53 protein-coding genes and 1 other RNA gene (2 of these 54 running past the window's edge) are annotated in these 57,671 nt (G+C 52.0%); 25 read left to right on the top strand and 29 right to left on the bottom strand.

The annotated features are described in order from the left end of the window. The 8 genes from pheT to selO form a co-directional block, all read left to right on the top strand. Window positions 1–956, top strand: the 3' end of a protein-coding gene (pheT, locus tag OGY08_RS17365; protein ID WP_125363158.1) for a phenylalanine--tRNA ligase subunit beta. The gene continues 1,432 nt to the left of window position 1, outside the view; only the last 956 of its 2,388 coding nucleotides appear in the window; its start codon lies off the left edge, out of view; it ends in the stop codon at window positions 954–956. Window positions 957–960: 4 nt separating this feature from the next. After that, the gene (gene ihfA / locus OGY08_RS17360; RefSeq protein ID WP_003030571.1) at window positions 961–1,260 is read left to right on the top strand and encodes an integration host factor subunit alpha; all 300 of its coding nucleotides are present in this window, start codon (window positions 961–963) and stop codon (window positions 1,258–1,260) included. Between the two features lie 121 nt (window positions 1,261–1,381). Next, window positions 1,382–2,362 carry a vitamin B12 ABC transporter permease BtuC gene (gene btuC, locus OGY08_RS17355; RefSeq protein WP_003832584.1) on the top strand — a complete coding sequence of 327 codons (981 nt, stop codon included), beginning with the start codon at window positions 1,382–1,384 and terminating at the stop codon, window positions 2,360–2,362. A 60-nt stretch (window positions 2,363–2,422) separates the two neighbouring features. Beyond that, window positions 2,423–2,974 (top strand): glutathione peroxidase, encoded by a 552-nt coding sequence (locus tag OGY08_RS17350; RefSeq protein ID WP_003832585.1) that lies wholly within the window; start codon window positions 2,423–2,425, stop codon window positions 2,972–2,974. After that, window positions 2,974–3,723: a vitamin B12 ABC transporter ATP-binding protein BtuD gene (btuD, locus tag OGY08_RS17345; RefSeq protein ID WP_008784579.1), complete on the top strand. Its 750-nt coding sequence runs from the start codon at window positions 2,974–2,976 to the stop codon at window positions 3,721–3,723. The genes OGY08_RS17350 and btuD overlap by 1 nt, the downstream gene beginning before the upstream one ends. A gap of 77 nt (window positions 3,724–3,800) precedes the next feature. After that, window positions 3,801–4,265: an NlpC/P60 family protein gene (locus OGY08_RS17340; RefSeq protein WP_003832591.1), complete on the top strand. Its 465-nt coding sequence runs from the start codon at window positions 3,801–3,803 to the stop codon at window positions 4,263–4,265. Between the two features lie 318 nt (window positions 4,266–4,583). Then, window positions 4,584–5,297 carry an EAL domain-containing protein gene (locus OGY08_RS17335; protein ID WP_125363159.1) on the top strand — a complete coding sequence of 238 codons (714 nt, stop codon included), beginning with the start codon at window positions 4,584–4,586 and terminating at the stop codon, window positions 5,295–5,297. Between the two features lie 61 nt (window positions 5,298–5,358). Then, window positions 5,359–6,801 carry a protein adenylyltransferase SelO gene (gene selO, locus OGY08_RS17330; protein WP_219013524.1) on the top strand — a complete coding sequence of 481 codons (1,443 nt, stop codon included), beginning with the start codon at window positions 5,359–5,361 and terminating at the stop codon, window positions 6,799–6,801. On the opposite strand, the gene OGY08_RS17325 is transcribed toward selO, so the two are convergent. From OGY08_RS17325 to ppsR, 8 genes are all read right to left on the bottom strand, one after another. Then, window positions 6,798–7,577, bottom strand: a complete 780-nt coding sequence (locus tag OGY08_RS17325) for a heme ABC transporter ATP-binding protein (RefSeq protein WP_103285104.1) — start codon at window positions 7,575–7,577, stop codon at window positions 6,798–6,800. The two genes, selO and OGY08_RS17325, sit on opposite strands and share 4 nt — an antisense overlap. Beyond that, window positions 7,570–8,562, bottom strand: coding sequence for a FecCD family ABC transporter permease (locus OGY08_RS17320; protein WP_125363161.1), 993 nt, complete (start codon window positions 8,560–8,562; stop codon window positions 7,570–7,572). Before OGY08_RS17320 ends, OGY08_RS17325 begins: the two co-directional genes overlap by 8 nt. Then, window positions 8,562–9,383 carry a heme/hemin ABC transporter substrate-binding protein gene (locus OGY08_RS17315; protein WP_125363162.1) on the bottom strand — a complete coding sequence of 274 codons (822 nt, stop codon included), beginning with the start codon at window positions 9,381–9,383 and terminating at the stop codon, window positions 8,562–8,564. The genes OGY08_RS17320 and OGY08_RS17315 overlap by 1 nt, the downstream gene beginning before the upstream one ends. Further along, window positions 9,380–10,411, bottom strand: a complete 1,032-nt coding sequence (gene chuS, locus OGY08_RS17310) for a hematinate-forming heme oxygenase ChuS (protein WP_125363163.1) — start codon at window positions 10,409–10,411, stop codon at window positions 9,380–9,382. The genes OGY08_RS17315 and chuS overlap by 4 nt, the downstream gene beginning before the upstream one ends. Window positions 10,412–10,458: 47 nt before the next feature. Further along, window positions 10,459–12,441, bottom strand: coding sequence for a TonB-dependent hemoglobin/transferrin/lactoferrin family receptor (locus tag OGY08_RS17305; protein WP_125363164.1), 1,983 nt, complete (start codon window positions 12,439–12,441; stop codon window positions 10,459–10,461). Between the two features lie 74 nt (window positions 12,442–12,515). After that, entirely contained in the window at window positions 12,516–12,704 is a 189-nt protein-coding gene (hemP, locus tag OGY08_RS17300) for a hemin uptake protein HemP (RefSeq protein WP_125363165.1), read from the bottom strand. Window positions 12,705–12,874: 170 nt separating this feature from the next. Then, a complete protein-coding gene (gene aroH / locus OGY08_RS17295; RefSeq protein WP_003030555.1) occupies window positions 12,875–13,921 on the bottom strand; it encodes a 3-deoxy-7-phosphoheptulonate synthase AroH in 1,047 nt (348 codons plus the stop codon). Between the two features lie 126 nt (window positions 13,922–14,047). Further along, a complete protein-coding gene (gene ppsR, locus OGY08_RS17290) occupies window positions 14,048–14,881 on the bottom strand; it encodes a posphoenolpyruvate synthetase regulatory kinase/phosphorylase PpsR (RefSeq protein ID WP_003832602.1) in 834 nt (277 codons plus the stop codon). Between the two features lie 328 nt (window positions 14,882–15,209). Here ppsR and ppsA point away from each other — a divergent pair, with 328 nt between their 5' ends. Beyond that, window positions 15,210–17,588, top strand: coding sequence for a phosphoenolpyruvate synthase (ppsA, locus tag OGY08_RS17285; RefSeq protein WP_003832604.1), 2,379 nt, complete (start codon window positions 15,210–15,212; stop codon window positions 17,586–17,588). A gap of 67 nt (window positions 17,589–17,655) precedes the next feature. On the opposite strand, the gene fadK is transcribed toward ppsA, so the two are convergent. The 5 genes from fadK to OGY08_RS17260 form a co-directional block, all read right to left on the bottom strand. Continuing rightward, complete coding sequence (gene fadK, locus OGY08_RS17280; RefSeq protein ID WP_079933935.1) at window positions 17,656–19,293, bottom strand: medium-chain fatty-acid--CoA ligase; 1,638 nt, start codon at window positions 19,291–19,293, stop codon at window positions 17,656–17,658. Window positions 19,294–19,375: 82 nt separating this feature from the next. Then, window positions 19,376–19,669, bottom strand: a complete 294-nt coding sequence (locus tag OGY08_RS17275; protein WP_008784590.1) for a ferredoxin family protein — start codon at window positions 19,667–19,669, stop codon at window positions 19,376–19,378. Continuing rightward, complete coding sequence (locus OGY08_RS17270; RefSeq protein ID WP_125363166.1) at window positions 19,666–20,955, bottom strand: FAD-dependent oxidoreductase; 1,290 nt, start codon at window positions 20,953–20,955, stop codon at window positions 19,666–19,668. Before OGY08_RS17270 ends, OGY08_RS17275 begins: the two co-directional genes overlap by 4 nt. A 57-nt stretch (window positions 20,956–21,012) precedes the next feature. Beyond that, window positions 21,013–21,948 carry an electron transfer flavoprotein subunit alpha gene (locus OGY08_RS17265; RefSeq protein WP_057067844.1) on the bottom strand — a complete coding sequence of 312 codons (936 nt, stop codon included), beginning with the start codon at window positions 21,946–21,948 and terminating at the stop codon, window positions 21,013–21,015. 21 nt (window positions 21,949–21,969) lie between these two features. Continuing rightward, window positions 21,970–22,734, bottom strand: a complete 765-nt coding sequence (locus OGY08_RS17260) for an electron transfer flavoprotein (RefSeq protein ID WP_020996442.1) — start codon at window positions 22,732–22,734, stop codon at window positions 21,970–21,972. 506 nt (window positions 22,735–23,240) lie between these two features. On the opposite strand from OGY08_RS17260, the gene OGY08_RS17255 reads away from it, so the two are divergent. Beyond that, complete coding sequence (locus OGY08_RS17255; RefSeq protein WP_008784594.1) at window positions 23,241–24,131, top strand: AraC family transcriptional regulator; 891 nt, start codon at window positions 23,241–23,243, stop codon at window positions 24,129–24,131. A 54-nt stretch (window positions 24,132–24,185) separates the two neighbouring features. Here OGY08_RS17255 and OGY08_RS17250 read toward each other — a convergent pair whose 3' ends face one another. The 9 genes from OGY08_RS17250 to ydiK form a co-directional block, all read right to left on the bottom strand. After that, window positions 24,186–25,337, bottom strand: coding sequence for an acyl-CoA dehydrogenase (locus OGY08_RS17250; protein ID WP_003832619.1), 1,152 nt, complete (start codon window positions 25,335–25,337; stop codon window positions 24,186–24,188). A gap of 13 nt (window positions 25,338–25,350) precedes the next feature. Then, on the bottom strand, window positions 25,351–26,946 hold the full coding sequence (locus OGY08_RS17245; protein WP_125363167.1) for an acyl CoA:acetate/3-ketoacid CoA transferase: 1,596 nt from the start codon (window positions 26,944–26,946) through the stop codon (window positions 25,351–25,353). A gap of 155 nt (window positions 26,947–27,101) precedes the next feature. Beyond that, window positions 27,102–27,860, bottom strand: a complete 759-nt coding sequence (aroD, locus tag OGY08_RS17240) for a type I 3-dehydroquinate dehydratase (protein ID WP_125363168.1) — start codon at window positions 27,858–27,860, stop codon at window positions 27,102–27,104. A 36-nt stretch (window positions 27,861–27,896) separates the two neighbouring features. Beyond that, on the bottom strand, window positions 27,897–28,763 hold the full coding sequence (ydiB, locus tag OGY08_RS17235) for a quinate/shikimate dehydrogenase (protein WP_003836604.1): 867 nt from the start codon (window positions 28,761–28,763) through the stop codon (window positions 27,897–27,899). 21 nt (window positions 28,764–28,784) lie between these two features. Further along, entirely contained in the window at window positions 28,785–30,020 is a 1,236-nt protein-coding gene (locus tag OGY08_RS17230) for an MFS transporter (RefSeq protein ID WP_032943180.1), read from the bottom strand. A gap of 240 nt (window positions 30,021–30,260) precedes the next feature. Beyond that, the gene (locus OGY08_RS17225; RefSeq protein WP_100272561.1) at window positions 30,261–31,481 is read right to left on the bottom strand and encodes an MFS transporter; all 1,221 of its coding nucleotides are present in this window, start codon (window positions 31,479–31,481) and stop codon (window positions 30,261–30,263) included. Between the two features lie 48 nt (window positions 31,482–31,529). Further along, the gene (locus tag OGY08_RS17220) at window positions 31,530–31,886 is read right to left on the bottom strand and encodes a YdiL family protein (RefSeq protein ID WP_008784601.1); all 357 of its coding nucleotides are present in this window, start codon (window positions 31,884–31,886) and stop codon (window positions 31,530–31,532) included. 157 nt (window positions 31,887–32,043) lie between these two features. Then, an RNA gene (rprA, locus tag OGY08_RS17215) (antisense sRNA RprA) lies at window positions 32,044–32,151 on the bottom strand. A gap of 183 nt (window positions 32,152–32,334) precedes the next feature. Continuing rightward, window positions 32,335–33,444 (bottom strand): AI-2E family transporter YdiK, encoded by a 1,110-nt coding sequence (ydiK, locus tag OGY08_RS17210; protein WP_003832632.1) that lies wholly within the window; start codon window positions 33,442–33,444, stop codon window positions 32,335–32,337. A 213-nt stretch (window positions 33,445–33,657) separates the two neighbouring features. Here ydiK and ydiJ point away from each other — a divergent pair, with 213 nt between their 5' ends. The 3 genes from ydiJ to OGY08_RS17195 all read left to right on the top strand — a co-directional run bounded on the left by ydiJ (window position 33,658) and on the right by OGY08_RS17195 (window position 37,387). Continuing rightward, entirely contained in the window at window positions 33,658–36,714 is a 3,057-nt protein-coding gene (ydiJ, locus tag OGY08_RS17205) for a D-2-hydroxyglutarate dehydrogenase YdiJ (RefSeq protein ID WP_057067855.1), read from the top strand. Next, window positions 36,711–37,121, top strand: a complete 411-nt coding sequence (gene menI, locus OGY08_RS17200; RefSeq protein ID WP_008784603.1) for a 1,4-dihydroxy-2-naphthoyl-CoA hydrolase — start codon at window positions 36,711–36,713, stop codon at window positions 37,119–37,121. The genes ydiJ and menI overlap by 4 nt, the downstream gene beginning before the upstream one ends. Window positions 37,122–37,198: 77 nt before the next feature. Then, window positions 37,199–37,387 carry a YdiH family protein gene (locus OGY08_RS17195; RefSeq protein ID WP_003030540.1) on the top strand — a complete coding sequence of 63 codons (189 nt, stop codon included), beginning with the start codon at window positions 37,199–37,201 and terminating at the stop codon, window positions 37,385–37,387. Between the two features lie 67 nt (window positions 37,388–37,454). Here the strand turns inward: OGY08_RS17195 and OGY08_RS17190 are convergent, their stop codons facing one another. Next, complete coding sequence (locus OGY08_RS17190; RefSeq protein WP_125363169.1) at window positions 37,455–38,306, bottom strand: Vmh family MBL fold metallo-hydrolase; 852 nt, start codon at window positions 38,304–38,306, stop codon at window positions 37,455–37,457. Window positions 38,307–38,427: 121 nt separating this feature from the next. Between OGY08_RS17190 and OGY08_RS17185 the strand changes: the two genes are divergently transcribed. The 8 genes from OGY08_RS17185 to ldtE all read left to right on the top strand — a co-directional run bounded on the left by OGY08_RS17185 (window position 38,428) and on the right by ldtE (window position 46,439). Then, window positions 38,428–39,303 carry a LysR family transcriptional regulator gene (locus OGY08_RS17185; protein ID WP_125363192.1) on the top strand — a complete coding sequence of 292 codons (876 nt, stop codon included), beginning with the start codon at window positions 38,428–38,430 and terminating at the stop codon, window positions 39,301–39,303. Window positions 39,304–39,791: 488 nt separating this feature from the next. Beyond that, window positions 39,792–40,160 carry a Fe-S cluster assembly scaffold SufA gene (gene sufA, locus OGY08_RS17180; RefSeq protein ID WP_032943201.1) on the top strand — a complete coding sequence of 123 codons (369 nt, stop codon included), beginning with the start codon at window positions 39,792–39,794 and terminating at the stop codon, window positions 40,158–40,160. A gap of 8 nt (window positions 40,161–40,168) precedes the next feature. After that, window positions 40,169–41,656 carry a Fe-S cluster assembly protein SufB gene (gene sufB, locus OGY08_RS17175; RefSeq protein ID WP_020996440.1) on the top strand — a complete coding sequence of 496 codons (1,488 nt, stop codon included), beginning with the start codon at window positions 40,169–40,171 and terminating at the stop codon, window positions 41,654–41,656. Window positions 41,657–41,672: 16 nt separating this feature from the next. Further along, window positions 41,673–42,419: a Fe-S cluster assembly ATPase SufC gene (gene sufC / locus OGY08_RS17170; RefSeq protein WP_003832649.1), complete on the top strand. Its 747-nt coding sequence runs from the start codon at window positions 41,673–41,675 to the stop codon at window positions 42,417–42,419. Then, on the top strand, window positions 42,394–43,665 hold the full coding sequence (sufD, locus tag OGY08_RS17165) for a Fe-S cluster assembly protein SufD (RefSeq protein ID WP_032943209.1): 1,272 nt from the start codon (window positions 42,394–42,396) through the stop codon (window positions 43,663–43,665). The genes sufC and sufD overlap by 26 nt, the downstream gene beginning before the upstream one ends. After that, entirely contained in the window at window positions 43,662–44,882 is a 1,221-nt protein-coding gene (gene sufS, locus OGY08_RS17160) for a cysteine desulfurase SufS (RefSeq protein ID WP_125363170.1), read from the top strand. Before sufD ends, sufS begins: the two co-directional genes overlap by 4 nt. 12 nt (window positions 44,883–44,894) lie before the next feature. Then, complete coding sequence (gene sufE, locus OGY08_RS17155; RefSeq protein WP_003832654.1) at window positions 44,895–45,311, top strand: cysteine desulfuration protein SufE; 417 nt, start codon at window positions 44,895–44,897, stop codon at window positions 45,309–45,311. A gap of 123 nt (window positions 45,312–45,434) precedes the next feature. Beyond that, a complete protein-coding gene (gene ldtE / locus OGY08_RS17150; protein ID WP_008784610.1) occupies window positions 45,435–46,439 on the top strand; it encodes a L,D-transpeptidase LdtE in 1,005 nt (334 codons plus the stop codon). Between the two features lie 68 nt (window positions 46,440–46,507). On the opposite strand, the gene lpp is transcribed toward ldtE, so the two are convergent. From lpp to ynhH, 3 genes are all read right to left on the bottom strand, one after another. Then, a complete protein-coding gene (gene lpp / locus OGY08_RS17145; protein ID WP_003029373.1) occupies window positions 46,508–46,744 on the bottom strand; it encodes a murein lipoprotein Lpp in 237 nt (78 codons plus the stop codon). Between the two features lie 309 nt (window positions 46,745–47,053). Then, complete coding sequence (pykF, locus tag OGY08_RS17140) at window positions 47,054–48,466, bottom strand: pyruvate kinase PykF (protein WP_008784611.1); 1,413 nt, start codon at window positions 48,464–48,466, stop codon at window positions 47,054–47,056. Window positions 48,467–48,473: 7 nt separating this feature from the next. After that, a complete protein-coding gene (gene ynhH, locus OGY08_RS17135) occupies window positions 48,474–48,668 on the bottom strand; it encodes a protein YnhH (RefSeq protein ID WP_244293978.1) in 195 nt (64 codons plus the stop codon). A 374-nt stretch (window positions 48,669–49,042) separates the two neighbouring features. Between ynhH and OGY08_RS17130 the strand changes: the two genes are divergently transcribed. The 3 genes from OGY08_RS17130 to OGY08_RS17120 are packed head-to-tail and all read left to right on the top strand — an operon-like array spanning window position 49,043 to window position 51,560. Next, complete coding sequence (locus OGY08_RS17130; RefSeq protein ID WP_060682285.1) at window positions 49,043–50,065, top strand: methionine ABC transporter ATP-binding protein; 1,023 nt, start codon at window positions 49,043–49,045, stop codon at window positions 50,063–50,065. After that, on the top strand, window positions 50,058–50,726 hold the full coding sequence (locus OGY08_RS17125; RefSeq protein ID WP_048214308.1) for a methionine ABC transporter permease: 669 nt from the start codon (window positions 50,058–50,060) through the stop codon (window positions 50,724–50,726). Before OGY08_RS17130 ends, OGY08_RS17125 begins: the two co-directional genes overlap by 8 nt. A gap of 21 nt (window positions 50,727–50,747) precedes the next feature. After that, a complete protein-coding gene (locus OGY08_RS17120; RefSeq protein ID WP_003029358.1) occupies window positions 50,748–51,560 on the top strand; it encodes a MetQ/NlpA family ABC transporter substrate-binding protein in 813 nt (270 codons plus the stop codon). A 94-nt stretch (window positions 51,561–51,654) separates the two neighbouring features. Here the strand turns inward: OGY08_RS17120 and ttrA are convergent, their stop codons facing one another. Genes ttrA through ttrB form a run of 3 tightly spaced genes read right to left on the bottom strand, consistent with a single transcriptional unit; the run spans window position 51,655 to window position 56,470 of the window. Further along, complete coding sequence (gene ttrA, locus OGY08_RS17115) at window positions 51,655–54,720, bottom strand: tetrathionate reductase subunit TtrA (RefSeq protein ID WP_286566179.1); 3,066 nt, start codon at window positions 54,718–54,720, stop codon at window positions 51,655–51,657. Beyond that, the gene (gene ttrC / locus OGY08_RS17110; RefSeq protein ID WP_125363172.1) at window positions 54,713–55,735 is read right to left on the bottom strand and encodes a tetrathionate reductase subunit TtrC; all 1,023 of its coding nucleotides are present in this window, start codon (window positions 55,733–55,735) and stop codon (window positions 54,713–54,715) included. Before ttrC ends, ttrA begins: the two co-directional genes overlap by 8 nt. Continuing rightward, complete coding sequence (gene ttrB / locus OGY08_RS17105) at window positions 55,736–56,470, bottom strand: tetrathionate reductase subunit TtrB (protein ID WP_020996438.1); 735 nt, start codon at window positions 56,468–56,470, stop codon at window positions 55,736–55,738. 227 nt (window positions 56,471–56,697) lie between these two features. On the opposite strand from ttrB, the gene ttrS reads away from it, so the two are divergent. Continuing rightward, window positions 56,698–57,671, top strand: partial view of a tetrathionate respiration histidine kinase TtrS gene (ttrS, locus tag OGY08_RS17100; RefSeq protein WP_125363194.1) — the 5' portion only. 760 nt of this gene lie beyond the right edge of the window; only the first 974 of its 1,734 coding nucleotides appear in the window; it begins with the start codon at window positions 56,698–56,700; the stop codon falls past the right edge of the window.

Here is a 57,671-nt window from a genome sequence, read left to right as displayed (position 1 = left end):
CGATTCAGGCGGGTCTTATCATGGGTACGCATCGTGAAGCGGATTTGTCGCTGAAACGTGTAAAAACCATGCTGAATGACAAAGGCTACCAGGAAGTCATTACCTATAGCTTCGTCGACCCGAAAGTCCAGTCACTGCTGCACCCGGGTGAAGAAGCGTTGCTGCTGCCAAGCCCAATCTCTATTGATATGTCGGCAATGCGTTTGTCCCTGTGGACCGGCTTGCTGTCTACGGTAGTGTATAACCAGAATCGTCAGCAGAACCGCGTACGTATTTTCGAAACGGGTTTACGTTTCGTGCCAGATACGCAGGCCAACCTCGGGATCCGTCAGGATCTGATGCTGGCTGGCGTGATCTGCGGTAACCGTCATGATGAACACTGGAATCTGGCAAAAGAGACCGTTGATTTCTATGATCTGAAAGGCGATCTGGAAGCGGTTCTCGACCTGACAGGCAAACTGGCAGACATTCAGTTCAAAGCTGAAGCGAATCCAGCACTGCATCCGGGTCAGTCTGCGGCGATTTATCTGAAAGGTGAACGTATTGGTTTCATTGGGGTTGTTCATCCTGAACTGGAACGTAAACTGGATCTGAACGGTCGCACTCTGGTGTTTGAACTGGAGTGGAATAAGCTCGCAGACCGCGTGGTGCCTCAGGCGCGTGAAGTTTCTCGCTTCCCAGCGAACCGTCGCGATATCGCAGTCGTTGTCGCAGAAAACGTTCCCGCTGCGGATATTTTATCCGAGTGTAAGAAAGTTGGCGTAAATCAGGTAGTTGGCGTAAACTTATTTGACGTGTACCGCGGTAAGGGTGTTGCGGAGGGCTATAAGAGCCTCGCTATCAGCCTGATCCTTCAGGATACCAGCCGTACACTTGAAGAAGAGGAGATTGCCGCTACCGTCGCCAAATGTGTAGAGGCATTAAAAGAGCGATTCCAGGCATCATTGAGGGATTGAACCTATGGCGCTTACAAAAGCTGAAATGTCAGAATATCTGTTTGATAAGCTTGGGCTTAGCAAGCGGGATGCCAAAGAACTGGTCGAGCTGTTTTTCGAAGAGATCCGTCGTGCTCTGGAAAATGGTGAGCAGGTAAAACTCTCTGGTTTTGGTAACTTCGATCTGCGTGATAAGAATCAACGTCCGGGCCGTAACCCGAAAACGGGCGAAGATATTCCCATTACAGCACGGCGCGTGGTGACCTTCAGACCCGGACAGAAGTTAAAAAGCCGGGTTGAAAACGCAACGCCCAAAGAAGAGTGATTTAACGATACGCAGAGTATGACGCGTATAACTAAAAAGGCCGCTATGCGGCCTTTTTCCTTTTCACTACCGAATCAGCACCGTAGAATCACCTCCATCTCTTTTCAGCAGAATGGAAAACATGCTGACTTTCGCCCATCAACAACAGCGCCGAAATGTGCGCTGGATACTGTCACTGTCAGTACTGATGCTACTGGCAACGATTCTAAGCTTGTGCGCAGGAGAACAATGGATCGCTCCCGGCGACTGGTTCAGCGCCCGCGGCGATCTGTTCGTCTGGCAAATTCGACTTCCCCGTACCCTTGCCGTTTTGCTGGTAGGCGCTGCATTGGCCTTATCTGGCGCAGTGATGCAAGCTCTGTTTGAAAACCCGCTCGCAGAGCCTGGATTACTGGGCGTATCTAACGGCGCGGGAGTCGGGCTTATCGCGGCGGTGCTGCTGGGGCAGGGGCAACTCCCCGGCTGGGCGTTGGGCCTTTGCGCGATTGCCGGGGCGCTGATTATCACGCTTATTCTGCTACGTTTCGCCCGTCGACATCTGTCTACCAGCCGTCTGCTGCTGGCGGGGGTGGCGCTGGGGATTATCTGCAGCGCGCTGATGACATGGGCTATCTACTTCTCTACCTCGTTTGACTTACGACAGCTGATGTACTGGATGATGGGGGGCTTCGGTGGCGTAGACTGGCATCAGGCCTGGCTCATGGTGGCGTTGATTCCGGTGCTGGTGTGGATCTGCTGTCAGTCGCAGCCGATGAATATGCTGGCGTTAGGAGAGACTTCTGCGCGTCAGCTAGGACTGCCATTATGGTTCTGGCGCAACCTGCTGGTGGTTGCCACAGGCTGGATGGTTGGCGTGAGCGTGGCTCTGGCAGGGGCGATTGGTTTTATTGGGCTTGTGATCCCGCATATTTTGCGACTGTGCGGCCTCACCGATCATCGTGTTTTACTGCCAGGTTGTGCGTTGGCTGGCGCAATCGCATTATTGTTTGCTGATGTTGTCGCGCGTTTGGTGCTGGCCTCGGCTGAGTTACCTATCGGCGTGGTAACGGCCACCATGGGCGCACCGGTATTTATCTGGCTATTGTTAAAAGCCGCGCGCTAGAACGCGTTGGTACGGTCTATGATTAAAAACTGAAAATCCACCTGTTGTTCTGGAGATGCTATGCAAAACACTATCCTCGATACAGAAGTGACGACCATCGACGGCGAGGTTACCTCACTGCAGCCGTATTCCGGGAATGTGCTGTTAATCGTCAACGTTGCTTCAAAATGTGGACTGACGCCGCAGTACGAGCAACTGGAAAATCTGCAGAAAGCCTGGCACCAACAGGGCTTCAGCGTTCTTGGTTTCCCTTGCAATCAGTTTCTGGGCCAGGAGCCGGGCAGCGAAGAGGAAATAAAAACGTACTGCAGTACCACATGGGGCGTAACTTTCCCGATGTTCAGCAAAATTGACGTCAACGGTGAGGGACGCCATCCGCTGTATCAGAAGCTGATTGATGCCGCACCAACGGCCGTTGCGCCTGCGGACAGTGGGTTCTACGAGCGAATGGCGAGCAAAGGTCGTGCGCCGCTCTACCCGGACGATATCCTGTGGAATTTCGAGAAGTTTTTAGTGGGTCGCGATGGAAAAGTGCTGCAACGATTCTCACCGGATATGACGCCTGAGGATCCCATCCTGGTGCAAACCATCAAGCAGGCGCTGGCAAACTAATGTCTCGATTGATGCAGCTACAGGACGTCGCGGAATCGACCCGTCTCGGTCCGCTTTCTGGTGAGATAAAAGCAGGAGAGATCCTGCATTTAGTGGGACCAAACGGTGCCGGAAAAAGTACGCTGTTGGCGCGTATGGCGGGTCTGACAAACGGAGAGGGTAGTATCACTTTTGGTGATATGCCGTTGGAGGAATGGCCGGCCGCCAGGCTGGCGCAATATCGCGCCTATCTTGCGCAACAGCAAAATCCGCCGTTTGCCATGCCGGTCTGGCATTTTCTGACGCTGCATCAACCCGACAAAGCACGCACCGATCTGTTACAGGAGATCGCCGATGCGCTCGGCCTGGGAGATAAACTGGGGCGCGGCGTGAACCAACTTTCCGGCGGTGAGTGGCAGCGTGTGCGCCTGGCTGCGGTTATCCTGCAGATTTGCCCACAAGCGAATCCATTAGGTCAGCTTTTACTGCTGGATGAGCCGATGAACAGTCTGGACGTCGCGCAACAAAACGCACTGGACCGACTGTTGAGTCAGCTGTGTTTGCAGGGCATAGCGATTGTGATGAGTAGCCACGACCTTAATCACACCTTACGCCATGCGCATAAAGCCTGGCTACTCAAACGCGGGAAACTGCTTGCCAGTGGTTCACGAGATGCGGTACTGACGCCGGCCAATCTGTCTGCGGCCTATGGCGTCAACTTCCGACGTTTGGATATTGAAGGGCACAGAATGCTCATATCAACCACTTAAGTGAAATGGGTTCTTGAAAATCATATAATTTCCACGCTAAATTGGCATAAAAATAAAATTCAGAGGATTCGTACTGAATGCGCTTTTGGCTCCTTTTCATCACAGCATTGTTTTTGGCGGGCTGCAGCAGCCATCGTGCGCCTGCGCCAAATGCCCGCTTGTCGGATTCTATTGCCGTTATCGCCGGTCTTAATGATCAGCTACAAACCTGGCATGGCACACCCTATCGTTATGGCGGTATGAGCCGTAGTGGGGTGGATTGTTCTGGATTTGTTTTGATGACGATGCGCGATAAATTCGACCTGCAACTTCCGCGCGATACGCGTACGCAATCAAAGATTGGTACCGAAATTGATAAAGACGATTTGCTGCCAGGCGATCTGGTTTTCTTTAAAACCGGGTCTGGGGAAAGCGGTCTGCATGTTGGTATTTACGATACCAATAATCAATTTATTCATGCTTCAACCAGCCGTGGCGTGATGCGCTCGTCTCTGGATAACGTTTACTGGCGTAAAAACTTTTGGCAGGCGCGACGTATTTAATCCCCCGCAACTCCGAGGCTGCCATCGAGTGCGCAGCCTCAACATCACCATTTGAAAGTTAACTTTTATTTCTGCTTTTGGTTAGACAATACCCCTGAACATTAAGAGCGTATCTTGCTAAAAATATGATTTATTCCGAGATATTAAAAAGTGCAAAGCTGGATATTCGCTTATAATCAGGATAAGCTAAAAAAAAGGATTCGATTTACCGGCTAAAAAGGGAAAAATGAAAGGGCCTCTACTTGCATCAGCAGTAACGTATTTCTCCATCCTTTGCTACAGGATGCCGGATAACACCCATGCAGCGGGGCTGGCACGATGATTGTTTCACTGGATAATCTTTACCATTCTGAGTTCTCTTTTCTTCCTGCGAGAAGCGAAAAAGGCGATCTTGAATTCGTCGATATCATCACCAGTTTCACCAGTGCGCATGGGGATGTGCGTATACCCACCGAGCTGGTCCTACCTCGGATGTCAGACGACGAACAATGTCGTTTATTTGTAGAAAAACTAGAATTAATCGAAACGTGCCAACATTTTTTTATTCAGCGAAAAGTATCCGCCTGGATTAATTTAACGCCAGCAGTTGCTAATACTTTATTATCAGATACTGAACTTGCTTCACAAGTTGAACGATTTTCATTTCTGGAGCTGACTATTAATGAAAGCTATCCGGAGTTAAACAAAGGTAAAGATAATCCAATATTGGCCGCACTTGCTGCGCGATTTCCATTAGTCCTGACAAACTATGGTTCTGGCGGTATATCAACCCGGGCAATTTTTGACGGCCTGTTCAAACGCGTCGTGCTGGATAAAAACTTTGTTCAACAAAGGATTGCACATATTTCGTTTGAACCGTTTATGCGGGCTATTCTGGCGCAACTATCGCCCAGCTGTGAGTCAATAATCATTAGCGGAATTGATACACAAGAGATGCTGGAGCGCGTCTTGCCTGTGGGATTTAGTGCCATGCAGGGAGGGTTGTGGCCTGCGGTGCCTCCTGCGCAGATAATTTCGCTCGCTAAGATATAACCCTTTTATTTGCTGGTGTTTAACAGCCTATTAACAGTCTACACTAGAGGCAGGAGGCCCTATGACCCTGTCTTTTACCACTCGCTGGCGTGATGAACTACCAGCAACCTATACCGCGCTTTCACCCACCCCTCTGAAAAACGCGCGCCTTATCTGGCATAACGATGCGCTGGCGGAGCAATTAGCAATTCCTGCGGCGCTATTTGATATTCCGACTGGTGCAGGCGTTTGGGGCGGCGAATCGTTGCTTCCCGGGATGTCGCCTTTAGCCCAGGTATATAGTGGGCATCAGTTCGGCATCTGGGCTGGTCAGCTTGGCGACGGACGAGGGATCCTGCTGGGCGAACAACAGCTCGCGGATGGTTCAACGTTTGACTGGCACCTGAAAGGCGCCGGACTCACACCGTATTCCCGCATGGGTGATGGGCGTGCCGTGCTGCGCTCGACCATTCGTGAAAGCCTGGCCAGTGAAGCGATGTACTACCTGGGAATACCGACCACGCGGGCATTGTCGATTGTCACCAGTGACACGCCGGTTTATCGCGAAACGGTCGAAGCAGGGGCGATGCTCATTCGCGTGGCGCAAAGCCATATGCGGTTTGGCCATTTTGAGCATTTTTACTATCGCCGAGAGCCGGAAAAAGTGCGCGAGTTGGCTGACTTTGCGATTCGCCATTACTGGCCGCAATGGCAGGAAGAAGCCGATAAGTATCAGCTGTGGTTTAACGATGTTGTCACGCGTACTGCGACGTTAATCGCTGACTGGCAGGCGGTAGGATTTGCACATGGTGTTATGAACACGGACAACATGTCGATTCTGGGTCTGACGATGGATTACGGTCCATTCGGTTTTCTTGATGATTACGTGCCTGATTATATCTGCAACCACTCTGACAACCAGGGGCGATACAGTTTCGATAACCAACCGGCTGCCGCGTTGTGGAACCTGCAACGTCTGGCGCAAACCCTGTCGCCGTTTATCCAGGTCGAGGCGCTAAATGATGCGCTGGACAGTTACCAGCTGGCGCTGTTAACTCGCTATGGTCAGCGGATGCGGCAAAAGCTCGGCTTCTTTAGCGAGCAGAAAGACGATAACGAACTGCTTAGCGAACTGTTTAGCCTGATGGCGCGAGAAAGAAGCGACTATACGCGAACGTTTCGCATGCTCAGCGAAACGGAGCAGCACAGTGCGCAATCTCCGTTGCGCGATGAGTTTATCGACCGCGCAGCATTTGACGACTGGTTCACGCGGTATCGCTCGCGCCTTCAGCAAGACAATATTGCCGATGCAGTCAGACAAACACAGATGAAGGCGGTAAATCCGGCGATGGTATTACGTAACTGGCTGGCGCAACGGGCGATTAGCCAGGCAGAGCAGGGGGATTACGCCGAACTGCACCGGTTGCACCAGGTGTTGCGTACCCCGTTTGCCGATCGCGATGATGACTATGCCAGCCGTCCACCTGACTGGGGCAAACGGCTGGAAGTGAGTTGTTCAAGCTAAGGGGCCAGAAATACCTGCGGGGAGGCGTTGGCCGGATGCTGGCCAACGTGTACCTGAGCACCGTACCAGCGCTTCAGGTCATCGGCCTGTAACACAGTTTCCGGTGTTCCCTGCGACACCAGCCTGCCGTTGTGCAGCAGCACTATTCTGTCTGCCCACAGTGCGGCGAGGTTCAGATCGTGAAGCACAATGCACACATGCAGCTCACCCGAAGCGGTTAGCGTTTTTAGCATGCGCAACAGATGCTGCTGGTGGTAAAGATCCAGCGCGGAGGTCGGTTCATCAAGGAATAACCAACCGCGAGGCGCACCGTCGCACCAGAGTTGCGCCAGCGCACGGGCTAACTGCACTCGCTGTTGCTCGCCGCCGGAAAGCGCGGCGTATTGCCGGCCTGCCAGAGGCGTACATCCGGTCATCTCCATTACCTGTGCAATAAGCCCAGGTTCCGGTCGTTGGGTCCAGGGCGCGCGACCCATCGCGATGACGGCCTCTACCGGCCAGTCAAATCCCAGTTGCGTTTGCTGACGCATTACCGCCCGGTGTCGCGACAGCATTTGGGTAGGCCACTCCTCCAGCGGTTTGCCCGCCAGCACGCAGCGCCCGGTAGCCGGTTTCAGAAAACCGGTCAGCAAGCGTAGCAGAGTGGATTTCCCCGCACCGTTTGGGCCGATCAGCGCCACCAGTTCACCTTTTGTAAGGGCGAGCGATACGTCGTCGATCACCGCTCTACCAGCTACGTGATAGTGAAGCCCTTCAGCGATGAAATGTTCAGCCATGCGGTCCTCGCTGACGAAAAATAAGCCATAAAAACCACGGTGCGCCGAGAAGACTGGTCAACAGACCGACCGGCATCTCCGCAGGCGCAACCGCCGTACGGGCCAGTGTGTCGGCAATCAGCAATAAAAACGCGCCCGCCAGCACGGAACCCGGAATAACGGCCCGATGGTCTGAGCCGAGCCACATACGTATTAAATGTGGGATGACCAACCCGATAAAGCCAATCACGCCGCTTACCGCCACGGCTGAGGCAACCAGTAGTGCGCTACAAAGCAGCAAAATACGCTGGATTGTACGCACATCAACGCCGAGATAATGCGCCTCTTCCTCACCCAGTTGCAGAAGATTCAGCGCCGGAGCAAGTCGCCAGATGATCAGCACTGTCGGGATTGTCAGTGAAGTGACAGCCAACAGTGTGGACCACTGCGCGGCCCCCAGACTTCCCATTCCCCATAGCGACAGCTGGCGCAGTTGCGCATCATTACTGACCCACGACAAAACGCCAACCGCCGCCCCACAGAGCGCGTTAATGGCAATGCCGACCAGCAGCAGGCGTGAGAGTGAACCGTCGCGCTGTTGGCTAAGGATAAAAATCACTACGGTTGCCGCCAGCGCGCCGAAAAAAGCGGCCAGCATTGGAGCATACAATATCAGCAGCGCGGGCAAGGATACAGGCAGCACCACCCACAGGGCCACAGCGCAGGCGGCGCCGCTGCTTATTCCCAGTAATCCAGGGTCTGCAAGTGGATTGCGAAACAGCCCCTGCATCACGCAGCCCGCGAGCGCCAGAGAGCCGCCAATCACCAGCGCCAGCAGGACGCGGGGCAGACGAATCGTGAGCCAGATTTGACGCAATGCCTCATCGCCATCACGCCAGAGCAGACTTACCGGCAGGCGCAACGCGCCAAAACCGGTAGCCAGAACCGTCATTACAACCAGCATCAATGCCAACATCCACAACGAACAGGTGATCCGCCGGGACATCAGGGCAATTGCTCCGCTTTAGCACGAAGCTGCAAAATAGCCTGTGGCGTGCGAACGCTGAAGCCCAACAGCGCCATATCGTCAACCTGCAATACCTGCTTATTCCTTCCGGCAGGTGTTTGCGCAAGTCCCGGTAGCGCCCACATGTTTGCCTCGCCACCCATCGCCTTAACACCTTCTTGTGAAATCACTACCAGATCGGGCTGGCTGGCAATGACGCCTTCTTGTGACAGCGGCTGATAGCGATTAACGCCCTGCATCGCGTTGCGTAGACCTGCGGCACGAATCGCCGCATCGGCTCCGGTTTGCTGGCCCGCCGCCATCGCGGTCATCCCGCCATGATTGAGAATAAACAGCACACGTTTATTAAGTTCAGATGACGGGAGCGTCGCCAGTTCCTGACGTAACGTTGCGCGCAGCGTTTCGCCGTCGGCATTCCTATGGGTAGCCTCGGCGATAACCCGAACTTTTTCATCAATCGCGTTAAGATCGTTGCTTGCTGGGATCGTGACAACCCTGACGTTGCTCTGCTCGAGCTGTTTTAACACCAGAGAAGGCTGCGCCTGCGCGCTGGCAAGGACCAGCGTAGGGCGTGTGGCAAGGATCCCTTCGGCGTTGAGCTGGCGCAAATAACCAACATCAGGTAACGCGGTTGCCGCAGCAGGCCATTGGCTGGTGCTGTCTCTCGCCACAAGGGAGGGTTGTGCTCCCAGTGCGTATACGATCTCGGTGACATCGCCACCGAGGGCAACAACTCGCTCCTCGGGCGCAGCCAGTGCGGCGAAGGGCAGCAGCGCGATCAGGGCCAGCAGTTTTTTCATGCGGCCAGTCCTTTCGGCGTTAGCGCGTCAATCTGTGTGCGCCATTGCGTCTGTTCCGGCTCGCCTTCCGTACGTTGACCATACAATTGTGCGATTTGCGTACCGTCGGCAGCAAACAGTTCCAGACTGGTGACGTGGCCATCGACGGTCGGTTTGCGCGTCACCCACGTTTCGGCCACGCTCTCTTCCAGCAGATGCAGGGTAAAGGTTGGGTTGAAGATGTTTAGCCAGCCTTTCATCGGTACCAGTTTTTCAATCACGCCGGTAAAAATCTGTACACAGCCGCGATTACCCACAAAAACCATAATTTCGTTGCCATCCTGACGCGCGGTGTCGAGTAACTGCGCCAGTGCACTATTAGAAACCTTACAGGCCAGATCGTCGCCTACCAGATTAAATGCCTGTTGGCGGGTGAGTTCATGGCGTTTCAGCAGACCGAAGAACTGGTGGACATCGGTCATCGCTCGCCACTCTTGATCAACAGTCTGCGCATCGACCGTGACGGCGGCAGGCGCGGAATTGTTGGCGGGTTGCAGTGCCAGCGGCGGGTTTTCTGCAAAGATGAAACGGGTCAGCAACGCTGCCCATTCCTCAACGAGGGTATTTTGCGTGGTATAGACCTTCAGCAGCGCATCACCCTGATGGTCGAAGAACTGAATGCTCTGACGCTCACCATGGGCGGTTGTTTCGCTGATATGAAAGGTGCTGGCCCACTGATTCAGGAACAGACGCAGATCGAGGGCGCGCGGATTGAGAACCAGCCCAGCATGACCGTTGAGGTGCTGATTGGTAAAAGCACCTACCTGCTCATGTACTGCGTATTCATTGCGGCAAATACATTTGGTTTCGCCAACTGCTTCCAGTGCGCTGAGAATTTCACGCACTTCGCCACGTAAGCGCCAGGCATCGTGACCGACGCGTGCAAAGGTCAGTTCGGCTTCGCTAATATTCATCAACCCCGCAATATCACGTGCGTATTTGCCAGGATTTTCTTTCTTCAGTTCCAGCCAGCGTGTGTAATGATTCATTGTCTCTTCCTTCCAGATTGCGGCCCCGGCGAACCGGGGAAAAGTGATTACCACTGATAACTCACGAAAATTTTGCCATTACGACCATCCTGCGGAATGCCTTGCGGCGACCAGTACTCTTTGTCGAAGGCGTTGCCCAGTACCAGCGTGGTGGTCATGCCTTTCAGCGCTTGTTGGCCCTGATAGCTGACGTAGAAATCGTTTACCGCATAGCCGGGCTGTTTAGCGTAGGTGCTGCTGATATGCGTTGAACGGTCAGCAAATGTCCCTATCCAGCCGACAGAGAAACCGCTGTGCGCAACTGGCACATTCAGTTTGCTGGTGACGGTGTCCGGGTTAATGCTTGAAATGTATTCGCCGGTGTCAGTATCTTTTCCGCGTGTGCGGTTATAGGCCATGTCGAGGCTGAACAGATCGGTGGAATATTTCGCCATCACATCCCAGCCCCAGATTTTGGCGTTGGGTACGTTATAGGACATGGTTGTCGCAGCGGCGAAATCGACGCTGGTGGAGATGTAATCTTTCGCTTTGGTGTCGAAATAGCTGGCTTTAAATTCGAGCGCGTCGCTCGCCATCAGAAGATCGTCAAAGCGCAGGCCAAATCCGTATTCCTGTGTTTCGTTGGTTTCCGGGCGCAGGTTAGGGTTCGGCACCCAGTAGTTGGTGTAAAAACGACCAATCGAGAAGTGTTTCGCATCGTTATACATCTCGCCCATAGTCGGGGCACGGAAAGCCTGAGCGTATGAACCGAACAGCATCAGCCAGTCAGTTGGCGCAACCGTTAATCCGGCGCGGGACGACCATTTATCGGCATCGACATCTTCATAACCGTCGCTGCTGCCGCGATAAGAGTCATAACGGGTACCGCCCAGCAGCGTAACCGGCAGGTCGCGCAGGGTGATTTCATCCTGGAGCCAGCCGGAGCTGAAATCGATCTTAGCCTCCGGGAAACCAGTTGTTGCTCCTCCCGGTTGTTGTTCCTGACGATAGTATTCACCGCCGTAGGTCAACAGGTGAGATGCAAAAGAGTCGGTAAACAGACGGCTGCGGTTGTCGATCTTCCCGCCTTTTGTGGTTTGCTTGCGAAATTCGCCAGTGTTATCTGCATTCTGAGCATTAATGCGCGCTTCGGACCAGTAGATACGGGCGTCAGCGTTCAGCCAGTCATTGTCCGCCGGAGCGAGCGAGTAGGTCAGTTGCGCATCACGCTGGATCGTTGAACGGTTGGTCATCGGATTGCTGGCATCCGCCGCGCTGGTCTGCGGGTTTTTAGGTTCCCGGGCGTCATTATTGTAGTAACGCAGCGAACCGGCCAGCGTCTGGGCGCTGTCAATTTTCCAGCTACCTTTCGCCAGCATATTGTTAATTGCTTCGTCATTCGGCGCAGTAGTACCGTCACTCTGGCGTAAATCACCGCGATCGCGGCTGGACCAGGCAAGCAGTCCGTCCAGCGTATCGGTACGGCCATACGTGCTGGCGCCCATGCCGAGACTGTGATCGCCGGTCGCCGCGGTACCGAACACGCGATAACCACTGTTTTTCCCGACGTCCAGTAGATCTTTGGCATCTGCAGTGTCATAGGCGATCACGCCGCCTAGCGCGCCGCTACCGTACAGTAGTGCGGAAGGGCCACGCACGACTTCGATGCGTTTGATAAGCGCCGGGTCGAGGAAGGTACTGTTCAGGTGTCCGGTGTCGGTTCCCTGACGAACGCCGTCAACCAGTACCAGAACTCCGCGTCGATCATAGCCGCGCAGATTCACGTCCTGGCCGTTGGTACGGCCCGTACCGTCAAGGGTCATACCTGGAACCTTACGTAACAGGTCGGCAGCGGAGCTGGCGGTTTGGTTTTCTGGGGCGGTGGCGTCAATGACGCTAACCATCATTGGCGCTTCAAAGGCGCTACGGGCATTGCCGGTGGCGGTAACGGTCATATCCTCGACCGCCGCCCAGGCGACGGCGGGCAGGTTACTGATAATCGCCAGCGCCAACAGCGATGGGCGCAGGGAAGCGGTGTGCAGGTAAGGCATAGCAACTCTCCATTAGGAAATCGAAAAGCGCTGGCTGCCTGGGTATGACCTGGGTGGCTGGCGAAATGTGTTGTTTATTTAGTCAGAATGAGTTTTCCGGCTTGTGTCTGGCGCAGCAGGTAGTGCTGACCATCATGTTCTATGATCACGCGTCCTTCGTTACCAAGCAGGGTTTTACTGTCAATTCGTCGCTCGTTTGGCGCGACGAAAGGCGGTGTTTTGTCTTTTGCGGGCGTTGCCGTTGTGTTATCCATACGTGACATAGTGTTTAAAAATAACAATCAATGTAACAATGATAATCATTATCATCAAACTGCAAATTTGCGGCAAGCGTTTTTGTGAAATAATTGTGACGAGAACGTTTTTTGCGCAATAAGCAAGGGAAAAACAAGGGATTAGCGCCGGGCAAGCTGATATTGCCCGGCGAACAGCATTAAAAACGGCTATCAACCGCAGAGGCGAGTTTTTCAACCAACAGTTCAGTATCTTCCCAGTTCAGGCACGGGTCGGTAATGGACTGACCATAAACCAGCGGCTGGCCGCTAACGATTTTTTGCGTACCTTCACGCAGGAAACTCTCCGCCATAATCCCGGCAATCGCCGTCGAACCATTGCGAATTTGCTGGCATACATCATCACAAACGTCCAACTGACGGCGATGCTGCTTCTGGCAATTACCGTGGCTAAAATCGACCACCAGATGCTCAGGCAGGGAAAATTCGTGCAGGGTATCGCAGGCGGCAGCAATATCTTCAGCATAATAATTCGGCTTTTTACCGCCACGCATGATGATATGCCCGTAAGGGTTACCGCTGGTCTGATAAATGGTCATCTGGCCGGTTTTATCCGGCGAGAGGAACATGTGACTGGCGCGGGAGGCGCGAATCGCATCGACGGCGATGCGCGTGTTGCCATCCGTTCCGTTCTTAAAGCCAACCGGGCAGGAGAGCGCGGAGGCCATTTCACGATGGATCTGACTTTCGGTGGTGCGCGCGCCAATAGCTCCCCAACTGATTAAATCAGCAATAAACTGGCCGGTCACCATGTCGAGGAATTCAGTCGCCGTGGGGACGCCCAGTTCGTTGACCTGCAACAGCAGTTTTCGCGCCAGTTCAATACCGTGGTTCACACGATAACTGCCATTCAAATCCGGGTCGGAAATCAGGCCTTTCCAGCCTACGACGGTGCGTGGTTTTTCAAAATAGGTACGCATCACGATTTCCAGACGCGCCTGGTGCTTAGTGCGCAGCGCCTGTAACCGTGTCGCGTATTCCATCGCGGCATCAAGATCGTGAATCGAGCAGGGACCTACGATCACCAGTAAACGGGGGTCTTCACCATTTAAAATTTTTTCTATCCGACGTCGGGAGTCCGTAACATGACGGGCGACGGAGGACGAAACAGGATGCCGTTGCGCAAGCTCTGCTGGAGTGACCAGGTTGTCAATACGCGCAGTACGGAGTTCATCGGTTCTGTTCATTACTTGTCTCAGAAATTTGTTGCTTCAACGGCAGGACTACCGGGAAGTGATGTACATCACAATATCACACTCATCCTGCCTGGTGGCGAGCATAATAACAAAAAATCGAACCAATGCACTAGCATTCTAGTACATGCGGCGATTCAGTCCCATGATATCGAGGATCTTGGTAGCAATCTCTTCTACCGAATAATTGGTACTGTTCAGCCAGGGGATCTGGTTTTTCCGGTACAGCGCTTCTACCTCAGCAACTTCCATACGGCACTGACGCAGCGAGGCGTAACGGCTGTTCTCACGGCGTTCTTCGCGGATGGCCGCCAGACGCTCAGGGTCGATAGTCAGACCGAACAGCTTATGCTGCAACGGCTTCAGGGAGGTGGGCAGCACCAGATTATCCATATCATCGGCAATAAAGGGGTAGTTGGCAGCGCGGATACCAAACTGCATGGCCAGATACAAACTGGTCGGGGTTTTGCCGCAACGGGAAACGCCGAGCAGGATCACCTGCGCCTGATCGAGGTTGCGCAACGAAATACCGTCGTCGTGGGCGAGGGTGTAGTCAATGGCAGCGATGCGCGCGTCGTACTTGTTGAGGTTACCGGGATTCAGACCGTGCGTGCGGTGGGCGATAGGCGTAGGGTCGAGTTTCATCTCGTGCTGCAGTGGGGCAACCAACGCCTGCACGATATCCTGACAAAACCCTTCGCTTTGCAGAATGATCGAGCGAATTTCCGGCAGGACGATGGAGTAAAACACTAAAGGGCGCACGCCAGTTTGTTGGTAGATAGCGTCAATCTGGTCTTTAACCGCGCGCGCACGACTCTCATTTTCCACAAACGGCAGCGTAATACTGCTGATCGTGACCGGAAATTGCGACATCACCGCGTGACCCAATACCTCGGCGGTGATGGCCGTACCATCAGAAATATAAAATACGTGACGATCAACAGCATTATCCATTTTGCTCATCCTGGGGCAGATATAATTCTCTGAAAGCATAAATTAAAATTCGCCAGAAGCGAATATTGCGGCATCTATTTTATAAAATGAAACGGTATTTTTATATTTAATGAAAAGTACATTTCATTTTTCGGAACAAATGTTTATACCGGTCATTTTTGTGGTGATCCCGTGTGGCTCGCGGGTTTGCGCAAATGCGGAAACAATCTGAAAAAATAAAAAATAAAGTTGCTTGAACGATTCACCGTTTTTTTCGCCGGAGTAAATATGCCAAGATAATTACGCAAAATTGAGTTTCCTAACCTCGTTCATATATAAGGATTGTTCGATGTCCAACAATGGCTCGTCACCGCTGGTGCTTTGGTATAACCAACTCGGCATGAATGATGTAGACAGAGTTGGAGGCAAAAATGCCTCCCTGGGTGAAATGATTACTAACCTTTCAGGTATGGGTGTTTCCGTACCGAATGGTTTTGCAACGACCGCCGATGCGTTTAACCAGTTTCTGGACCAGAGCGGTGTAAACCAGCGCATTTATGAGCTGCTGGATAAAACGGATATCGACGATGTCACTGAGCTTGCGAAAGCCGGGGCACAGATCCGCCAGTGGATTATCGACACTCCTTTCCAGCCCGAACTGGAAAATGCCGTCCGCGATGCCTACGCGCAGCTGTCAGCGGACGATGCCAATGCCTCTTTTGCCGTGCGTTCTTCCGCTACCGCAGAAGATATGCCAGATGCGTCATTTGCCGGTCAGCAGGAAACCTTCCTCAACGTCCAGGGATTTGATGCCGTACTGGTTGCCATCAAACACGTATTTGCCTCGCTGTTTAACGACCGCGCGATCTCTTATCGTGTTCACCAGGGCTATGACCACCGTGGCGTCGCGCTCTCTGCTGGCGTTCAGCGGATGGTGCGTTCTGACCTCGCGTCCTCAGGCGTAATGTTCTCCATCGATACCGAATCCGGTTTCGACCAGGTTGTCTTTATCACGTCCGCCTGGGGCTTGGGCGAAATGGTCGTGCAGGGCGCCGTTAACCCGGATGAATTCTACGTGCACAAACCTACCCTGGCGGCTAACCGTCCGGCGATCGTCCGTCGCACAATGGGATCGAAAAAAATCCGCATGATTTACGCGCCGACCCAGGAACACGGTAAGCAGGTGACCATTGAAGATGTCCCGCAGGAACAACGCGACATTTTCTCCCTGACTAACGAAGAAGTGCAGGAACTGGCCAAGCAGGCGGTGCAGATCGAGAAGCACTACGGTCGTCCAATGGACATCGAATGGGCGAAAGACGGCCATACCGGCAAGCTGTTCATTGTTCAGGCGCGTCCAGAAACCGTGCGCTCTCGCGGTCAGGTGATGGAGCGTTATACGCTGCATGCTCAGGGTAAAATTATTGCTGAAGGTCGCGCCATCGGCCACCGCATTGGCGCGGGTCCGGTCAAAGTCATTCATGACATCAGCGAAATGAACCGCATCGAACCAGGCGACGTACTGGTTACCGACATGACCGACCCGGACTGGGAACCGATCATGAAGAAAGCGGCAGCAATTGTCACTAACCGTGGCGGTCGTACCTGTCACGCGGCAATCATTGCCCGTGAACTGGGGATCCCGGCCGTGGTGGGCTGTGGCGATGCGACCGAGCGCATGAAAGATGGTGAGAAGGTAACTGTCTCCTGTGCCGAAGGTGACACCGGTTATGTTTACGCTGACATGCTCGACTTTAGCGTGAAGAGTTCCAGCGTGGAGACCATGCCGGATCTGCCGTTGAAGGTGATGATGAACGTCGGTAACCCGGACCGGGCTTTCGACTTCGCCTGTCTGCCAAACGAAGGCGTCGGTCTGGCGCGTCTGGAATTTATCATCAACCGCATGATTGGCGTACACCCGCGTGCGCTGCTGGAGTTCGATGACCAGACGCCTGAGCTGCAAAATGAAATCCGCGCCATGATGAAAGGTTTCGATTCTCCGCGTGAATTCTATGTCGGTCGTCTGACGGAAGGGATCGCGACGCTGGGTGCGGCGTTTTATCCAAAACGCGTCATCGTGCGTATGTCGGACTTTAAGTCCAACGAATATGCCAACCTGGTCGGCGGTGAGCGTTATGAACCGCATGAAGAGAACCCGATGCTGGGCTTCCGTGGGGCGGGCCGTTATGTTGCCGACAGCTTCCGCGACTGCTTCGCGCTGGAATGCGACGCAGTAAAACGTGTCCGTAACGACATGGGCCTGACTAACGTTGAAGTGATGGTACCGTTTGTACGTACCGTTGCCCAGGCGAAAGCGGTGGTGGAAGAGCTGGCACGCCAGGGGCTGAAACGCGGCGAGAACGGACTGAAGATCATCATGATGTGTGAGATCCCGTCTAACGCCTTGCTGGCCGAGCAGTTCCTCGAGTACTTCGACGGCTTCTCCATCGGCTCAAACGACATGACGCAGCTGGCGCTGGGTCTGGATCGTGACTCTGGTGTGGTTTCTGAACTGTTTGATGAGCGTAACGACGCGGTGAAAGCGCTGCTGTCGATGGCGATTCGTGCTGCCAAGAAACAGGGTAAATACGTGGGTATTTGCGGCCAGGGACCTTCTGACCACGAAGACTTCGCGGCCTGGCTGATGGAAGAGGGGATCGACAGCCTGTCGCTGAACCCGGACACTGTCGTACAAACCTGGCTGAGTCTGGCTGAACTGAACAAGTAATATCATGCCTTATCCGGCCTATTCAACGTAGGCCGGATAAGATGCGTGAGCATCGCCATCCGGCGCTTTATCCTGTAATACTCTCCACGCTCAAACGCTGAATAATATCCTGACGAAGCTGGTATTTTTGTACTTTACCGGACGCCGTGCGCGGTAATTTCTCCACGATCACAATGTGCTCAGGGTATTTGTACTTTGCCACCCGCTTGCGGCTAAAAAAGGCCACCACTGATTCCAGCGACAACGAATGATGCGGGGGTTTTAGGACCACGTAAGCACACGACCTTTCACCTAAGCGTTCGTCCGGCATCGCGACAACACAGGCATCGTGAATGCGAGGATGCTGCAATAAAATATCCTCAACTTCGCGGCTGCTGATGTTTTCTCCACCGCGGACAATGATATCTTTTTTCCGTCCGGTGATTTTGATGTACCCCGCATCGTCCATTCGGCATAAGTCGCCGCTGTAATACCAGCCGTCTTGATCCAGCGCGCGGGCGGTAAGTTCGGGTTCATCGAGGTAGCCCATAAACACATTGGGACCACGCGAAGCTTCTTCACCTTCTACCCCCGCGGGCAACGTATTGCGTGCTTCGTCGACCACTTTAATTTCGACGCCTGCAGCAGCATATCCGTCGGTATTCATCATGCGAGAAAGCGAATCATCGAGATTGACCAGCGCATGCGGTGAACTCTCTGTCGAGCCATAAATGCTTAATAATTTTATGCCGAGCTGCTGGCAGTCACGGGCAATCTTCTGTGGAATGGTTGTGCCCCCACATAAGAAAAAGCGTAGCGATGAGAGATCGCGTGGTCGTTTTTCCATGCTACACAACATGTCGTAGACGAAGGGCGTTGCGCCGAGCACACAGGTACAGCGTTGTTGCTCCAGCAGTTCAAGACAGGCGGTTGGGGTGAAAATATCTAACAATACGCTGCGTGCGCCGATTAAAAACGGTGCAGTAACGCCATGCAGAAAACCGGTAGCGTGTCCCAGTGGTGCGGGCATCAAAAACACATCCTGCCAGGTGAGATTGAGGCGGGCACAGTAGGCGCGCTCGCTGGCAAGGATGTTGTTGTGGGTCAGCATTACGCCTTTTGGCATTCCCTCGGTACCGGAGGTAAACAACACTGCCGCCAGTTCATCGGCGTGAACATTAATCGTCTGGGTTAAAGGCGGAGCTAAAAGCAGTTGACTGAGCGCCAGCGAGGTCGTTGCCGGAGCCAGTTTATCCACGGCAACGATCTGTTGCAGATGCGGCAACTGGTTTTGTAAGGGGAGGATCAGATCGACCGGTCGGGTCTGTTTAAACAGCGTCGGTGCGAAAAAAATCTTCGCTTTACACTTATTTAGCACCCATACCAGCTCTGCTTCACGCCACGCTGGCAGCAGAGGTACGGAAACGGCCCCGGTTTTCAGGCAGGCCAGGTAGATAATCGTAAACTCGCACCAGCCCGGTAACTGGAAGGCAATGCGATCGCCGGGTTGAATACCGCAGGCTAAAAACCAGGTTGCCAGACTGCTGGCCGCGCTGTCGAGTGCAGCATAGGTGTATGAAGCGCCATGGTTATCAACCACGGCGATTTTATCTGGCATGGCTCTGGCAGTTTGGTTCCAGTAATCGCCAAGCGAAGCATCTCCCCATAAACCCTGTTGCCGCCAGACTTCGCGGCGTTCGGCGTTAAACGTTAGTGTGATACTCATGAAGTTATTCCCAGGATGATTTCGGCATACATCTGACCGGATGGCCGGCGTGGCCGATCCGGTGTACTACAGGCAAAATCCATTAGCCGTAGCGAAAATCAACGCCAAATGTTCCGACCGGATATTCCCATTGGTCGAGGATTGTGTCGCCGCACAGTACTCGACACGTTCCGCACTCCAGGCAACCAGCAGAATCAAAATGAATGTTTCCACTCTCATCCTGCTTATACAGCCCGGCGGGGCAGGCTTTCAGCAGCTTGCGAAATTCATTAAGGTCTGGATGTTCGGCCAGGATAATGTGCGGGTGGCCTTCATTGACATTGAATTTATTGACGCCCAGTTTGACGTCAACGTTAACGGTATTGTCCTGATTCATAGTGCTGTTGCCCCCTTGATACCGTCTTTCAGTAAGTTCAACAGCCCGATTTGTTTTGCGTGGGACATAATCATCTTGCGAACCGGTTGATTTGGACGTCCGTCAACGGTGAACATATCGCTCATGATGTCGGCCACCATACGCGGATACTGAGTGAACAACCGTGGGTTTTCCATTAACGCCGGGATCTTGCGAAAATGCTGTAAATCACGCATCACACAGCCCTGTTCGAGCGCGCGCTTGTAGTCCATCAGGCTGCTGGCAGAGAAATCCTGGCGTTCTTTTGCTGCAATAGCTGTTTGGGCAGCGGCTTCTGCGGAAGCGATGGCCAAATCCATACCTCGCACCGTGAAACCCAGGTTCAAACAGAAACCGGCGGCATCGCCCACGATCATCACACCGTCATCGACCAGCTTTGGAACCATTGCCAGACCGCCTTCCGGCACCATATGCGCGGAATATTCCAGTAGTTCTCCACCGGCAATCAATGGCCGAATAGTTGGATGTTGCTTAAAGTCTTCCAGCATTTGTGGAATGCTTTTTGTGGCATGGGCAATATCCCCCAGACCACACACCAGACCCAGAGAGATGGAGTCCTGGTTGGTATACAAAAATCCGCCTCCCATCAACCCATCAGACGGTGAGCCTGCAAACAGCCAGGCCGCGCCTTCATTACCTGAAAGATTGAAGCGATCTGCAATGACCGCTGGAGGTAAGCCGATCAGCTCTTTTACGCCAACGGCATAGTGATGTGCAGAAGAGGGCGGAACCATCCCCAGAGAACGCCCCAGCATAGAGTTGACGCCATCGGCAAGGATGACAATATTGGCTTCCAGGATATCGTCACCGGCCTGAACTCCGGTAACCTTATTACCTTCGCGGATCAGGGCATCGACGCGCACGCCGGGGATGAACTGCACGCCAGCTTGTTCCGCCTTATCCATTAGCCATGGGTCAAGTCTGTTGCGCAAAACGGTATACGAATCCTGCGTTGGTGCGTCAGCTTTTTCACGATGGAAATCGAGAGTGACGGCGCTTTCTTCGGTCAGAAAGGAGATTTTTTCGCGGGTGACTTTACGCTCGAGCGGCGCTTCCTGCGCGAACCCCGGCATGATGCGCTCAAGACTATGTGCATAGAGTCTTCCGCCGGTCATATTTTTACTACCAGCACTGTTACCGCGCTCGATGACCAGTACGTCCAGTCCGGCCTGAGCCATCACGTAGCCTGCAACCGTACCCGCCACGCCAGCACCGACCACAATGGCATCAAATTTTTCATCTGACATGCTTTATGCTCCCTTCCCGCTGTGAGGGCAGCGGGATATGTGCGTTAAATGTGGGGGTTAGCGGCTGAGATGCTCGATAAGAGCCGGAACGACTTTGTAGATGTCGCCGACCAGTCCGTAATCGGCGTAATTGAAAATAGGGGCTTTCTTATCTTTGTTGATGGCGACAATGACTTTCGCGCCGTTACCGCCGACCATATGCTGAATTTGTCCTGAAATGCCGAGGGTGAGGTAAAGGTCCGATTTCAGTAACACGCCAGAAACGCCGATGTAGCGTTCGCGTTCCATCCAGTTTTCGCCTTCGGCAATCGGTCGTGAACAACCCACTTCTGCACCCAGTACAGACGCCAACTGGTGCACCATCTCCAGATCGTTTTGCGCAACCAGGCCGCGGCCCACACCCACCACACGTTTGGCTTTGCTGAGATCCACGCTGCTCACGGATTTGGCGCGACGTTCCTGGCACATAATTTCATGGTGCGGTGCGATGTAAGGTGCAGAGACAACAGGGCAGGTATGTGAAGCATTAGCCTCTACCGGTTCAAGTACGCCTGGGGCAAGGGTGATAATTGCCTGAGTTGTTTTGATTTTTTCTTTGCCGAATGCCAGGCCACCGTACATACGGTGTTCTGCGAACAGTGAGCCATCATCAAGCGTTACCGACGTGGCGTCATTTACCATCGCTGCATTGAGCTGAATACTTAACCGCGCACCAAGGGATTTAGCGCGTTTAGTCGCTGGCATTAGCAATAGCCCGGTGTGTTCTTGTATCAGGGCGGCGATGGTCTCGGCAAAATTTTCAACACGCTGTAAACCAGACGTTGTTTCAAGCACGACAATCTCATCGGCACCCAGAGGTTTAACCTGATTGGCCTGTTCGTTGCCTTGTACAATAAGGTGTACCTGTTCACCCCACAGGCGTGCGCCGGCCATTAATTCTGCATAGCGTTCTACGTTATCGCTGAACACCCATACGTTAGCTAATTTACTCATGATAATTTCTCTCCGTTGGGCTTAGTTCAGGGCTTTTTTCAGATGCTCAGCCAGCTCGGCGATGGCTTCTGCTGAGTCATTTTCCAGAATGATGTGCTTACGTTCTGTTTGTGGCGGAACGGTGAGGCTCACCAGTTCTGCTAACGGTGAGGCAGGTGTCCAGCCAATATCGCTGGCTTGCCACGGTGTGACTGGTTTTTTACCTGCGCCCAGAATGGCTTTCATCGAGGGAATACGCGGCGTGTTGATATCCGAGGTTACGCACAGCACGGCGGGGAGCGACAGTTCAATCACTTCAACTTCGTCTTCCAGCGTACGTTCAACCACAATGCGATCGCCGTTACGTTGGATGTTGCTGACGGCGTTAATCACCGGAAGTTGTAAGAGTTCGCCAACCAGTAAGCCAACCTGCTGGGCGTAGATGTCTCCAGACCCTTCGCCGAACAGCATCAGGTCGAATTCAATGTTTTTGGCCGCGCAGGCCAGCGCCTGAGCCGTGTCTCGCGGTAATGAATGCTCCAGTTGGGGATCCTGCACCATAAACAAACTGTCCGGCCCGCGGGACAGTACGTCTTTACGCACTTTGGAGTTTTGCAGTAGCGAGCCGCCAACCGTTAAGGCGACAATTTCATCACCTTCCGCACTAAGTTGCGTCGCGGCCTCTATTGCATTCAAATCAAACTGACTGATTTTGGCATCGGCCCGGTCAAAGTTAAGCGAACGTTCTGGGGTAACAACAATGTCCTGTTCTTCAGGCACCAACTTAAAGCAGGTTATTAGTTTCATGGCATCTCCAGTGATTCTCGTGTTGATGATGACGGGGAGTGCCATCATCAACAGTAGGGAAAATTGACTGAAAATAGTGTGCGGCAGAGGGGGACTGTTTTCGACGGGGCAATCTGTTTTCATTCCCAACAATCTTGCAAAAAAAAGGACTTTAGGAATGCTGAGTTTATGAACGTAAAGACGACGTCGGGTGTTAAAGTGATAAAAATAGAAATAAAATCGAGGCGCTTTTTTGAGAAATGGATCATATTTTTATCCGTTTCTGCATGCACTTTGTTTCTGGTGTGTAAATTATTATTGCTGACTTAATAACATTTACACTTTCCTGTTATTTTAAAATAAAAACAATTTGCGTGAGCAGCGTGCTGAAGTTGGAGGTGTCATCTTGCAGACGACGCAAATAATTTTGTTTCGCCTGGACAGAATAACGTTGTATAACGTCTTCATCGTTTTTACTTTTCGATATTAATTATCCGCAAAATTACTGCCTTTCGGTGGAGGTTGTCATGTATCAACGCTGTTTTGATAATGCCATGGAGACCCTTTTTGAACAGGGAAAAACCCCGAGATTTTCGCGATTCGTCATCAGTGATGATCCTAACTGGGAGTCGGGTCATCATGTTCATGACAATGAAACAGAGCTTATCTATGTAAAAAAAGGTGTCGCAAGGCTAATTATCGACTCTTCGCTGTATGTCGCACATGCGGGTGACATCGTAGTGATAGAACAAGGGCGGTTACATGCGGTTGCTTCCGATAGCAGCGCACCTGCAACCACTTACACCTGTGCGCTCTACGGCTTTCGTTTTAACGACTGGCAGGAGAACCAACTCTTGCAGATGCACTCGTGTCCGGTTATTAACGTCAGCCAGGGCAAAGAGGTTATTAAAAGTATCTTTAATGAACTGAGTGTTATGATCCCGCAGAGCAAGAATAACCTGACGTCTTCCGCTTATGACGCCTTCGCTTATGCATTAACCGTTTTATATTACGAAAACTTTAAAAATGCTTATCGTTCTGAGCAGGGATATATTAAAAAAGATATCTTAATTAAAGATGTGTTGGTTTATTTAAATAACAATTTCCGAGAGAAAATTACGTTGGAACAGTTGTCTAAGAAATTTCGTGCCAGCGTGAGCTATATCTGTCACGAGTTTACTAAGGAGTATCGTATTTCGCCGATTAATTATGTGATTCAGCGGCGAATGACAGAGGCAAAATTTGCCCTGACGAATACGGAGTCCTCGTTGGCAGAAATTTCCTGGCGGGTAGGGTATGAAAATGTCGATCACTTTGCCAAACTCTTTCAGCGGCATGTGGGTTGTACCCCCAGCGATTATCGTAAGCAGTTTAAAAATAACCTTGTAGAACAGGAATGTTTGATGCCAGAAATATGATTCACCTGGCTCGTGCCGGATAACGCATTTGCGCTATCCGGCAAGCATTACTGCTTACTTATTCTGATAATCTTTCAGGATTTGGCGACCCGCGACGTAAATCATGATTTCATCTGTACCACCGCCAATGCGTTCACAGCGGACATCACGCCAGAAGCGGGAAACGCGTGCTTCGTCGGTGTAACCCAGCCCACCCATAATCTGAATGGCGTCATCAATCACTTCCATTGCAGTACGTGCACAATACAGTTTTGCCAGCGCTGCACTGGTGCGCAGAGACTGTTCCTGATCGGCCTGCCAGGCGACTTTTAACACCATATTGCGCATGTTATCGATTTTAATCGCCATCAGCGCCAGTTTTTCCTGGATCATCTGATTGTGACCAATTGGCTTACCGAATGCGATGCGCTGGTTGGCGTAACGGGCGGCATCTTCGAAGGCGCATTCAGCAAAACCGGTACTGCGCGCAGCGTTGATCAAACGTTCCATCTCGAAGTTGTACATGACGTTGAGGAAACCCATGCCTTCCTCTCCGACCATATCACTTTCATCCACTTCAACGTCATCAAGATAGACTTCGCAGGTGCTGAGCATATGCCAGCCGATTTTGTGCAGCGGATTAACCTTAATGCCGGGTTTCTTCGAATCGACCCACCACAGCGTAAAAGCTTTTTTCGGATCTTTTGGCTCCGGATCGCGGGCCAGTACCAGCATATAGGGATACTCTTTCGCGCCGGTAATAAAGGTTTTCTGCCCGTTGAGATAGACCTTACCGTTTTTGCGAGTGTAGCTGGTGGTCGCGCTGTTGTTGTCGGAGCCAGCTCCCGGTTCGGTTAATGCTAGCGCATACGCTGGATCGCCCGTTTCCATGGTGCTTTCTGCGGTCTTACGCAGCTGTTCAGCGGACCCAAAACGACGCATACTGTGAATGCACTGACCGTTAGTGATCAAAAAAGCGGGTGCGCCGCATTTTGAAACTTCCATCAGCGCCAGCATCTGTGTGACGTAATCCGCCGGGATGCCACCAAACTCTTCCGGAACGCCCAGCATCGAAATACCGTTGTCCGCCAGGGCACGCATAAACTCTTTCGGGTAGGTCGCCGTCTGATCGCAGGTACGGAAATATTCTTCCGGGAAATTGCTGGTAATCAGTTCTCGAATACTGGCAAGTAGCAGTTCTTGTTCTTCAGTTAAAGAAAAGTCCATCAGGGTACTCCTTTTAATTGGCGACGTCGGGTAATACAAAACCCATCGAGGCATCGATAAATAATCTTTCGTCCATCAGCTTCAGATTTGGCGAAATAATTGGCGTGAAATCCATCTTGTCCAGGATGTCTTCCTGTAAAGAGACTCCCGGTGCAATTTCGATTAAATGAAGACCATCTGCTTTTAACGTAAATACAGCGCGTTCAGTGATGTAACGCACATCAAGTCCACGTTCGAGAGCAATTTTTCCGCTGAAAGTCACTTCAGGTAATTCGTTGACGAATTTTTTCACCCGACCTTCCTGCACAATATTTAACTTGCCATCGGCAACTTCCGTTTTCAGACTTCCGGCAGTTAACGTGCCGCAGAAAATAATTTTTTTGGAAGTGGCGCTAATATCTATAAAACCGCCGGTACCCATGATCTTGCCATTGAATTTGTGTACGCCGACGTTGCCGTGGCGATCGACTTCGGCAAAACTTAAATAGCACACGTCCAGTCCACCACCGTGATAGAAGTCAAACTGGGAGGTCATATCCAGAATGGCGCGGGTGTTGACGTTGGCGCCGAAAGCAATACCTTGAGAGGTGATGCCGCCAATCGGACCCGTTTCGACTGTCAGAATAAAATCGTCAGCACAGCCTTCTTCGCGCGCGACGAGACCAATGCCATCGGCAATGCCTACGCCAACGTTGCCGACCGCACCTTTGCGCATTTCAAACAGGGCGCGTCTGGCCACCAGTTTACGCTGATTGAGCGGCAGGGCAGTCTGTTGGCTGTCATCGAGAACAAAATCGCCAGAGATAAAGCGGTTAACCGGCGCGCCACCATACAGTTGCGTTTGGTCGGGGTCGATGACCACAATATCGACCAGATAGCCGGGAATACGCACCGATTTCGGATGCAACGTGGCTTTCTTCACCATCTTTTGCACCTGCATCATAACGATGCCACCGTTATTGTGTACGGCCTGGGCAATCACCAGCGCATCAAGATACATCACTTCATCTTCAAAGGTGGCGTAGCCTTCACTGTCGCAAGTGGTGGCGCGAATAAAGGCGATGTTTGGCGCAATGGCTTTGTAATACAGGTACTCTTTGTTATCAATTTCCACCAATTTGATCAGATCTTCGGTGGTCACTTCATTCAGCTTACCGCCCTGTTGGCGAGGGTCAACAAATGTACCGATGCCGATATCACTAAGGATCCCCGGCTGGTGAGCCGCCGATGCACGCAGGGTTTGGGTTAATACGCCCTGAGGATAGTTATAGGCGGCAATTTTATTTTGTTCAGCCAGATCGGAGATTCGCGGTGATTGTCCCCAGTGTCCGCATAATGCCCATTTGACTAAACCTTCCTGTGCCAGTGGGCTAATTCCCCGGTCGGCACGGTCACCCAAACCTGTAGGACTAATCAACGCTAAATTTCGCGGTGACTGAGAGTTTTTATATTTTTCAGCCAGTGCATTAATTAATGTTGTTGCTTCGAGAATACCCCCTCCAGCACCTAATACACAAAGCGTTGCTTCATCAGGAATATAATTGACTGCATCTGCAGCGGATAATACGGGTACCCGACCATCTATACGATTTGGCCTTGAAAATTTCATGTGAACTCCAGATTATATGCGTGCGACTACCTGTCGCTATATTCGACAATAATATTGTGAGTTATTTAATAACGCTTAATTACCGGCCAGATATCCGTGGTTAGACGAATATCTGGGGTAGGGCATTAGTGATATTTATATGGATATATCTATAATTAAGCCTGATGCAATATTGTCAATACAGTACGCAGGTCGGTGACCGAAATTTGTCCTGGTGCGGAGGCTTTTTTTACTGCCCCAAAGGTTGCCGCTGAACCGAAAACCTCACCAGACAAACGTGAAATCACCCCTGTTTTAGCCATCGACATGGTGATTATCGGGCGATCGGCATAGCGTTCTTGCATTTCCAGCGTGGCACTAAGCAGCGTCAGAACATCCGTTTTATTTTGCGGCATCAAGGCAATCTTGGGGATATCTGCGCCCAGCTCCTGCATTTTACGCAGGCGCTGGACAATCTCTTCAGCGGCTGGTGTCTTATGAAAATCGTGATTAGACATAATCACAAAGACATTTTTCGCGTGCGCATGCTCGACGGTCGCTTTGACCAGTTCGTCTCCGGTAAACAGTTCCAGATCGATCATATCCACCAGACCGCTGTCTACCGCCGCGCGGTTAAGTGCAATATAGTGCTCGACAGACAGAGCCTGTTCACCGCCTTCTTTGGCGCTACGGAAGGTGAAAAGCAGTGGTTTGTCAGCCATCACATCGCGGATGGTGCGCGCAGCTTCCAACACCTCCTCAATGGAAGATACATCGGTGAAATGGTCTACGCGCCATTCCAGAATGTCAAAATCCGCTTCGCGATAGGCCAGCGCTTCGCTTTTTACCGTTGCGATGTCTTTACCCATCAGCGAGACAATGATCTTCGGCGCACCCTCGCCAATAACGAGGTTTTTTACGGTTACGGTTTTCATTGATTACCCTTTAACTATTGTACAAATGCTTGCCCGTCAGGCGGCAAAACCCATAACCTGTTTCACATACTCCAGTGGGAAATCTTTCCCGGTCCAGAGCTTGAACTGTTCAGCCCCTTGCCACAACAACATGCCGTAACCATCAATTGTTTTGCAACCAGCACTTTGTGCCTGCTGCAATAATTTGGTCATATGCGGGTTGTAGACGCATTCGGTTACCAGCAGTTCCGGACGCAGCAGGGACGCGTCGGTCACGAGAGATTCATTTTCCAGCGGCTTCATGCCGACTTTAGTGCCGTTGGTCAAAATATCTGCGCTGGCAAGTGCGTCAGCAAAAGCCTGGCGATCGGCGAGATCGATAACGGTGACCACGCAGTCGGTGTTTTCATTGACGCGTTTGGCAAACTCCTGCGCTTTGGCAAAAAACTCATCCTGGCGGTTAAAGAGTTTAATTTCTTTGATGCCTTCAATCGCTGCCTGTGCACCAATAGCCGTCGACGCACCGCCTGCGCCCAACAGTACCATGGTTTTACCTTTGATATCGAAACCACTTTCCTTAATTGCACGAATATGGCCCGTGCCATCGGTATTGTAACCGCGCAGGTAACCATCATCATTGACGATAGTGTTAATTGCGCCGACCAGCTTGGCTGCGGGTGTTAATTCATCAACATACTCACATGCCAGCTGCTTGTTGGGCATTGAGACCCCGGTACCCCGCATCTTTAAGGCCTTCAGCCCGGCAATTGCATTAGCAAACGTTGAGTTATCAACTTCAAATGCCATGTAAGTGAATGGCAATCCCGCTTTTTCTAATGCCTTATTTTGCATTTCAGGCGACAGACTGTGTCTGATAGGGTAAGCCATCAAACCAATCAGTTCATATTTAGCAGTTACGTCCATTTGATACTCCTTCTAAACAATTTATTGAAAATAACGCTCGCCCAACCGCACATCATTTTTGGGAATATCAAATACGCGGTAGTAACGAATAAAGACGATGATGGCGGTGACAAAAGCCAACAGAGCAAATGCAAGGTCCAGCAAAATAATGTATTGCAGACCAATGTTAGAGAGGTATCCGGTGATTAATGGGATAATAAAGTTGGCTACGCCACCCATCATCATATAAATACTGGTGACTTTGGCCTTGCTCTTGGGAAAGAACTCTGACATCACCGATACACCGAGCTGTAAAATACCGCCAGCGGCAGAGAATCCAATGAGAAATGAACCGGCGTTACATACCAGCGGAGATGGGTATAAATAGATCACGGCTGCGGTGATGGTTGCCAGTCCGGCGTTAAATACGTTTGCCCAAATAGGTCGTACCCATTTTTTCAACAATGCGGCAAAGATAAATACGCAGACCAACGACCCCATACTGTAGTAAGAGATTGTTTTCAGTGCGTCGGATTCTGCCATACCGGCAAAGGCCATCGCATATTTCGGCATCCAGACCACGATAACGTAAAAAGTCGAAAAGGCAGCAACACCAAACATGACGGATGCCACACCTTCCAGCCAGACCAACGGTTTACTGTTCATCTGTGGCAGATCTTTTGCGATGCCGGCATCCACCATCTGGCTGGGGAAACGACTTTTTAGCAGCATCAGGGTAATGACTACAAACAACGCACCTGGGATAATGACCGCATAACCGTACCAGATATGGTTGAGCAGCATGGTGCTGACGACGATGGGGTAGATCATCTGCCCAAACGAGACCATAGCTTTCACCAGGATAACGGCTGAGCCAGAGGCTTTAGGGAAGCATTCCATTAACGCCGGGTACCCACCGGTATCCAGTGCCGAGTTTGCCACGCCAACGCAAACGGCCAGAATAAAGGCAATCATCAGATTAGGGCTGGCGGGAATACCGAAGAAGAACAGTATATAAAGAATAGCCCCTAACAGAATGATAGCCCGACGACCAAATTTATCTGAGAGCACGCCAAAGAATAAGATGCTCACCAGTCGTCCCAGACCAATGCCTGAAATTAAATAGGCAATTCCTGCATTGTCGGTGGAAAACTTTTCTGCAAGAGAGGTCATATTTTGCGCCAGTGTAATGACGCTAATGCCGTGTAGGAAATAACTTAAATAAATACAGGTTATCGCCAAAAGAAATGGCGTATTAAAGGTCTTGCTTTGAGACATTTTCACAACTCCTTGCGGATTTTAAAATTGTTCTGTGCTCGTCGATATTGTTTAAATTGCGGCGACCTTGTAATTAATATACCGGGCGGCAGCCACAGAACCTACATAGCATGGCGTTTAAGTTACCAGGTATATTGCATAACACACTGTGAAATTGAACTCTGCCAGCCGGTGTTTTGCTTATGTTTTAAAATAAATGCCAATTATTTTGCAGAAGGGGGGAACAATATTGCATCCACGCTATTCTACGGCTTGTATCATTTTTAGCTGATGCTTTGACGCGATGTGGCTGCGATAACCAATAAATAACGCCAACAGGAACCCAACAGCAGCTATGCCAGTATCAAACCACATGATGTGAGCAATACTGGTTTCTGAGAGTTTTGCTGTTATCAATGGAATGGTGAAGGTCGCAATGCTGCCCGCGCTGTAGTAAATACCGGTCGCTTTGCCCTTCGCATGCGGAAAGCGTGCGGCCATGAGCGTTAAACCGATTTGCACAACGCCCCCAGCGGAAGAAAAACCGATGACAAACGCAAAGATAATGACCACGTAGGGTGTCGGATGCAGACAAACCATCAGCAATGCGACAAATGAGATAAACGTATACAGCATCAGCATCGATGTCGCGCGTTCTGCTTTTCGCGCCAGCGGGGCGGTGATCAGCACGCACAGTAGAGAGCCGCAGGTATAAATGCTTAACAGTTTGATAGATAACGTATAGGACATTCCTGCGACAAACTGTCCGTATTGCGCCAGCCACTGGCTTACCAGGTAAAATGTTGCCATTGCGATGTAGCCGTATAGGGTGTAACTGGCAAGGTCGAGCAGGGAGCAACGATGTTCAGGTTGTGCGGTTTCTCGTTCAGCAGGTTGTGCCCGGATGACGATATGAGTCCCGGGGTGTGGCGGAAACCGACAGCGAAACAAAAACACGCCGTTGAGTATCATAACGGCAGCCGCCAGCAGGAAGGACCAGCCAAACCAAAGTTCGCTCCACACCAGCAGGCTGATGATCATTGGCAGCAAGAACTGACCGCTGGAGACGAAGGCTTTTATCAAAATATTGGCTGTGCTGGGGGAGCGGGGGAATGCCTCCATCAGGCTGGGATAGGTTCCGGCATCGAGAAAACTGTTTGCCATTCCTGCTAAAAAACCAAAAGCATAGGCAAGAAAAATACTGTGAGTATTGATGATGCCAATAAAGAAAATCAGGTAGCAGGTCATACCAAGGATAATAAATGGTCTGCGACCGTAGCGATCGGAAAGCATCCCTGCCACTAATAAAACGCTTAAGCGGCCGATGCCGAGTGAGGAAATAACAATCGAGACGCCCGCAGCATTGGTTTGCCACTGTTGTTCCAGCGAAGACATATTGAGGCTCATCAGAATGACCCCCATACCGTGCACAAGGTAATTTAGGTACAGCCCTATCGCAGTGGAGAAATAGGTGTTTTTCATAATGTGTTACTCAGCGAAGAGGCTAAATAGGTATGGCGTTGCAATCTCTTAACACATACGCTCGAGATCGTGAGCATAGAGTTCAACAGCAGCCGACTGATAGATTTTCCAGTCGAGAAAACCATCGTGGTGATAAACCGCCTGAAAAGCGTTCAGATCGGGGAAAAAACGCATGGTGTTATTACCGATACGATTATTTATTTTGTCGATAATTGCATTAATTCTTAACTTCCTCCTTGCTTTCATTTCTGAACAAATGCGGATGATGTCTTCTGGAATTTCTCTTTCACCCTTTTCCCATTGCTGCCAGGCGGCAACATTGTTATCGCGCGCGATATACCTGGCGCTTTCTTCCACCGTCATAGCAAAAATATGGCGGATCGCCTGTAGTTCTAATGCGTTCATTATTTGGTCACTTCATAAAAGACGGTGGAATAGTAATAACATTGCTGTGGATATTTCTGCTTGAAGAGAGTCACAGTATTTTGTGCAATATTATTTGTTCCTTGACGGGGAAGATAATGTGTTGGTGCGTTAAGGTTGGTGGAGTGGCGCGCGAAGGACAAAAAAAAGCCCATCGTGGGAGATGGGCAAAGACTACACACAGCAATTCGTTGTTTCACTCAGGGGATTTCCATGCTTATAAATCAATGTGTTGATCTAAAGCCATGGGCTAATAGTAGGCATAGTGATTTTTTACGTCGATCAGATTCATCTCAATAGTTTAAAAACTGTAAAGAATTTGCGACACAAATGATTATTTTAAGAAGGACGAGGTTGGGTCTAATCCCGCAAGAGGAAGGATTGATTAGTATTGTTAAACAATCAGGCGGCGCTGCCGCCTGATGTTGGATTACTTATTGCGTTCGATTTCAGCAATTTCTTCGAGGATTTCATCCGGATTGGTACCTGGCGCAGGGGCTTCGTTTACCCAGGCGGAGAACAGACGCCAGGAAACGGCCAGCACTACTGGACCGATAAACAGACCAATCATGCCGAAGGCAATCAGTCCGCCGATGACCCCGGAGAGAATCAGGATCAGTGGCAAATCGGCACCCATACGAATCAGCATCGGTCGAATAACGTTATCCAGCGTTCCGACTACGCCGCTCCAGACCAGCAGAACCGTGCCCCAGGTTGAATCACCCGTCCAGTACAGCCAGATAATGGCCGGAATCAGCACCGGCAACGGCCCCAGTTGCACCAGACAAGACAGGATCATCAATACCGCCAGCAGTGTGGCGTAAGGCACGCCGGTTACCGCCAGACCAATACCCCCGAGCACTGCCTGCACCAGAGCGGTGACCACAACGCCCAATGCGACGGCGCGAATGGCTTGCGCGGCCAGCAGAATGGCAGCATCGCCACGTTTTGAGGCAAGACGGCAAGCGAAGTGACGAATACCTAATGCGACCTGTTCACCGCGCCAGTACAACAGGGCACTGAACAGCAGCATCAGACCACAGTGCATCATAAAGCGGCCGATATGCGCGGCCTGACCGACAAACCAGGTGGTGGTGGTACCGATATAAGGACGAACCTTGGCCATAATGGCCGAACCGCCCATATCCAGTAAACTGTGCCATGCGCCATACATTTTGGCACCCACCAGTGGAATGCTGTTCAACCAAGCCAGATCCGGTAGCGTCATATCACCTGCGGTTACGGCATGGATCAGCGGCCCGCTGCCATCGACGATACTGTTAACCAGCAGCGCGATAGGGATGATGAACAACAGCACTAACAACAGTGTCATCACCAGTACGGCAAGTGAACGACGTCCCCAGAGCAATTTTTGTAAGCGTAGCAGGATAGGCCAGGTCGCAATGACAATCGTACCTGCCCAGGCAAAACCGAGGATAAAGGGCTGAACAATCCAGAGACAGGCCACAATCAGGATGGCTAAAAACAGCACCGATAGCAGCACTTGTGCAATATCCCTGGGCTGACGGAAATTTACCATAAATACTTTTCACCTTTGTCTTTGCGCCAGAACGTTGACGCGACGTGAACACGTTAATCACACTCTATAATGATGAGCAATTTCAGCGGTTTTGAACAGGCGGATTCTGCCTGTAAATCTGCTGAGCGTATTAGAAAAAAATGTGATACAACAAACAAAGCAACACGCAAACGATAAAATTCACAACACAGACCGCAGGAAAGGGTCACTATAATGATTCCACAAATTTCTCAGGCGCCAGGTGTCGTTCAGCTGGTGCTCAATTTTTTGCAGGCGCTGGAGCAGCAAGGATTCACGGGTGATACGGCAACGAGCTATGCCGATCGTCTGACAATGTCGACGGATAACAGTATTTATCAGCTGCTTCCTGATGCTGTCGTTTTCCCTCGTTCAACCGCAGATGTGGCGCTAATCGCCCGTCTGGCGGCAGAACCGCTATTCTCGTCGTTGATTTTTACCCCGCGCGGCGGCGGCACCGGGACCAACGGTCAGGCGCTGAACCAGGGCATTATTGTTGATATGTCCCGCTATATGAGCCGGATTATTGAAATCAACCCGCAAGAAGGTTGGGTGCGGGTAGAAGCCGGGGTGATAAAAGACCAGCTCAACCAGTTTCTGAAGCCATATGGCTATTTCTTTGCCCCGGAATTATCCACCAGTAACCGGGCAACGCTCGGCGGGATGATCAACACCGATGCGTCCGGGCAAGGATCGTTGGTTTACGGTAAAACTTCCGATCATGTGTTGGGCATCCGTGCGGTGCTGATGGGCGGTGATATTCTGGATACCCAGCCCATGCCGGTCGAGCTTGCCGAAATGCTGGGTAAAAGCAATACCACGATTGGCCGTATCTATAAGACCGTTTATGAGCGTTGTCGTGATAACCGACAGCTGATCATGGATAAATTCCCGAAACTTAATCGCTTCCTGACGGGTTACGATCTGCGGCACGTCTTTAACGATGAGATGACCGAATTTGATTTAACCCGCATTCTTACCGGCTCTGAAGGTACGCTGGCGTTTATCACCGAAGCCCGCCTTGATATCACGCCACTGCCCAAAGTCAGACAGTTGGTTAACGTTAAGTACGATTCGTTTGATTCGGCGTTGCGTAACGCGCCGGTGATGGTGGAAGCGCGCGCATTGTCGGTAGAAACCGTCGACTCCAAAGTACTCAATCTGGCGCGTGAAGACATCGTCTGGCACTCGGTAAGCGAACTGATTACCGATGTCGCGGATAAAGAGATGCTGGGCCTGAATATTGTCGAGTTTGCCGGTGACGACGAAACCTTGATTAATTCTCAGGTCAGCGCACTCTGCGAACGCCTGGATGGGTTAATCGCTCGTCAGGAAGCGGGCGTTATTGGCTGGCAGCTATGTACCGAACTGGCGGGCGTCGAACGAATTTACGCCATGCGCAAAAAGGCTGTCGGTCTGCTGGGTAATGCAAAAGGTTCCGCGAAGCCCATTCCGTTCGCCGAGGATACCTGCGTTCCTCCGGAGCATCTGGCTGACTATATTGCCGAGTTTCGCGCGCTGCTCGACAGCCATGGTCTGAGTTACGGCATGTTCGGCCACGTGGATGCTGGCGTGCTGCACGTCAGGCCGGCTTTGGATATGTGCGACCCGCAGCAGGAAGTACTGATGAAACGCATTTCTGATGATGTCGTCGCGCTGACGGCAAAATATGGCGGTTTGTTGTGGGGTGAGCACGGGAAAGGTTTCCGTGCGGAATACAGTCCGGCGTTTTTCGGTGATGAATTGTATCGTGAACTGCGCAAAGTGAAATCGGTGTTTGATCCGCAAAACCGGCTCAACCCAGGCAAAATCTGTCCACCGGAAGACGTTGATGCGCCGATGATGAAAGTGGACGCGGTGAAACGCGGAACGTATGACCGTCAAATCCCGCTGGCCGTACGCCAGGAGTGGCGTGGGGCGATGGAGTGTAATGGCAACGGGTTATGCTTTAACTTCGATGCGAAAAGCCCCATGTGCCCGTCGATGAAAATCAGCCTTAACCGTATCCATTCTCCGAAAGGGCGAGCTACGCTGGTACGTGAATGGCTGCGTCTGTTGGCCGATCGCGGGATCGATCCTGTGCAACTGGAAAAAGAGCTACCGGAGAAACGCGCCAGTTTACGCACGCTGATTACCCGTACCCGCAACAGCTGGCATGCACGCAAGGGCGAATACGATTTCTCGCACGAAGTAAAAGAGGCGATGTCAGGGTGCCTGGCGTGTAAAGCCTGTTCCACACAGTGTCCGATAAAAATTGATGTGCCGGAGTTCCGCTCACGCTTCCTGCAACTGTACCACACGCGTTATCTGCGCCCGTTGCGCGATCATATGGTGGCGACCGTTGAGAGCTATGCACCGCTAATGGCGCGGGCGCCTAAAACGTTTAACTTCTTCATCAATCAGCCGCTGGTGCGAAATCTGGCTAAAAAGCACATTGGAATGGTTGATTTACCGCTATTGTCTGCGCCGTCGCTGCAACGCCAACTTGTGGGGCATCGTTCCGCCAATATGACGCTGGAACAGCTCGAATTACTCAGCCTCGAGCAAAAAGCCCGTACGGTGCTGGTGGTGCAGGACCCTTTCACCAGCTATTACGATGCGCAGGTGGTCGCTGATTTTATACGTCTGGTAGAAAAACTGGGTATGCAGCCGGTACTGCTGCCGTTTTCGCCAAATGGCAAGGCGCAGCACATTAAAGGCTTTTTAAACCGTTTTGCCAAAACGGCGAAAAAGACATCCGAGTTTCTTAACCGGGTAGCGAAGCTGAATATTCCGATGGTGGGTGTTGATCCGGCGCTGGTGCTTTGTTATCGCGATGAATACAAGCTGGTGCTGGGAGAACAGCGGGGTGATTTCCATGTACTGCTGGCCAACGAATGGTTATCAAAAGCTGTGGAAACACAGCAGTCAGTCGCTGTTGGCGGTGAACCGTGGTACTTCTTTGGCCACTGTACCGAAGTGACGGCTTTACCGGGCGCGCCTGCACAATGGGCGGCTATTTTTGCTCGCTTTGGCGCAAAGCTGGAGAACGTCAGCGTGGGGTGCTGTGGTATGGCTGGCACTTACGGTCACGAAGTGAAGAATCACCAAAACTCATTGGGTATCTATGAGTTATCATGGCACCAGGCAATGCAACGATTGCCACGTAACCGTTGTCTGGCTACAGGGTACTCCTGTCGCAGCCAGGTTAAACGCGTTGAAGGTACGGGCGTTCGCCACCCATTACAGGCACTGCTGGAGATTATAGGATGATCTGGAAACGTGAAGTCACACTCGAGGCGCTTAATGCCATGGGTGAAGGAAATATGGTTGGGTTGCTCGATATTCGTTTTGTGCACATTGGCGACGATACGCTGGAAGCTACGATGCCGGTGGACCATCGCACCAAACAACCCTTTGGGTTGTTACACGGCGGCGCATCCGTGGTGCTGGCGGAAAGCATTGGTTCGGTAGCTGGCTACTTGTGTACTCAGGGTGAGCAGAAAGTGGTGGGCCTGGAGATCAACGCCAACCATATCCGTTCTGCACGGGAAGGGCTCGTCAGGGGCGTATGTCGCGCGTTACATACAGGTTCTCGTCACCAGGTGTGGCAAATAGAAATCTTCGATGAGCAGGGTCGATTGTGCTGCACGTCGCGTCTGACGACCGCAATTTTGTGATGCATATTGCTTTTGGTCATTATCTGCACAGGGGATGGTGTTATACTGTGCAGGTTTTGAACACAAGCGAGGATGATATGTCTACCCAATTAGACCCTGCCCAACTGGCAATAGAATTTTTACGTCGTGATAAAACCGATCTTTCACCGGCTCAGTACCTGAAAAGGCTGAAACAGCTTGAGCTGGAGTTTGCAGATCTGTTGGCGCTCTCTTCCACTGAACTGAAAGAAGAGATCTATTTTGCCTGGCGCATGGGCGTTCATTGATTCCGGTATGCTTATCGTAACGAAACCCCGACACGCGTTCGGGGTTATTTTTTGCCTTAAATCTTCATTACCACTTCATCTCGCCGCTGTTAACTTTTGCACTTAGTTCCAGCGAGCTTACGTCAGCAAGGCCTGGCCATGCTGACGTCATGGTTTTAATCACATAACCCGATCCTTTTTTCGCCTCTAGCGCCTGCTCAAACGACTGCAAATAGTCCTGGGTGAAGCGAATAGCTTTATCACCGGTTGGGCGGTCGCCAATGTAATGACCCGGTACCACCTGAGTGGGCTGTAAGCTCTGCATTTCGCTCAGTACGCTACGCCATGCACTACGTTGTTGTTCAGACTGTGTGTCCGCCGTCCAGACGTGAATACCTGAAGCCACGCCTGTGCCGCCAATAATGGCTCGATTCGCCGGGATCCAGATATACGCTGCATAATCGTTGGCGTGACGCAGTTCCAGCGTTTCGTCATCAACCGTGAACTGCGTTTGCGTAGTCGCCTGCGGAACGGTGAGCGATGTTGGTGCGCCGTCCTTCATTTGCGGGCCCCAGAACTGCAGCTTGGCCTCTTTGGTGGCGCGGATATGGTCTACCACCTGCGGCGTTGCCAGGACTTTTACCTGTGGGAAGGCCTTAACGATGGGCTCCAGACCAAAATAGAAATCCGGATCGCCGGAGGTGATCACAATAGCCTTCAGCGTTTTACCGCTGGCTCGAATCATTTGCACCAGTTGTTCGCCATCTTTGGTACTGAACTGGGCGTCAAACAAAATCGCCTCTTTTGGGCCAGACACCAGCGTCGAAGAAACCGGGAAAATAGCCTTATCCTGTGGATTATAGACGTCCAGCTGTAGCGGCGCGGCGAAAGCTGAAGACGCAAACAGAGGTAACAGCAGGGCCAGAGTTTTAACTTTCATACCAGGTAACCTTGTGCAGGAAATTGTCTTTTGATAGTTCCCGTATTTTAAGGATATTCGGATCTGTTAGAATTCCCTCATTAGGACATGCTGAGTTTCATGAAACGATCGGATGGGAACAATGGACAGAGTGATGGCGGCAACGGTATTCAACCATATCTGTGATTTGGGTAGCCTGAGCGCAGCCGCGCGTGCGTTGGGGCTTTCCCGTCCGATGGTCAGTCGTTATCTCGACGAGATGGAAAAATGGGCAGGCGCAAGGCTTATCCATCGCTCATCGCGTCGCTTGACGATCACGCCAGCGGGTGAAGATGCATTAGTGAAAACACGTTCTCTGGCGCAACTTTCGCTGGATATTGGTGCCGCCAGTGCCGCGCAAATTCCCTCCGGCACGCTACGTGTAGCCTGCGCCCATTTTACCGCGATGCATATTCTTGCTCCGGTTCTGCCGACGTTTATGGCGCAATATCCGCAATTACGTATTGAGGTGGAGATCAATAATCAACCGGTAAGCCTTGTGGGGGAACGCATCGATGTGGCGATCCGCATAACGGATAATCCAGAGCCAGGGACTATTGCCCGTCGGTTGGGCGACTGTAAATCGGTGCTTTGCGCGTCTGTAGATTATCTGCATCAACATGGCACACCTGAGACAATCGACGATCTCACACGGCACAATTGCCTGTACTACAGCGGTTTTGCCGGACAATCCTGGCACTTTTTGGATCCTCAGGGGCAGTCTGTCTCCGTTGCAATCAAAGGGAATTTGAGTGCAGGGATCTCTTCGCTGCTCTGCGAGTCGGCGGTGGCCGGAATGGGGATCGCGTTGGTGCCAGAGCTGGAGGCGCAGGAAGGGCTGGAACAGGGAAAGCTAATTCGATTACTGCCAGAACTTCAACCTAAATGCCTGCCGATTTATGGTTTGTACCTTTCACGTGAACATCAACCCGCAGGGCTACGCCTGCTGCTGGACACGCTCAGTGAGGCACAGCGTTAAATATGTGATTGAACGCGTTTATAAAATAGTCAAACCGCAATTAGTGTTAAAAAAAACTAATCGGTGTATGAGATTCTTCTTATCGCCCCTTCAAGAGCTAAGCCAATATGAGTGCCGGAGATAAGCGCCGGATGGGGCCGGAACCCTTAAGCCTGCCAGCAAGCAGACTTAAGGGTTTTTCGTTGTTTGTTTATTATTTGAATTGTTTTTCCCTACCTTCATCCCCACCTATCCTTTAAATAGACATTTTCTATACATCTTTTGTCATTTGACCTGACTGAACGATTGGATTTTCATAATCCATTATTAATCAATGCATTGAACAAAATAATCCATCCCTGTAAACCCTCGCTGCAGGGTCTATGCTTAGTAAAAGTAGTCAGAAAGGGCGATTAACCCGAATGCCCCTGCTGTTGAGGGGTTGAAGTGATAATCATTATCACTAACATGGTGTTATAGCTTAAAAGCTAGTGACTCGAGGTAACTCTATGGAATTGCATTCAGGAACATTTAACCCGGAAGATTTTGCCTGGCGTGGACTGACGTTAACGCCAGCGGCTGCGGCGCATATCCGTGAACTGGTGGCAAAGCAACCTGACATGTTGGGTGTGCGTTTAGGTGTGAAGCAAACAGGGTGCGCGGGATTCGGTTACGTGCTGGATACCGTCCGCCAACCCGAAAAAGACGATCTGCTGTTTGAAACGGAGGGCGCCAGACTTTATGTGCCGTTGCAGGCGATGCCGTTCATTGACGGCACAGAAGTCGATTTCGTTCGCGAAGGATTAAACCAGTTATTTAAATTTCATAACCCGAAAGCCCAGAACGAATGCGGCTGTGGCGAAAGTTTTGGGGTATAGGCGGTACTATGTCTCGTAATACTGAAGCAACTGACGATGTCAACACCTGGGCTGGCGGGCACCTTAATTACAAAGAGGGCTTCTTCACCCAACTGCAAACCGATGAGCTGGCAAAAGGGATCAATGAAGATGTCGTGCGCGCGATTTCGGCAAAACGAAATGAACCCGACTGGATGCTGGAATTTCGCCTGAATGCCTTTAAAGCGTGGCTGACCATGGAAGAACCACACTGGCTTAAAGCGCATTACGACAAACTGAATTATCAGGAGTACAGCTATTACTCCGCACCTTCCTGCGGTAACTGCGATGAAACCTGTGCGTCTGAACCGGGAGCGGTACAGCAAACGGGCGCGAATGCATTTTTAAGCAAAGAGGTTGAGGACGCATTCGAACAGCTTGGCGTGCCGGTACGTGAAGGCAAAGAAGTTGCGGTTGATGCCATTTTCGACTCGGTATCGGTAGCGACCACCTATCGCGACAAACTGGCGGAACAGGGCATTATTTTCTGTTCGTTCGGTGAGGCCATTCACGATCATCCTGAGCTGGTAAAACAGTACCTGGGCACGGTTGTCCCCGGCAATGACAATTTCTTTGCCGCGCTGAATGCGGCGGTGGCATCTGACGGCACGTTTATTTATGTACCGAAAGGCGTACGTTGCCCAATGGAGCTGTCGACCTATTTCCGTATCAATGCGGAAAAAACCGGGCAGTTTGAACGCACCATTCTGGTTGCGGATGAGGGCAGCTACGTCAGCTATATCGAAGGCTGTTCAGCCCCGGTGCGCGACAGTTACCAACTACACGCGGCGGTGGTGGAAGTCATCATTCACAAAGATGCCGAAGTGAAATACTCCACGGTGCAAAACTGGTTTCCCGGCGATGGCAATACGGGCGGTATTTTGAATTTCGTCACCAAGCGCGCACTCTGCGAAGGCGAAAACAGCAAAATGTCGTGGACGCAGTCGGAAACCGGCTCGGCCATTACCTGGAAATACCCAAGCTGCATTTTGCGTGGCGACAACTCGATCGGCGAATTCTACTCCGTCGCGCTGACCAGTGGACATCAGCAGGCCGATACCGGCACCAAAATGATCCACATTGGCAAAAACACCAAATCGACCATTATCTCGAAAGGGATCTCCGCCGGACACAGCCAGAACAGTTATCGCGGCTTAGTGAAAATCATGCCGACCGCTACTAATGCCCGCAACTATACCCAATGCGACTCGATGTTGATCGGTGCGGATTGTGGGGCACACACCTTCCCGTATGTGGAGTGTCGTAACAATAGCGCCCAGCTTGAACATGAAGCCACCACGTCGCGTATTGGTGAAGACCAGTTGTTTTACTGCCTGCAGCGCGGCATCAGTGAAGAGGATGCCATTTCGATGATCGTGAATGGTTTCTGTAAAGACGTGTTCTCTGAACTGCCGCTGGAGTTTGCCGTGGAAGCGCAAAAACTTCTCGCCATAAGTCTTGAGCACAGCGTCGGTTAAATTTTAAGGAAAGCACATGTTAAGCATCAAAGATTTACAGGTCAGTGTGGAAGATAAGGCGATCTTGCGTGGGTTGAGCCTTGAGGTTCGCCCCGGAGAGGTTCACGCCATTATGGGACCAAACGGTTCGGGGAAAAGTACGCTTTCCGCAACTCTCGCTGGACGGGAAGACTACGACGTCACTGGCGGAACGGTAGAGTTCAACGGCAAGGATTTACTGGAACTGTCGCCGGAAGACCGGGCCGGTGAAGGGATCTTTATGGCATTCCAGTATCCGGTGGAAATCCCTGGCGTCAGTAACCAGTTTTTCCTGCAAACGGCGCTGAATGCGGTGCGAAGTTACCGTGGCGAAGAGTCGCTGGATCGATTCGACTTCCAGGATCTGATGGAAGAGAAAATAGCGCTGCTGAAGATGCCGGAGGATTTGCTCACGCGCTCGGTAAACGTCGGTTTCTCCGGCGGTGAGAAAAAACGTAATGACATTCTGCAAATGGCCGTGCTGGAGCCTCAGTTGTGCATTCTTGATGAGTCAGACTCTGGGCTGGATATTGATGCGCTGAAAATCGTTGCGGATGGCGTGAACTCGCTGCGTGACGGGAAACGCTCATTCATTATCGTCACTCACTATCAGCGCATCCTGGACTATATCAAACCCGATTTTGTTCACGTTCTCTACCAGGGGCGAATTGTGAAGTCCGGCGATTTTACGCTGGTCAAACAACTGGAGGAGCAAGGTTATGGCTGGCTTAGCGAACAGCAGTAACGTGCTGCAACAGTGGCACCATCTGTTTGAGACGCAAGGGGAGACACGCTCACACCATGCGCAGCAGCACTTGCAACAGATGCTGCGTCTGGGGCTGCCAACGCGGAAGCATGAGGACTGGAAATACACGCCGCTGGAGGGATTAACCAACAGCCAGTTTGTCAGTCATGTCGCTGAGATAACGTCAGCCCAATGTGCAGCGTTGTCGCCGACAATTGATGCTGTACGACTGGTGTTTGTTGACGGGCAATTCTCTCCGACGCTCAGCGACAGTACAGACGGTAGCGGTTTTGACATTACCATTGACGATGCGCGCCAGGCGCTGCCAGCGGCTATCCAACCGGAAGTGTTTTTGCACCTTACCGAAAGCCTGTCCCGTAGCGTAACGCACATTCAGGTGAAGCGTAACCAGCGCCCCGCGAAACCGCTGCTGCTGCTGCACATAACCCAGGGGCTGGCGGGCGATGAGGTGAATACGGCGCACTATCGCCACCATCTGGAGCTAGCGGAAGGCGCAGAAGCCACCGTTATTGAACACTATGCCAGCCTCAGCGAGCGTCGCCATTTCACCGGCGCACGCTTAACGATGAACGTCGCGGCAAACGCCCATTTGCGCCATATCAAACTGGCGTTCGAAAATCCGTTTAGTCACCACTTTGCGCATAATGACATTCAATTGGGCGCGGATGCTACTGCCGTTAGCCACAGTTTCTTGCTTGGTGATGCGGTATTGCGCCATAACACCAGTACGCAGCTTAACGGTGAAAACACCACGCTTCGGCTGAACAGTCTGGCGATGCCGGTGAAAAATGAAGTCTGTGATACACGGACCTGGCTTGAGCACAACAAAGGGTATTGCAACAGTCGCCAGCTGCATAAAACGATTGTCAGCGATAAGGGACGAGCGGTCTTCAATGGTCTGATCAACGTCGCCCAGCACGCCATCAAAACCGACGGTCAGATGACCAACAATAATTTGTTGCTCGGAAAGCTGGCGGAGGTGGATACCAAGCCACAGCTCGAAATTTACGCCGACGATGTGAAATGCAGCCACGGGGCGACGGTAGGACGGATCGACGACGAGCAGATGTTCTATCTGCGTTCGCGAGGGATCGGCCAGCAGGATGCTCAACACATGATTCTCTATGCGTTTGCCGCTGAGCTGACGGAAGCCCTGGGCGATGAAACGCTGAAACAACAGGTACTGGCGCGGATCGCCCAACGCTTGCCGGGAGGCGCAGCATGACATTTCCCATTGAAAAAGTACGGGCTGACTTTCCGGTCCTGACGCGTGAAGTGAACGGTTTACCGTTGGCGTATCTGGACAGCGCTGCCAGCGCGCAAAAACCCAATCAGGTGATTGATGCCGAGGCCGAGTTTTATCGCCACGGCTATGCGGCGGTCCACCGCGGTATTCATACGCTGAGCGCCCAGGCCACGGAAAAAATGGAAAATGTGCGCAAGCTTGCCTCGTTGTTTATTAACGCCCGCTCAGCGGAAGAGCTGGTGTTTGTTCGTGGTACGACGGAAGGCATCAATCTGGTGGCGAACAGCTGGGGCAGCAGCAATGTGCGAGCGGGCGATAACATTATCATCAGCGAAATGGAGCACCACGCCAATATTGTGCCCTGGCAGATGCTGTGTGCCCGCGTAGGGGCAGAGCTACGCGTTATTCCGCTCAATGCCGATGGTACGTTGCAGCTGGAGACGCTGCCGACGCTGTTTGACGATCGTACGCAACTGCTGGCGATTACCCACGTTTCTAACGTGTTGGGTACCGAGAACCCGTTATCGGAAATGATTGAGCTGGCGCATCGATACGGCGCAAAAGTGTTGGTGGATGGCGCGCAGGCGGTGATGCATCATCAGGTGGATGTCCAGGCACTGGATTGCGATTTTTATGTTTTCTCCGGGCATAAACTTTATGGACCAACCGGTATTGGCGTTCTGTATGCCAGAGAGTCGCTGTTGCAGGAGATGCCACCCTGGGAAGGCGGTGGTTCAATGATTGCGACGGTGAGTTTGAGTCAGGGAACAACGTGGGCCAAAGCCCCCTGGCGTTTTGAAGCCGGAACGCCAAACACCGGAGGTATTATCGGACTCGGCGCGGCTATTGAGTATGTTTCAGCACTGGGGCTTACTGAAATCAGCGAATATGAACAGTTCATGATGCGCTATGCGTTGGAGCAGCTGGCGGATGTGCCGGATTTGACACTCTACGGACCGGATAACCGCCTGGGTGTGATTGCATTTAACCTTGGTAAACATCACGCCTTTGACGTCGGCAGTTTTCTTGATAACTATGGAATAGCCGTGCGGACGGGGCATCACTGCGCTATGCCGCTGATGGCCTACTATAACGTTCCTGCTATGTGTCGGGCGTCGATTGCAATGTACAACACCCATGAAGAAGTGGATCGCCTGGTAACGGGCCTCAAGCGTATTCATCATTTACTGGGCTAACAGGGAGGCGTTATGGCTGCGCTACCGGATAAAGAAAAGTTGTTGCGTAATTTTCTGCGTTGCGCTAATTGGGAAGAGAAATACCTGTACATTATTGAGCTGGGTCAGCGTTTGCCGGAATTAAACGACGACTTACGCTGCCCGGAAAATAGCATCCAGGGATGTCAAAGTCAGGTATGGATTGTTATGAACCAGAATGGCGAAGGGATTATTGAATTACAGGGCGACAGTGATGCGGCAATTGTGAAAGGACTTATTGCCGTGGTATTCATTTTGTATGATCGCATGACGGCCCAGGATATTGTGAATTTTGATGTGCGTCCGTGGTTTGAAAAAATGGCGCTCGCACAGCACCTCACGCCGTCTCGTTCACAAGGGCTGGAGGCGATGATTCGGGCTATTCGCGCCAAAGCCGCAACTCTTAGCTAAACTGATAAAACACGTTAACTTTCAGACCGACTTGAAAGCGTTCGTGTAAGGCAACGCAGTGACTCGTAAGCCGGATTGGGCGCTCGCCGCCGTCCGGCAAGAACGCCAGGGGGGTGAGTGAGTATGAAACGCGCGTCTGTTATTACGTTAATGCTAATCGGCGCTTACAGCGCTATTCAGGCCGCATGGGCGGTCGATTATCCTTTGCCCCAGGCGAACAGCCGCCTTGTTGGGCAAAACCAAACCTACACCGTGCAGGAAGGCGATAAAAACCTACAGGCGATAGCCCGTAAGTTTGATACCGCTGCCATGCTGATCCTTGAAGCCAACAACACTATTGCCCCCGTACCTAAACCCGGAACCCTGATTACTATTCCCTCACAATTACTGCTGCCGGATGCTCCACGTGAAGGCATTATTGTGAATCTGGCGGAACTGCGTCTGTATTACTTCCCGCCGGGAGAGAATATTGTTCAGGTATTCCCAATTGGTATCGGTTTGCAGGGGCTGGAAACGCCGGTAATGGAAACCCGGGTTGGGCAGAAAATCCCGAATCCTACCTGGACCCCTACACCAGGCATCCGTAAACGCTCTCTGGAGCGTGGCATCACATTACCGCCTGTTGTACCTGCCGGGCCAAATAACCCGTTAGGACGCTTTGCACTGCGTCTGGCGCATGGAAACGGTGAGTATCTGATCCATGGCACCAGCGCGCCGGACAGCGTGGGCCTGCGTGTGAGTTCTGGTTGTATTCGCATGAACGCGCCGGACATTAAAGCACTGTTTGCTCAGGTCCGCACAGGCACGCCGGTCAAGGTGATTAATGAGCCGATAAAATATTCGATTGAGCCGAACGGCATGAGGTATGTCGAAGTGCATCGACCGCTGTCGCCGGAAGAGGAGCAAAACGTCCAGACCATGCCGTATGTGCTGCCAGCCGGTTTCACCCAGTTTAAAGATAATAAAGCGGTGGATAACAGTCTGGTGGAAAGGGCGTTGTATCGTCGCGCAGGTTATCCAGTCACCGTCACTGCCGGGCAAGCATCGGTCGCGAGCAATGGGCCAGAAGTGAAGTCTGCGCAAAATGGCGTGCCGGGAGGAGATGCTGAGGTGCGCGCTACGCAATAACAGGGAAGGGGAATTCAGAGCAAAAAAAATGGCGCACAATGTGCGCCATTTTTATTACACAGATACTATTACTTGCGGTATTTAGTAGCTGCGTTGTCCAGACGCTGGTTAGCGCGAGCTGCGTCATCTTTAGCAGCCTGAACGTCGGAACGCATTGCGTTCACGTCGTTGCTCAGCTGGTCAACTTTAGCGTTCAGAGTCTGAACGTCAGAAGACAGCTGATCGATTTTAGCGTTGCTGGAGCAACCTGCCAGCAGAGTAGAACCCAGGATTACCGCGCCCAGTACCAGTTTAGTACGATTCATTATTAATACCCTCTAGATTGAGTTAATCTCCATGTAGCGTTACAAGTATTACACAAACTTTTTTATGTTGAGAATATTTTTTTGATGGGAATGCACTTATTTTTGATCGTTCGCTCAAAGAAGCATCGAATTGTGCAAAAACGGCTAAAAACCCGAGTGAAAACAGAAAGCTTCCATCGGATTCATCTTAGATAATCACGGATTAGATAGTGAAATCCGATTTGATTTTTTATTAATTGTGGCTATCGATAAAATAAAAAAAGCGCCACCAGGGCGCTTTTTTTAGCAAATTAATTCGCGATGGAATTATTACAGCACGTGAACGGATGCGGTGTTGGTGGTGCCACTCGGAACCAGTGCACCAGAAACCATAACCACAACGTCACCTTTTTGAGCCAGACCGCTTTCCAGAGCGACTTCTTTACCCAGACGATAGAAATCATCGGTAGAGCTGATTTCTTTAACCACCTGTGCAACAACGCCTTTACTCAGCACCAGCTGACGCGCGGTAGTTTCGTTGGTGGTCAGCGCCAGGATGGTGGCATCCGGGAAGTATTTACGTACTGCGCGAGCGGATTTACCACCCTGGGTTGCGACGACGATCAGCGGCGCGTCCAGTTTTTCAGCAGTTTCAACCGCGCCACGGCAAACGGCTTCGGTGATGCGCAGTTTGCGGCTGTCGTTGTTGAAGTCCAGACGGCTGGTCATCACACGGTCAGTACGCTCACAGATGGTCGCCATGATGGTAACGGCTTCCAGCGGGTATTTACCTTTTGCAGACTCGCCAGACAGCATTACTGCGTCGGTACCATCGAGGATGGCGTTCGCTACGTCACCGGCTTCAGCGCGGGTCGGACGCGGGTTTTTGATCATGGAGTCCAGCATCTGGGTCGCAGTGATAACGACTTTACGTGCACGGATACATTTTTCGATGATCATCTTCTGCGCGAAGATAACTTCTTCAACCGGGATCTCAACGCCCATATCGCCACGCGCAACCATGATGCCGTCAGACGCTTCGAGGATTTCGTCGAAGTTGTTCAGGCCTTCCTGGTTTTCGATTTTGGAGATGATCTGGATGTTTTCGCCGCCGTGCGCTTTCAGGTGCTCACGGATTTCAACGACGTCAGAACGTTTACGGATAAAGGACGCTGCAACGAAGTCAACGCCTTGCTCGCAACCGAAGATCAGGTCTTGTTTGTCTTTTTCAGCCAGTGCTGGCAGCGCGATGGAAACGCCCGGCAGGTTAACGCCTTTGTTTTCGCCCAGGTCGCCGTTGTTCAGCACTTTACAGATAACTTTGTTACCTTCGATAGAGGTAACTTCCATGCCGATCAGACCATCATCAACCAGAACGGTGTTGCCGACGGACAGATCTTTAGTGAAGCCTTCGTAAGTTACAGCAACGATTTCGTTGTTGCCTACGACAGATTTGTCGGTGGTGAAGGTGAAGGTCTGGCCCGCTTTCAGGGAAACGTCATTACCGCCTTCCAGTTTGATGGTACGGATTTCAGGACCTTTGGTGTCGAGCAGGATTGCGGCTTTCTTGCCGGTTTTGCTCATGACGTTGCGCAAGTTCTTGATGCGCTGACCGTGTTCTGCGTAGTCGCCGTGGGAGAAGTTCAGACGCATGACGTTCATGCCCGCGTCCAGCATTTTGGTTAACATCTCTTCGGATTCGGTTTTCGGACCGATGGTGCAAACAATTTTCGTCTTTTTCATGACAGTCTTAGTCTTTAAGTTGAGAAGGATATGGAAATCTGGCTCCCATCGCGCACGGATGGGAAGCTAAACCTGAGTTACGAAAGTTGTGATGCCTCGCTCTAAGGATAGGTGACATCGAAAAAGCGTGCAGAGGAATGTGTGCTTGTGTTTCAGCCCAACGGGATGGTGAGTTCTGTAGTCGTTGAGTTTTACAGGTCAATGTGCTGAAACCATTCAAGAGACAATTGGCGCGCATTATACGCTGAAAATTATCAAAAAGGAAAATGGAAACAGCGTTTCAAAACACTTCTGTGAAGTTTTACAAAAATTATTCATTAATTTGTTCATCGGTATGGATAAAGAGGCTATGGGGCTTGCGATTTGTTGCGCAACAAACTGCATTTAACATCTCGATGACTACGTTTTATGCCGTTGACGTCGATGCAGTACTATATTTCTAAAAGTTATATCAAATGCGTTTTAATTCATTTTAAAAGCCAATTCCACTGATTACACTCGTTTGGACATCCATACTGCTAAACAGCCAAAAGCGCTAGCAGAAGAACAATAAGCAGCAGCGGATACCCAAACGACATGATTGTCCTGAAAAATATTTCGAAAGTGTTTACGCCAGGCAGGCTTGCCATCACCGCTGTCGATAACGTCAACCTGACGGTTGAACAGGGGCAGATTTACGGCATTATTGGTTACAGCGGGGCAGGTAAAAGCACCTTAATTCGTTTGCTCAATGGTCTCGAAAAGCCGACCTCCGGCAGCGTGACGATTAACGGCCACGATATCTCGGCCGCCAGTGGGGAATCGTTACGCCAGGCGCGACTGAAAATCAGCATGGTGTTTCAACACTTCAATTTGCTGTGGTCGCGGACCGTTAGCGAAAACATTGCGTTCTCTATGCAAATCGCCGGTGCGTCCAAAGCGTCCATCAAAACGCGGGTTGCTGAACTGATTACGCTGGTTGGGCTGAGCGGTCGTGAAAATGCGTATCCTTCCCAGCTCAGCGGTGGGCAAAAACAGCGTGTAGGAATTGCTCGCGCGCTGGCGAACAATCCAGATGTCCTGCTGTGTGACGAAGCCACCTCGGCGCTGGATCCGCAAACTACCGATCAGATCCTCGATTTACTCCTCGATATTAACCGTCGTTTCAAATTGACCATTGTGCTGATCACTCATGAAATGCACGTGGTACGCAAAATCTGTGACCGCGTCGCGGTAATGGAAAACGGCAAGGTCGTTGAGGAAGGTGATGTGCTCAGCGTCTTTACCCATCCTCAGCAGCCTATTACCCGACAATTTGTTCGTCAGGTAAGCCAGTACACCGAAGAAGACGAGTTTAATCCGCAGCTGGCAAGAGAGTTGGGTGGGGTGGTTATCAAATTAACCTTTACCGGGCAACGTACCCATCGGCCTGTGGTTGGGGAATTGACCCTGCGCTATGGCCTGCCGTTCAACATCTTGCACGGCAAGATGACGCAAACCGCACACGGCGTGTTTGGGCAACTCTGGGTGCACGTGGTGGCCTCTGAGGAACAATTGAACAATATTTTGGCCGACCTGCGCCAGAGCGACATTGAAGGCGAGGTGATTCAACATGGCTGAAGAACTGTTTCCCCATCTGAAGTGGGATCAATTGTTAGCGGCAACCCAGGAAACGCTGTATATGACAGCTCTTTCGGGGGCGGCGACCTTTATTCTGGGCATCGCGCTTGGTCTGGCATTGTTCCTGACCGCGCGCGGCGGATTGTTCCCTAATCGCGCGGTATATAGCGCTATTTCGCTGGTGGTGAATATCTTTCGTTCGATCCCATTCATCATTTTGATCGTGCTGCTGATCCCGTTTACCAAAGCGATGGTAGGCACCATTCTCGGCGCCAATGCCGCGTTGCCTGCGCTGATCGTGGGGGCAGCGCCGTTTTATGCGCGTCTGGTCGAAATCGCTCTGCGTGAAGTGGATAAAGGCGTTATTGAAGCGACGCGTTCAATGGGCGCACGACTGAGCACACTTATTTTTCGAGTTTTACTGCCGGAATCATCTCCTGCTCTGGTGTCCGGGATCACCGTGACGCTAATTGCGCTGGTGAGCTACAGCGCGATGGCAGGGGTAATTGGTGCCGGTGGTTTAGGGAATTTGGCCTATCTGGAAGGATTCCAGCGCAACCACAGCGACGTCACGCTGGTGGCGACGGTGACGATTTTGCTCATTGTCTTCATCATCCAGCTTTGCGGCGATGTGATCACCTCTCTGTTAGATAAACGCTAATAAAATACGGAAACCATAATCATGAAAAAATCACTGACGTTACTCGCCGCAGCAACCTTAAGCGCCCTGAGCTTTGCCTCCTGGGCTGATACTCTGACCGTTGGCGCGTCTAACGTGCCGCATGCGGAGATCCTTGAACAGGCCAAACCGATTCTGGCGAAGCAGGGGATCGATCTGGAGATTAAACCGTTCCAGGATTACATTCTGCCGAACACTGCGCTGGCTGGCCGTGAGATTGACGCCAACTACTTCCAGCATATTCCGTACCTGAACAGCGTGATTAAAGACCATGCAGGCGATAAAACGTATGACTTCGTCAGCGCCGGAGCGATTCACATTGAGCCGATTGGTATCTATTCGAAAAAAGTGAAATCACTTAAAGATCTGCCGGAAGGCGGCAAAGTCATCATGCGTGACGCGGTATCTGAGGAAGGCCGTATTCTGTCGATTTTCGAAAAAGAGGGGGTGATCAAGCTGAAGCCGGGCGTGGATAAAGTAACTGCGCGCATTAGCGATATCGTCGAAAACCCGAAAAAGCTGAAGTTCCTGCCAAACGTGGAAGCCGCGCTGTTACCGCAGATGTATAACAACGACGAAGGCGATGCGGTGGTGATTAACGCCAACTACGCCATCGACGCCGGGCTGGATCCAGTGAAAGATCCTATTGCTGTTGAAAGTGGTGAAAACAACCCGTATGCCAACATCATTACCGTGCATCGTGGCGACGAGAAGAAAAAGGATATCGTAGCGCTGGTTGATGTCCTGCATTCAAAAGAGATCCAGGACTGGATCCGTACTAAATATAAAGGTGCGGTGATCCCGGTAAACAACTAATCTGCTTTTTGCCGGGTGGCGGCAGTGCTTTATCCGGCCTACGACGTCCTGTAGGCCGGGTAAAACGCGTTCGCTATGCCATACGGCACCAGAGCTACACTCGCTCAATTCTCGCTGGCAACCCCTGACGCACCGACGCACCCGACACCCAGTCAAGCCAGGTATTGGTTACCTGTCGGGTTGGGTCCGCAAAACCCAACTCGTTGAGATTAATCCCCGACTTAATCTGCTCATCAAACGCCATCGGCTCACCGTCGAGGGTATGCCGTGCCGCGCCCATTTCTTTATGCCCGTAACCATGCTCGATGGCGATAACACCCGGCATGACGCCATGCAGCAGGCTTATCTGCGCTTGCGCCTGACCACCGGGGGTGGTGATACGCACGATATCGCCGTGTGCTAAACCATACCGCTGACCATCCTGTGGATTGAGCGCCACCAGATTAACCGGCTTCAGATGATGAAGGCGTGGGATAACCGCCGTGGCGCTGGACATGGTATTGGATTTAAAGGAAATCAGTTTCAACGGCCACTCTTGTTCCGGGAACAACTCCTCGACCGCACGTCCATCTGACAGACGTGAAGGATACCAGGCCGGGCAGCCGCTGAAGCGCTCGCCGGTAATCGCATGGCGGTGCGCGGCGACGTTCGCATTCCAGATTTGGAGCGGTTTTTCCCAGGCATTGCCGACGCGGTTATCAACTCGCCCGCTGTTGTCCGGCGCAAAGCGCCCGCCGCGGGAGTAGATAAACGCCACTCGGCTGATTTCATCGGTTTTCAACGTTTGGGTCATCACAGGCATGATCCGCTGGACCCCGGTCAGCGCTATGTCTTCCGGCTGTGCTTCAGCAACCGGAGCTTTGCCCATAAACGCAATATTGGCCGCGAGACGCAGGTAGTAATCTTCCGCACGGTTTAACGGATAGTGATTACCTTGCGGATCGGTAATTGCATTGTCGCCGAATCCAGGTAGCCCGATGCGCTTTGCCACTGCAATACAGAAAGACTCCATCGAGGCCGGTTGGCCGTCAGCCGTGAGGCTGGTCGCCGATCTGACAACTGGCCAACGCGCGGTGGTGGCTTTGCTGGCCACGCCCGCCCACGGAGCGCTGAATCCCCAGCTTTCGAAGTTGTGGGTATCCGGCACGATGTAATCTGCCAGCGCCGTGGTTTCGTTCATAAAGGCGTCAATGGCAATAAACAGCGGCAGACGAGCAGGATCCTTGAGCTTTTCTTCCGCCACGCCGCGTAACCCCGCAATGCCGTAAAACGGGTTGGTCATGTTGGAGATCCAGGCTTTCAGCGGATAAGGGTAACCTTCAAGCGCCGAGACGAGGAGTTCGGTAAGCTGACCGGCGACAAACGGATACCACGGCGCTTTAGCCGGGAAGGGCGATTGCCCGGCAGCCACCTTATTGCGGTACTCTTCCGAAGACTCATAAGCGGTTTTACTGCGCGCGATGCTTAACCCTTTCGGTTTTACCTTCCCGGCGAAGCTGTCCATGTTGTAGCGCGGACCGTCGGTGGCGCCATTAAATTTGCCGCCGCCGACGAACACGCCGCCTTCAAGGCTGAGGTTACCAATAAGCGCATTGAGCATCATTACCGACCAGGCGTTATAAAATCCATTACCTGCCATCATACCGCCGTGCGTGATCACTGCCGCTTTACGCCCGTGGCGGGTGAATGCGTCGGCCAGAGCGGCAATGTCTGCTTCTGACACCCCACACTGCTGGCTGTACTGCGTTAGTGACAGTTTCTCTGCGGACTCACGCAGACACTGGAAGCTGCTTTTTACTGTTACTGTCTGCCCGTCGGCCAGCGTCACTTCACGGGTAACAAACAGCTGAGCGCGCGGGCAACTGCTGGCGGCGACAATCTCACCGGCCTCGTTGACGACCACCGGCTCCTGGGCTGCGTTTGCACTCAGATGGGCGAGGGTCAGGTGCTGTCCGGTAAGCGTTGGAATTTCATCGGTAATCACCAGATGCGTAGCGTTAGTCCAGCTTTTTTCTCCAGCCTGCTGCATGGCCTGCACGCCGGGAATGGCGAGATAATCAGCGTTATAGCGTTGTTTATCGATAATCCAGCTTATCATTCCCATAGCCAGCGCGGAGTCGCTTCCCGGTCGTACGGGTTGCCAGTGGCCGCGATCGTCAGCCAGCACCGTGGTTAATGGCAGGGCTGGCGCCACCACAACATAGCGGAAGTCGTCACGTAAACGGGCGCTGGCCAATTGGCGGGCCTGGCGCTTAAACGGGTTGCCGGATTGCGCCGGAGAGGTGCCCATAAACAGCGCGAATTCGACGTTATCCCAGTCGGGTTTCACGTGGGTATTTTTATCCAGATCGCCCATTAACGCGCCGGAACCGGCCCGATAGGCCAGGCCGCAGTAAGCGCCATGAGCACCGAAGTTTTTACTGCCGAAACTGTTCAGTGCGAAGCGACGTAAAAAGGTATCACGTCCTTCATCGCTGGTATTGGTGACCAGCAGTTGATTGGATTTTGGGCCAAAGCCGGGATGTTTCGCATCAAGCGGTGTAGTGGGATCGTGGATGGCTCTCAGACCATCAACGTGGCCTTCACCAAACAAATCGCCACCTTCCACCACCTCTTTGATCAGCTGTTCGAAGCTGATGCGCTGCCATTTTCCTTCACCGCGTTTACCGACGCGCTTCATAGGCTCCAGAATTCGTAGCGGGCTGTACAGACCTTCGAGTAAGGTTGCACCACGGGCGCAGGCGGTAGAACGTGCGTCAAGACCTGACTCCCCGGTCAACTGTTCCATTGCCGTGGCAAAGGGGACAGAGGCGTCTATATGGTGCTCGTGCGACAACGGATGATAAGGGTTGCCCGCAATGCGCAGCACTTTGCCTTGCTCAGTGTCAACGCGAACCCGTACACCACACTGCGTCCAGCAACCAAAGCACTGCGTCATCGAGATCACCTGCTGCGGGTTTTGCTGCCAGTGAGGCCGGGCGTTGGCTTCGGGGATGAGCGCGTTGGCAAAAATGCGGTCACGGGTAATTTTGCCCGAGGTTCCGTCCAACAAACCGTCTATCGCGCGCTTTGCCACATCCCGATAACTCAGGCCAAAAGTCACCATGCCACCTACGGCAAGGCCGACTTTAAGCCACTGACGACGGGTTAAATTAGCCATGTTGCATTCTCCTTGCGATCGCGTTCAGGGCTTCACGAACAATAATAATCAGTGCTATCCACAGGCCGAAGGTACCCACAATAGCCAGCCAGCCATCGGTGCCGCCGGGCAGGGTATAGGGATTAAACTGCGCGTTAAATTTCGGTACGGTCTGCACCTGGATGAGTAACGTCCAGCGCATTAGCCAGCACAGCGCCATAGCGCTAAAAGCGAGTAATATGCGCAGCGGTAGCGACAAGGGGTAACGTACAACCAACCCGCAAAGAGCAAGCGAAACAAGCCATAGCGCAACCCAACCGATAGCGTAGTGTTGTGCTGAAGAGGCAACATCCAGCCACTGACGGATAGCCGAACCGGAAAGCGTATTACCACTCGCCCAGATCGCCACCACGATAGCCAGCGCGATCAACGTGACCATTTGCCCCCACGCTAGCTTACGCGGTAGTGCGTCCTTGCTATTTGTCGTGGCAATAAGCAGGGCAAGAAATGTTTGCAGCGCGCTGAGGAACATCGCAACCGGAAAGGCGTAACTGAACCAAATGGGACGCGCCTGTACCACCGACACTTCACGGCCGGTGTAAACCAGCAATCCGATGGCGGACAGCGCGCTACCAAGTGCTAACCAATTTGTGACGCTGTAACTTTTTAGCGTTAGCCGTTTCACATGCTGCGCCAGAAACCACAGACCTAAAAAACCGGTAAACAGCGGTAAAAACAGTGCGCCCCACGGCATCCAGGACCATGGCGTCGGATACGCATAGAAATGCCAGACGCGGGCGGTTTGGTGTAGATCAGCGGTCAGCGCCAGTGGCGCGGTAATCGCGCAGGTCAGGGCGATTAACAGCGTCAGATTCTCCAGGTCTGCCGTTTCTTTTTTGCGCCAGTGAAGAACGCAGGCGAATAGCGCGGCGCAGGCGGCAATGCCGATGAAAAAGAAGTATTGTACGGCCCAGGGTAACCAGCTTACGTCCTGGGGATGGGCCAGAACCTCGTCGATAATCAGTGAATGGTTCATTTAAACCTCCTGCCAGAGAGCGGGTTGAGCTCGTCCCATCAATGGGGTGACAAACGCCTCATCCAGTCCCAGATAGAACACGTGAGGAGACGTACCGCTTTCCGGCTTCAGGACTTTGATGGCGTCATGGTGTTCATGCAGCATTTGTGAAATGCGGCTGTGCGGATCTTTAATATCGCCAATGATGCGCGCGCCGCCGACACAGGATTCCACACAGGCCGGGAGCAGCCCCGCTTCTAGGCGGTGAACGCAAAAGGTACATTTATCGGCGGTTTGCGTTTCATGGTTGATGAATCGCGCATCATAAGGGCAGGCCTGCACGCAATAGGCGCAGCCCACGCAGCGTGTGTTGTCGACCACCACAATACCGTCTTCGCGTTGGAAAGTGGCCTGTACCGGGCAAACGGGCACGCAAGGGGGATTATCACAATGGTTGCACAGTCGCGGCAGCAGGACGTTGGTAACGCTTTGCTGGCCTTCAATCTGTACTTGATACTGGTTGACGAGGGTACGAAATTCGCCCTGTGGCGTCTGGTTTTCAATGGCGCAACTGACGGTACAGGCCTGGCAGCCGATACAGCGTCGCAGGTCAACCAGCATGGCGTAGCGATGCTGTTGTGAGCCTTCGTGGCGTTCAGGCGAAAAGGGAAATTGCGCCTGAGCCAACGGAACCAGTGATGCGCCAGCGGTCAGGACGCCCAGTTGCTGGAGAAACTGCCGTTTACTGCTGTCCATATCTTCTCCCGTCACGATGCAACAACGAAACATTGGTCACGCCGTTGATTTGCGTGTGATGAATAAAGAATCTCAATGATTTACAGTGTAAAAATCGTGACGGGGTATACTCTATTGTGGTTAACCACATACCCGGCTTGTTGTTGATCTAAAACAACATAATTGACAGGGATAATTGAGTGGGACGTAACGTAGTAAGATGTCTGACGGTGCTGGCGTCGCTGTGGATGCTAAGCGGCGCGGTCAGGGCGCAGACATGGAACATTGGCGTTTTGGCGATGCGCGGGGAGGTTTCTACACGTAATCACTGGCAGCCGCTGGAAACCTTGTTGAATCAGCAAATCCCCGGTGAGCAGTTTCATATTCAACCGCTGGACCTGCGGCAGATGCAGGAGGCGGTGAATCGTGGAACGGTACACTTTGTGGTCACCAATCCGGCGCAGTTTGTCCAGCTTAACAGCCGCTCGGCGCTACGCTGGCTGGCGTCGTTACGCTCCACCCGTGGTGGGAAAGCCACCAGTAACGTGATTGGCAGCGCCATTCTCGTCAGGCGCGACAGCGGGATAACCTCCGCACACGATCTGATCGGCAAAACGGTTGGCGCCATTGATGCTCAGGCGTTTGGCGGTTATTTGTTGGGATATAAAGCGCTCAGTGATGCCGGTCTGCGCCCTGAACGCGATTTGCGTCTGACGTTCACCGGATTTCCCGCCGATGCCTTACTCTATTTATTACGTGAAAAAGCCGTGCAGGCGGTGATCGTGCCGGTGTGCCTGCTGGAAAAAATGGATGAAGAAGGCCTCATCCGTAAAACCGATTTTATGACCGTGTTGAATCATCCGACTTCAATTCCCTGTTTAACCAGTACGCCGCTCTATCCGGACTGGTCATTTGCCGCACTACCTGCAGTGAGTGACGAGTTGGCCGATCGCGTGACGCGGGTACTGTTCAATGCACCGCAAAACGCGGCGTTTCGCTGGGGCGCGCCCGCCTCGACCCGCGAAGTAGAAGCGTTGTTGCGCGACGTCCGCCAGCATCCGCAGCAGCGTCAGCTGTGGCTGGATGTCAAAAGCTGGTTTATTCAACACCGACTGGCGATGGGGGGCGTGGCCATCGTGCTGCTGTTGCTTACGCTCAATTACATCTGGGTGATGCTGTTGGTTCGCCGACGCGGCAGGCAGTTAGAGCGGAACAACGTGTT

This window comes from Citrobacter sp. Cpo069 (assembly GCF_030332785.1).
Taxonomy (GTDB): Bacteria; Pseudomonadota; Gammaproteobacteria; order Enterobacterales; family Enterobacteriaceae; genus Citrobacter; species Citrobacter portucalensis.
Note: the sequence above shows the minus strand (reverse complement) of the source record. Positions and strands in the feature narration are given on the sequence as shown.

Coding starts and splice junctions, on each gene's coding strand:
- ihfA (WP_003030571.1), top strand. CDS start 961: ATGGCGCTTACAAAAGCTGAAATGTCAGAATATCTGTTTGATAAGCTT.
- btuC (WP_003832584.1), top strand. CDS start 1,382: ATGCTGACTTTCGCCCATCAACAACAGCGCCGAAATGTGCGCTGGATA.
- OGY08_RS17350 (WP_003832585.1), top strand. CDS start 2,423: ATGCAAAACACTATCCTCGATACAGAAGTGACGACCATCGACGGCGAG.
- btuD (WP_008784579.1), top strand. CDS start 2,974: ATGTCTCGATTGATGCAGCTACAGGACGTCGCGGAATCGACCCGTCTC.
- OGY08_RS17340 (WP_003832591.1), top strand. CDS start 3,801: ATGCGCTTTTGGCTCCTTTTCATCACAGCATTGTTTTTGGCGGGCTGC.
- OGY08_RS17335 (WP_125363159.1), top strand. CDS start 4,584: ATGATTGTTTCACTGGATAATCTTTACCATTCTGAGTTCTCTTTTCTT.
- selO (WP_219013524.1), top strand. CDS start 5,359: ATGACCCTGTCTTTTACCACTCGCTGGCGTGATGAACTACCAGCAACC.
- OGY08_RS17325 (WP_103285104.1), bottom strand. CDS start 7,577: ATGGCTGAACATTTCATCGCTGAAGGGCTTCACTATCACGTAGCTGGT.
- OGY08_RS17320 (WP_125363161.1), bottom strand. CDS start 8,562: ATGTCCCGGCGGATCACCTGTTCGTTGTGGATGTTGGCATTGATGCTG.
- OGY08_RS17315 (WP_125363162.1), bottom strand. CDS start 9,383: ATGAAAAAACTGCTGGCCCTGATCGCGCTGCTGCCCTTCGCCGCACTG.
- chuS (WP_125363163.1), bottom strand. CDS start 10,411: ATGAATCATTACACACGCTGGCTGGAACTGAAGAAAGAAAATCCTGGC.
- OGY08_RS17305 (WP_125363164.1), bottom strand. CDS start 12,441: ATGCCTTACCTGCACACCGCTTCCCTGCGCCCATCGCTGTTGGCGCTG.
- hemP (WP_125363165.1), bottom strand. CDS start 12,704: ATGTCACGTATGGATAACACAACGGCAACGCCCGCAAAAGACAAAACA.
- aroH (WP_003030555.1), bottom strand. CDS start 13,921: ATGAACAGAACCGATGAACTCCGTACTGCGCGTATTGACAACCTGGTC.
- ppsR (WP_003832602.1), bottom strand. CDS start 14,881: ATGGATAATGCTGTTGATCGTCACGTATTTTATATTTCTGATGGTACG.
- ppsA (WP_003832604.1), top strand. CDS start 15,210: ATGTCCAACAATGGCTCGTCACCGCTGGTGCTTTGGTATAACCAACTC.
- fadK (WP_079933935.1), bottom strand. CDS start 19,293: ATGAGTATCACACTAACGTTTAACGCCGAACGCCGCGAAGTCTGGCGG.
- OGY08_RS17275 (WP_008784590.1), bottom strand. CDS start 19,669: ATGAATCAGGACAATACCGTTAACGTTGACGTCAAACTGGGCGTCAAT.
- OGY08_RS17270 (WP_125363166.1), bottom strand. CDS start 20,955: ATGTCAGATGAAAAATTTGATGCCATTGTGGTCGGTGCTGGCGTGGCG.
- OGY08_RS17265 (WP_057067844.1), bottom strand. CDS start 21,948: ATGAGTAAATTAGCTAACGTATGGGTGTTCAGCGATAACGTAGAACGC.
- OGY08_RS17260 (WP_020996442.1), bottom strand. CDS start 22,734: ATGAAACTAATAACCTGCTTTAAGTTGGTGCCTGAAGAACAGGACATT.
- OGY08_RS17255 (WP_008784594.1), top strand. CDS start 23,241: ATGTATCAACGCTGTTTTGATAATGCCATGGAGACCCTTTTTGAACAG.
- OGY08_RS17250 (WP_003832619.1), bottom strand. CDS start 25,337: ATGGACTTTTCTTTAACTGAAGAACAAGAACTGCTACTTGCCAGTATT.
- OGY08_RS17245 (WP_125363167.1), bottom strand. CDS start 26,946: ATGAAATTTTCAAGGCCAAATCGTATAGATGGTCGGGTACCCGTATTA.
- aroD (WP_125363168.1), bottom strand. CDS start 27,860: ATGAAAACCGTAACCGTAAAAAACCTCGTTATTGGCGAGGGTGCGCCG.
- ydiB (WP_003836604.1), bottom strand. CDS start 28,763: ATGGACGTAACTGCTAAATATGAACTGATTGGTTTGATGGCTTACCCT.
- OGY08_RS17230 (WP_032943180.1), bottom strand. CDS start 30,020: ATGTCTCAAAGCAAGACCTTTAATACGCCATTTCTTTTGGCGATAACC.
- OGY08_RS17225 (WP_100272561.1), bottom strand. CDS start 31,481: ATGAAAAACACCTATTTCTCCACTGCGATAGGGCTGTACCTAAATTAC.
- OGY08_RS17220 (WP_008784601.1), bottom strand. CDS start 31,886: ATGAACGCATTAGAACTACAGGCGATCCGCCATATTTTTGCTATGACG.
- ydiK (WP_003832632.1), bottom strand. CDS start 33,444: ATGGTAAATTTCCGTCAGCCCAGGGATATTGCACAAGTGCTGCTATCG.
- ydiJ (WP_057067855.1), top strand. CDS start 33,658: ATGATTCCACAAATTTCTCAGGCGCCAGGTGTCGTTCAGCTGGTGCTC.
- menI (WP_008784603.1), top strand. CDS start 36,711: ATGATCTGGAAACGTGAAGTCACACTCGAGGCGCTTAATGCCATGGGT.
- OGY08_RS17195 (WP_003030540.1), top strand. CDS start 37,199: ATGTCTACCCAATTAGACCCTGCCCAACTGGCAATAGAATTTTTACGT.
- OGY08_RS17190 (WP_125363169.1), bottom strand. CDS start 38,306: ATGAAAGTTAAAACTCTGGCCCTGCTGTTACCTCTGTTTGCGTCTTCA.
- OGY08_RS17185 (WP_125363192.1), top strand. CDS start 38,428: ATGGACAGAGTGATGGCGGCAACGGTATTCAACCATATCTGTGATTTG.
- sufA (WP_032943201.1), top strand. CDS start 39,792: ATGGAATTGCATTCAGGAACATTTAACCCGGAAGATTTTGCCTGGCGT.
- sufB (WP_020996440.1), top strand. CDS start 40,169: ATGTCTCGTAATACTGAAGCAACTGACGATGTCAACACCTGGGCTGGC.
- sufC (WP_003832649.1), top strand. CDS start 41,673: ATGTTAAGCATCAAAGATTTACAGGTCAGTGTGGAAGATAAGGCGATC.
- sufD (WP_032943209.1), top strand. CDS start 42,394: ATGGCTGGCTTAGCGAACAGCAGTAACGTGCTGCAACAGTGGCACCAT.
- sufS (WP_125363170.1), top strand. CDS start 43,662: ATGACATTTCCCATTGAAAAAGTACGGGCTGACTTTCCGGTCCTGACG.
- sufE (WP_003832654.1), top strand. CDS start 44,895: ATGGCTGCGCTACCGGATAAAGAAAAGTTGTTGCGTAATTTTCTGCGT.
- ldtE (WP_008784610.1), top strand. CDS start 45,435: ATGAAACGCGCGTCTGTTATTACGTTAATGCTAATCGGCGCTTACAGC.
- lpp (WP_003029373.1), bottom strand. CDS start 46,744: ATGAATCGTACTAAACTGGTACTGGGCGCGGTAATCCTGGGTTCTACT.
- pykF (WP_008784611.1), bottom strand. CDS start 48,466: ATGAAAAAGACGAAAATTGTTTGCACCATCGGTCCGAAAACCGAATCC.
- OGY08_RS17130 (WP_060682285.1), top strand. CDS start 49,043: ATGATTGTCCTGAAAAATATTTCGAAAGTGTTTACGCCAGGCAGGCTT.
- OGY08_RS17125 (WP_048214308.1), top strand. CDS start 50,058: ATGGCTGAAGAACTGTTTCCCCATCTGAAGTGGGATCAATTGTTAGCG.
- OGY08_RS17120 (WP_003029358.1), top strand. CDS start 50,748: ATGAAAAAATCACTGACGTTACTCGCCGCAGCAACCTTAAGCGCCCTG.
- ttrA (WP_286566179.1), bottom strand. CDS start 54,720: ATGGCTAATTTAACCCGTCGTCAGTGGCTTAAAGTCGGCCTTGCCGTA.
- ttrC (WP_125363172.1), bottom strand. CDS start 55,735: ATGAACCATTCACTGATTATCGACGAGGTTCTGGCCCATCCCCAGGAC.
- ttrB (WP_020996438.1), bottom strand. CDS start 56,470: ATGGACAGCAGTAAACGGCAGTTTCTCCAGCAACTGGGCGTCCTGACC.